General features: G+C 31.2%; 56 protein-coding genes and 1 tRNA gene (2 of these 57 only partly in view). 37 read left to right on the forward strand and 20 right to left on the reverse strand.

The window, feature by feature from the left end; genetic code table 11:
* On the reverse strand, positions 1–1,448 hold the 5' portion of the coding sequence (gene miaB, locus ACVC3Y_RS09610; protein WP_303422039.1) for a tRNA (N6-isopentenyl adenosine(37)-C2)-methylthiotransferase MiaB. The gene continues 1 nt to the left of window position 1, outside the view; the window shows 1,448 of its 1,449 coding nt (coding positions 1–1,448); it begins with the start codon at positions 1,446–1,448; the stop codon is cut by the window's left edge — 2 of its three bases fall inside, at positions 1–2.
* A 194-nt stretch (positions 1,449–1,642) separates the two neighbouring features.
* On the opposite strand from miaB, the gene ACVC3Y_RS09615 reads away from it, so the two are divergent.
* The 9 genes from ACVC3Y_RS09615 (at position 1,643) to ACVC3Y_RS09655 (ending at position 12,903) form a co-directional block, all read left to right on the forward strand.
* The gene (locus ACVC3Y_RS09615) at positions 1,643–2,398 is read left to right on the forward strand and encodes a hypothetical protein (protein WP_452226746.1); all 756 of its coding nucleotides are present in this window, start codon (positions 1,643–1,645) and stop codon (positions 2,396–2,398) included.
* A gap of 25 nt (positions 2,399–2,423) precedes the next feature.
* A complete protein-coding gene (locus ACVC3Y_RS09620) occupies positions 2,424–3,173 on the forward strand; it encodes a hypothetical protein (RefSeq protein ID WP_303422034.1) in 750 nt (249 codons plus the stop codon).
* Positions 3,174–3,313: 140 nt separating this feature from the next.
* The gene (gene topA / locus ACVC3Y_RS09625) at positions 3,314–5,821 is read left to right on the forward strand and encodes a type I DNA topoisomerase (RefSeq protein ID WP_303422032.1); all 2,508 of its coding nucleotides are present in this window, start codon (positions 3,314–3,316) and stop codon (positions 5,819–5,821) included.
* A 7-nt stretch (positions 5,822–5,828) separates the two neighbouring features.
* A complete protein-coding gene (locus tag ACVC3Y_RS09630; RefSeq protein ID WP_303422030.1) occupies positions 5,829–6,995 on the forward strand; it encodes a formimidoylglutamase in 1,167 nt (388 codons plus the stop codon).
* Between the two features lie 162 nt (positions 6,996–7,157).
* Positions 7,158–8,522 (forward strand): T9SS ring complex lipoprotein PorK/GldK, encoded by a 1,365-nt coding sequence (porK, locus tag ACVC3Y_RS09635; protein WP_303422027.1) that lies wholly within the window; start codon positions 7,158–7,160, stop codon positions 8,520–8,522.
* 71 nt (positions 8,523–8,593) lie between these two features.
* Positions 8,594–9,229, forward strand: coding sequence for a type IX secretion system motor protein PorL/GldL (porL, locus tag ACVC3Y_RS09640; RefSeq protein ID WP_452226747.1), 636 nt, complete (start codon positions 8,594–8,596; stop codon positions 9,227–9,229).
* Positions 9,230–9,275: 46 nt separating this feature from the next.
* On the forward strand, positions 9,276–10,841 hold the full coding sequence (gene porM / locus ACVC3Y_RS09645) for a type IX secretion system motor protein PorM/GldM (RefSeq protein WP_303422021.1): 1,566 nt from the start codon (positions 9,276–9,278) through the stop codon (positions 10,839–10,841).
* Positions 10,842–10,882: 41 nt separating this feature from the next.
* Positions 10,883–11,782 carry a type IX secretion system ring subunit PorN/GldN gene (porN, locus tag ACVC3Y_RS09650; protein WP_303422018.1) on the forward strand — a complete coding sequence of 300 codons (900 nt, stop codon included), beginning with the start codon at positions 10,883–10,885 and terminating at the stop codon, positions 11,780–11,782.
* A gap of 80 nt (positions 11,783–11,862) precedes the next feature.
* Entirely contained in the window at positions 11,863–12,903 is a 1,041-nt protein-coding gene (locus ACVC3Y_RS09655) for an NAD(P)/FAD-dependent oxidoreductase (protein WP_452226748.1), read from the forward strand.
* Positions 12,904–13,091: 188 nt separating this feature from the next.
* On the opposite strand, the gene ACVC3Y_RS09660 is transcribed toward ACVC3Y_RS09655, so the two are convergent.
* Positions 13,092–13,478, reverse strand: coding sequence for a DUF983 domain-containing protein (locus ACVC3Y_RS09660; protein ID WP_303422013.1), 387 nt, complete (start codon positions 13,476–13,478; stop codon positions 13,092–13,094).
* Between the two features lie 84 nt (positions 13,479–13,562).
* Here ACVC3Y_RS09660 and ACVC3Y_RS09665 point away from each other — a divergent pair, with 84 nt between their 5' ends.
* The 7 genes from ACVC3Y_RS09665 (at position 13,563) to ACVC3Y_RS09695 (ending at position 22,543) form a co-directional block, all read left to right on the forward strand.
* Entirely contained in the window at positions 13,563–15,470 is a 1,908-nt protein-coding gene (locus ACVC3Y_RS09665; protein WP_452226749.1) for an ABC-F family ATP-binding cassette domain-containing protein, read from the forward strand.
* 75 nt (positions 15,471–15,545) lie between these two features.
* A complete protein-coding gene (locus ACVC3Y_RS09670) occupies positions 15,546–16,679 on the forward strand; it encodes an efflux RND transporter periplasmic adaptor subunit (RefSeq protein ID WP_303422009.1) in 1,134 nt (377 codons plus the stop codon).
* Positions 16,680–16,681: 2 nt separating this feature from the next.
* Complete coding sequence (locus ACVC3Y_RS09675) at positions 16,682–19,879, forward strand: efflux RND transporter permease subunit (RefSeq protein WP_452226750.1); 3,198 nt, start codon at positions 16,682–16,684, stop codon at positions 19,877–19,879.
* A complete protein-coding gene (locus ACVC3Y_RS09680; protein ID WP_303422004.1) occupies positions 19,869–21,185 on the forward strand; it encodes a TolC family protein in 1,317 nt (438 codons plus the stop codon). Before ACVC3Y_RS09675 ends, ACVC3Y_RS09680 begins: the two co-directional genes overlap by 11 nt.
* A gap of 101 nt (positions 21,186–21,286) precedes the next feature.
* The gene (locus ACVC3Y_RS09685; RefSeq protein WP_303422001.1) at positions 21,287–22,111 is read left to right on the forward strand and encodes a leucine-rich repeat domain-containing protein; all 825 of its coding nucleotides are present in this window, start codon (positions 21,287–21,289) and stop codon (positions 22,109–22,111) included.
* A gap of 57 nt (positions 22,112–22,168) precedes the next feature.
* Positions 22,169–22,351 (forward strand): CPXCG motif-containing cysteine-rich protein, encoded by a 183-nt coding sequence (locus ACVC3Y_RS09690; RefSeq protein WP_303421999.1) that lies wholly within the window; start codon positions 22,169–22,171, stop codon positions 22,349–22,351.
* Between the two features lie 119 nt (positions 22,352–22,470).
* Positions 22,471–22,543 (forward strand) — tRNA-Met (locus tag ACVC3Y_RS09695).
* A gap of 145 nt (positions 22,544–22,688) precedes the next feature.
* Here the strand turns inward: ACVC3Y_RS09695 and ACVC3Y_RS09700 are convergent.
* The 10 genes from ACVC3Y_RS09700 to ACVC3Y_RS09745 form a co-directional block, all read right to left on the reverse strand.
* Complete coding sequence (locus ACVC3Y_RS09700; RefSeq protein WP_303421996.1) at positions 22,689–23,144, reverse strand: pyridoxamine 5'-phosphate oxidase family protein; 456 nt, start codon at positions 23,142–23,144, stop codon at positions 22,689–22,691.
* On the reverse strand, positions 23,137–24,060 hold the full coding sequence (locus ACVC3Y_RS09705; RefSeq protein ID WP_303421993.1) for a mechanosensitive ion channel family protein: 924 nt from the start codon (positions 24,058–24,060) through the stop codon (positions 23,137–23,139). Before ACVC3Y_RS09705 ends, ACVC3Y_RS09700 begins: the two co-directional genes overlap by 8 nt.
* Before the next feature lie 9 nt (positions 24,061–24,069).
* Entirely contained in the window at positions 24,070–24,366 is a 297-nt protein-coding gene (locus tag ACVC3Y_RS09710; protein WP_303421990.1) for a chaperone modulator CbpM, read from the reverse strand.
* A gap of 2 nt (positions 24,367–24,368) precedes the next feature.
* Positions 24,369–25,268, reverse strand: a complete 900-nt coding sequence (locus ACVC3Y_RS09715) for a DnaJ C-terminal domain-containing protein (protein WP_452226751.1) — start codon at positions 25,266–25,268, stop codon at positions 24,369–24,371.
* Complete coding sequence (locus ACVC3Y_RS09720; protein ID WP_303421985.1) at positions 25,269–25,481, reverse strand: hypothetical protein; 213 nt, start codon at positions 25,479–25,481, stop codon at positions 25,269–25,271.
* A gap of 82 nt (positions 25,482–25,563) precedes the next feature.
* Positions 25,564–26,238, reverse strand: coding sequence for an ABC transporter ATP-binding protein (locus tag ACVC3Y_RS09725; protein WP_303421981.1), 675 nt, complete (start codon positions 26,236–26,238; stop codon positions 25,564–25,566).
* Positions 26,238–27,500: an ABC transporter permease gene (locus ACVC3Y_RS09730; RefSeq protein ID WP_303421979.1), complete on the reverse strand. Its 1,263-nt coding sequence runs from the start codon at positions 27,498–27,500 to the stop codon at positions 26,238–26,240. The genes ACVC3Y_RS09725 and ACVC3Y_RS09730 overlap by 1 nt, the downstream gene beginning before the upstream one ends.
* Entirely contained in the window at positions 27,500–28,579 is a 1,080-nt protein-coding gene (locus ACVC3Y_RS09735) for an efflux RND transporter periplasmic adaptor subunit (protein WP_452226752.1), read from the reverse strand. Before ACVC3Y_RS09735 ends, ACVC3Y_RS09730 begins: the two co-directional genes overlap by 1 nt.
* A 6-nt stretch (positions 28,580–28,585) precedes the next feature.
* Complete coding sequence (locus tag ACVC3Y_RS09740; RefSeq protein ID WP_452226753.1) at positions 28,586–29,191, reverse strand: WG repeat-containing protein; 606 nt, start codon at positions 29,189–29,191, stop codon at positions 28,586–28,588.
* A 17-nt stretch (positions 29,192–29,208) separates the two neighbouring features.
* Complete coding sequence (locus tag ACVC3Y_RS09745) at positions 29,209–29,625, reverse strand: hypothetical protein (protein WP_303421972.1); 417 nt, start codon at positions 29,623–29,625, stop codon at positions 29,209–29,211.
* A 143-nt stretch (positions 29,626–29,768) separates the two neighbouring features.
* Between ACVC3Y_RS09745 and ACVC3Y_RS09750 the strand changes: the two genes are divergently transcribed.
* The 13 genes from ACVC3Y_RS09750 to era all read left to right on the forward strand — a co-directional run bounded on the left by ACVC3Y_RS09750 (position 29,769) and on the right by era (position 42,168).
* A complete protein-coding gene (locus ACVC3Y_RS09750; protein ID WP_452226754.1) occupies positions 29,769–31,010 on the forward strand; it encodes a PAS domain-containing sensor histidine kinase in 1,242 nt (413 codons plus the stop codon).
* Positions 31,010–32,065, forward strand: coding sequence for a response regulator (locus ACVC3Y_RS09755; protein WP_452226755.1), 1,056 nt, complete (start codon positions 31,010–31,012; stop codon positions 32,063–32,065). The genes ACVC3Y_RS09750 and ACVC3Y_RS09755 overlap by 1 nt, the downstream gene beginning before the upstream one ends.
* A gap of 85 nt (positions 32,066–32,150) precedes the next feature.
* A complete protein-coding gene (locus ACVC3Y_RS09760; protein ID WP_452226756.1) occupies positions 32,151–32,996 on the forward strand; it encodes a universal stress protein in 846 nt (281 codons plus the stop codon).
* A 253-nt stretch (positions 32,997–33,249) separates the two neighbouring features.
* A complete protein-coding gene (locus ACVC3Y_RS09765; protein ID WP_303421963.1) occupies positions 33,250–34,101 on the forward strand; it encodes a universal stress protein in 852 nt (283 codons plus the stop codon).
* A 14-nt stretch (positions 34,102–34,115) separates the two neighbouring features.
* Positions 34,116–34,958: a universal stress protein gene (locus ACVC3Y_RS09770; RefSeq protein WP_303421961.1), complete on the forward strand. Its 843-nt coding sequence runs from the start codon at positions 34,116–34,118 to the stop codon at positions 34,956–34,958.
* 9 nt (positions 34,959–34,967) lie between these two features.
* The gene (locus ACVC3Y_RS09775) at positions 34,968–35,801 is read left to right on the forward strand and encodes a universal stress protein (protein ID WP_452226757.1); all 834 of its coding nucleotides are present in this window, start codon (positions 34,968–34,970) and stop codon (positions 35,799–35,801) included.
* A 29-nt stretch (positions 35,802–35,830) separates the two neighbouring features.
* The gene (locus tag ACVC3Y_RS09780) at positions 35,831–36,280 is read left to right on the forward strand and encodes a hypothetical protein (protein ID WP_452226758.1); all 450 of its coding nucleotides are present in this window, start codon (positions 35,831–35,833) and stop codon (positions 36,278–36,280) included.
* A gap of 212 nt (positions 36,281–36,492) precedes the next feature.
* Positions 36,493–38,529 carry a transketolase family protein gene (locus tag ACVC3Y_RS09785; protein WP_452226759.1) on the forward strand — a complete coding sequence of 679 codons (2,037 nt, stop codon included), beginning with the start codon at positions 36,493–36,495 and terminating at the stop codon, positions 38,527–38,529.
* Between the two features lie 10 nt (positions 38,530–38,539).
* Positions 38,540–39,193, forward strand: coding sequence for a fructose-6-phosphate aldolase (fsa, locus tag ACVC3Y_RS09790; RefSeq protein WP_303421953.1), 654 nt, complete (start codon positions 38,540–38,542; stop codon positions 39,191–39,193).
* Between the two features lie 173 nt (positions 39,194–39,366).
* A complete protein-coding gene (locus ACVC3Y_RS09795) occupies positions 39,367–39,954 on the forward strand; it encodes a DUF6134 family protein (protein ID WP_452226760.1) in 588 nt (195 codons plus the stop codon).
* A 42-nt stretch (positions 39,955–39,996) separates the two neighbouring features.
* Positions 39,997–40,764: a patatin-like phospholipase family protein gene (locus tag ACVC3Y_RS09800; RefSeq protein WP_303421948.1), complete on the forward strand. Its 768-nt coding sequence runs from the start codon at positions 39,997–39,999 to the stop codon at positions 40,762–40,764.
* Between the two features lie 36 nt (positions 40,765–40,800).
* Entirely contained in the window at positions 40,801–41,259 is a 459-nt protein-coding gene (locus ACVC3Y_RS09805) for an RNA methyltransferase (protein ID WP_303421946.1), read from the forward strand.
* Positions 41,260–41,286: 27 nt separating this feature from the next.
* Positions 41,287–42,168: a GTPase Era gene (gene era / locus ACVC3Y_RS09810; RefSeq protein ID WP_452226761.1), complete on the forward strand. Its 882-nt coding sequence runs from the start codon at positions 41,287–41,289 to the stop codon at positions 42,166–42,168.
* On the opposite strand, the gene ACVC3Y_RS09815 is transcribed toward era, so the two are convergent.
* Entirely contained in the window at positions 42,165–42,686 is a 522-nt protein-coding gene (locus tag ACVC3Y_RS09815) for a GTP-binding protein (RefSeq protein ID WP_303421942.1), read from the reverse strand. The genes era and ACVC3Y_RS09815 overlap by 4 nt on opposite strands.
* 100 nt (positions 42,687–42,786) lie before the next feature.
* On the opposite strand from ACVC3Y_RS09815, the gene der reads away from it, so the two are divergent.
* Positions 42,787–44,100, forward strand: coding sequence for a ribosome biogenesis GTPase Der (gene der, locus ACVC3Y_RS09820; RefSeq protein ID WP_452226762.1), 1,314 nt, complete (start codon positions 42,787–42,789; stop codon positions 44,098–44,100).
* A 20-nt stretch (positions 44,101–44,120) separates the two neighbouring features.
* Complete coding sequence (locus ACVC3Y_RS09825) at positions 44,121–44,618, forward strand: OmpA family protein (protein ID WP_452226763.1); 498 nt, start codon at positions 44,121–44,123, stop codon at positions 44,616–44,618.
* A 38-nt stretch (positions 44,619–44,656) separates the two neighbouring features.
* Here the strand turns inward: ACVC3Y_RS09825 and ACVC3Y_RS09830 are convergent, their stop codons facing one another.
* From ACVC3Y_RS09830 to ACVC3Y_RS09850, 5 genes are read right to left on the reverse strand one after another with little or no spacing between them, the layout of a single operon-like run.
* The gene (locus tag ACVC3Y_RS09830) at positions 44,657–45,505 is read right to left on the reverse strand and encodes a TPM domain-containing protein (RefSeq protein WP_303421936.1); all 849 of its coding nucleotides are present in this window, start codon (positions 45,503–45,505) and stop codon (positions 44,657–44,659) included.
* A gap of 6 nt (positions 45,506–45,511) precedes the next feature.
* The gene (locus ACVC3Y_RS09835; protein WP_303421935.1) at positions 45,512–45,952 is read right to left on the reverse strand and encodes a TPM domain-containing protein; all 441 of its coding nucleotides are present in this window, start codon (positions 45,950–45,952) and stop codon (positions 45,512–45,514) included.
* Between the two features lie 5 nt (positions 45,953–45,957).
* Positions 45,958–46,557, reverse strand: a complete 600-nt coding sequence (locus ACVC3Y_RS09840; protein ID WP_303421933.1) for a LemA family protein — start codon at positions 46,555–46,557, stop codon at positions 45,958–45,960.
* Between the two features lie 11 nt (positions 46,558–46,568).
* Positions 46,569–46,898, reverse strand: a complete 330-nt coding sequence (locus ACVC3Y_RS09845; RefSeq protein ID WP_303421931.1) for a MerR family transcriptional regulator — start codon at positions 46,896–46,898, stop codon at positions 46,569–46,571.
* Positions 46,898–47,869: a M23 family metallopeptidase gene (locus ACVC3Y_RS09850; RefSeq protein WP_303421929.1), complete on the reverse strand. Its 972-nt coding sequence runs from the start codon at positions 47,867–47,869 to the stop codon at positions 46,898–46,900. Before ACVC3Y_RS09850 ends, ACVC3Y_RS09845 begins: the two co-directional genes overlap by 1 nt.
* A 132-nt stretch (positions 47,870–48,001) precedes the next feature.
* On the opposite strand from ACVC3Y_RS09850, the gene alaS reads away from it, so the two are divergent.
* The 6 genes from alaS (at position 48,002) to ACVC3Y_RS09880 (ending at position 55,714) form a co-directional block, all read left to right on the forward strand.
* Positions 48,002–50,617 carry an alanine--tRNA ligase gene (gene alaS, locus ACVC3Y_RS09855; protein WP_452226764.1) on the forward strand — a complete coding sequence of 872 codons (2,616 nt, stop codon included), beginning with the start codon at positions 48,002–48,004 and terminating at the stop codon, positions 50,615–50,617.
* A gap of 33 nt (positions 50,618–50,650) precedes the next feature.
* The gene (locus ACVC3Y_RS09860; protein WP_452226765.1) at positions 50,651–51,601 is read left to right on the forward strand and encodes a GSCFA domain-containing protein; all 951 of its coding nucleotides are present in this window, start codon (positions 50,651–50,653) and stop codon (positions 51,599–51,601) included.
* An 80-nt stretch (positions 51,602–51,681) separates the two neighbouring features.
* Positions 51,682–52,203, forward strand: coding sequence for a DUF6252 family protein (locus ACVC3Y_RS09865; RefSeq protein WP_303421923.1), 522 nt, complete (start codon positions 51,682–51,684; stop codon positions 52,201–52,203).
* 363 nt (positions 52,204–52,566) lie between these two features.
* Positions 52,567–54,357 carry an ATP-binding protein gene (locus ACVC3Y_RS09870; protein WP_452226766.1) on the forward strand — a complete coding sequence of 597 codons (1,791 nt, stop codon included), beginning with the start codon at positions 52,567–52,569 and terminating at the stop codon, positions 54,355–54,357.
* Positions 54,358–54,412: 55 nt separating this feature from the next.
* Complete coding sequence (locus tag ACVC3Y_RS09875) at positions 54,413–55,063, forward strand: response regulator (RefSeq protein WP_303421920.1); 651 nt, start codon at positions 54,413–54,415, stop codon at positions 55,061–55,063.
* A gap of 36 nt (positions 55,064–55,099) precedes the next feature.
* Positions 55,100–55,714, forward strand: a complete 615-nt coding sequence (locus tag ACVC3Y_RS09880; RefSeq protein WP_452226767.1) for a DUF4230 domain-containing protein — start codon at positions 55,100–55,102, stop codon at positions 55,712–55,714.
* A gap of 49 nt (positions 55,715–55,763) precedes the next feature.
* Here the strand turns inward: ACVC3Y_RS09880 and ACVC3Y_RS09885 are convergent, their stop codons facing one another.
* Positions 55,764–57,101 (reverse strand): aryl-sulfate sulfotransferase, encoded by a 1,338-nt coding sequence (locus tag ACVC3Y_RS09885; RefSeq protein ID WP_452226768.1) that lies wholly within the window; start codon positions 57,099–57,101, stop codon positions 55,764–55,766.
* 111 nt (positions 57,102–57,212) lie between these two features.
* A protein-coding gene (locus tag ACVC3Y_RS09890) for a T9SS type A sorting domain-containing protein (RefSeq protein WP_452226769.1) crosses the window boundary here: on the reverse strand, positions 57,213–57,671 show its 3' portion. It continues 1,089 nt past the right edge of the window; the window shows 459 of its 1,548 coding nt (coding positions 1,090–1,548); its start codon lies beyond the right edge, outside the window; its stop codon occupies positions 57,213–57,215.

Consider the following 57,671-nt stretch of genomic DNA (forward strand, 5'->3'; position numbering starts at 1 on the left):
TAATTATTTTTAGAATATCCCAAAGGTTCACCAATTAAGGTGGTCTTTGTAACTCTAGTAATTTTTATGTTTACAAAGTCGCCAACTTTATAGTTTTCTTTAGGGAAAACACAAAGCAGGTTTTGGCTGTTTCTACCAGACCAATCTTGATCTCCTTTTCTAGCTTCTTTTTCTATTAATACTTCTACTGTTTTACCAATAAAAGATTGGGTTTTTTCTAAACTATGTGCTAATTGTAAGTCGATAACTTCTTGTAAGCGTCTTTTCTTCACTTCTAGAGGGATATCGTCTTCCAGCTTACGTTCTGCCATGGTTCCTGGTCTTTCTGAATACGCAAACATATAGCCAAAGGCATATTTTACATATTTCATTAAACTCAAGGTGTCTTGGTGGTCTTCTTCAGTTTCTGTTGGGAAACCAGTTATCATATCTTGGCTAATCGTGCATTCTGGAAGAATACGCTTAATATTATCTATAAGCTCCATATATTCTTGACGTGTATGCTGTCTGTTCATTTCTTTTAGAATACGATCGCTTCCGCTTTGCACTGGTAAATGTATATAGTTGCATATGTTTTCGTATTTCGCCATGGTTTCTACAACATCTAATGTCATGTCTTGTGGATTAGAAGTAGAAAAACGAATGCGCATTTTTGGTTGTGCTTCTGCACAAAGCTGTAATAGCTTTGCAAAATTTACTGCAGTTGCTTTTTGCATTTCGGTAGCTTTTACAAAATCTTTTTTCAAGCCTCCTCCATACCAAAGGTAGCTATCTACATTTTGTCCTAAAAGCGTAATTTCTTTGTAACCTTTACTCCAAAGGTCATTAATTTCTTCTATAATACTTTGGTGATCTCTACTTCGTTCTCTTCCCCTTGTAAAAGGAACAACACAAAACGTACACATATTGTCGCAACCACGAGTAATAGATACAAAAGCTGTAACACCATTGGTGTTTAAGCGTACAGGCGAAATATCTCCATAGGTTTCTTCTTTAGATAAGATCACATTTATTGCGTCTCTACCATCATCTACTTCTGCAAGTAGATTTGGTATATCTTTATAGGCGTCAGGACCAACAACGAGGTCTACGATTTTTTCTTCTTCTAAAAATTTGCTTTTTAAGCGTTCTGCCATACAGCCTAAAACACCTACCTTCATTTTTGGGTTAGTTGTTCTTTTTACTTTGTTATATTTTTCTAAGCGTTTTCTAACGGTTTGCTCTGCTTTATCACGAATAGAACATGTATTTACTAAAACCAAATCTGCATCTTCTAGATTTTGAGTAGTGTTAAAACCTTGGTTAGATAGAATAGAAGCTACAATTTCACTATCGCTAAAATTCATAGCGCAACCATAACTTTCAATAAAAAGTTTTCTTGTATTCCCTTCTTTATTTTCTATAACAAGGTTTTCTCCTTGTTTTTTTTCGTCTATTATTTTTTCCATCTTTAGTTTTCCGTGCAAACGGAATAATTCATTTCCCATAAAATTGGGAATCTGTTAATTGAAATAAATTTCTGTCAATAAGTATGCAAAGATACGATTATTTTAAGTAAAGTGACAAAGTGACAGTGTGTAATTTTTTTGAAATATTTATTATTAATTACCTATTTTTGAAACACTAACTAATACGATAAATAATGACATTTCAAGAATTTGAAAGTAAAGTGCAAAATGCTAAAGCGTTAGATTTTGGTGATATTTTTAATAAAAGTATAGAGCTTTTTAAAAAAGTTTGGGTACAAGGATTAATTATGATGCTTTTAACCATGTTAATTATGCTCCCGTTTTACTTTATTATGTATTTGCCTTTAATAGGAGCCGGAATAATGGACCCTACTTCTTTTGAGTCTGGAGATCCTAATTTCTTTATAATGATACCTTTCTTTCTATTAATGCTAGTTTTTGGTGTAGTAGCAGGTGTAATTGGTTTTGGTATGCGAGCTGGCTTTTATAGAATTTGTAAAATGAAAGATTTAAATGAACTAGGGAAAGAGGATTATTTCTATTATTTTAAAAGGCCTTATTTGGGAAAGCTAATAAAACTATCCCTTGCAATAGTTGGAATTTCTTTTGTTGCTATACTTTTATGTTATTTGCCATTTTTTTATGTAATAGTACCAATAACATTAATGAATTTGATTTTTGCATTTAACCCAGAACAATCCGTTTCCGAAATTATTAAGTCTGGTTTTGCTTTAGGAAATAAAAAATGGTTCATTACTTTTGGACTCGTAATCGTGAGTTCTATTTTAGCTTCCATTGTAGGTATGATTATGTGTTTTGTTGGTGTTTTTGTAACAACATCTTTTGCATATATCCCTGCGTATTATATATACAAAGATGTAATAGGGTTTGAGGAAATGGAAGAAATATCAAAAATTGGAAACGAATAGTAACTTTTCATTTAAATAAAATAGAATGACTTTTCAGGAATTTGAAACACGATTACTAAAAGCGAAAACTCTAGATTTTGGAGCAATCCTGGACTATTCTTTTCAATTGTTTAAAAAGATATGGTTGCAAGGTTTTTTAATGATTCTAATTACAATGATTTTTGGAGTGCTAATCGCTCTAGCATTCGTGTCCATCGGATTTATTCCAAATCCATATGATGTTGCAGATTTTCAAGGATTAAATTTCTTTACTATCTATGCAAATAGCGCTGTAAAGAACTTGCCACAAAGCTTAGTGTTATCTCCTGTTTTGTTAGGCTTGATGGCTGGTTTTTATAGGGTTTGTAGACAAGAGGATTTAATGCAAGAAAAAAAAGACGACCTTTTTTATTTTTTTAAAGGCGAGAACTCTAGAAAGGTTATGGTTCTAGGTGTGGTTTATGCGTTAATTACAGCAGTAGCTCAAGCTCTTTTTATAATACCATATATATATGCATCTATTCCGTTGTTATATTTTGCTGTTGTTTTTGCGTTTAATGAAGAATTAAGTGAACTTGAAATTGTTAAACTGAGTTTTAAATTAGGAACAAAGAAATGGTTTTTAACCTTTGGATTGGTTTTTATTACTGGTATTATAGCTATGTTAGGTATTTTGGCTTGTGGTGTAGGAGTTCTATTTACGATGCCTCTTATTTATCTTCCAATTTATTTTATATATAAGGAAGTGGTTGGTTTTGATGATTTTGAAGAATTGGACCAAATAGGAAATATTTAAAAACAATATTTTTTTGAATAAAAGCCTGTTAATTCAGGCTTTTTTCATTTTTCTTTCTAAAGAATTATAGACCCTAAAAATAATAAATTAGGAACGTGAATTTTTTTTCGCATACCTTTGCATTCTGAAAAAATAGAAATATGGCGAAGAATTTAGTTATAGTAGAGTCACCAGCAAAAGCAAAAACTATTGAAAAATTTCTTGGAAAAGATTTTAAAGTAGAGTCTAGTTTTGGGCATATTGCAGATTTACCTTCTAAAGAATTAGGAGTAGATGTAGAAGGTGATTTTGATCCTAAATATGAAGTATCTAAAGATAAAAAGGCAGTTGTAAAAAAACTGAAAGATTTAGCCAAAAAAGCAGAAATGATATGGCTAGCTAGTGATGAGGATCGAGAAGGAGAAGCAATTGCTTGGCATTTAGCCGAAACTCTAAAACTGGATAAGGAAAAAACAAAACGTATTGTTTTTCATGAGATTACTAAAACAGCAATTAAAAATGCAATTGAGAATCCTAGAAGCATCGATTATCATTTGGTTGATGCACAACAGGCAAGAAGAGTTTTAGATAGAATTGTTGGTTATGAGCTTTCACCAGTTTTATGGCGAAAAGTAAAAGGAGGTCTTTCGGCAGGACGTGTACAATCGGTTTCTGTTCGATTAATTGTTGAAAAAGAAAGAGAAATTCAAAACTTTAAAGCAGAAGCATCTTATAGAATTGATGCCGAGTTTTCTAATGAAGCAGGGCAATCCTTTAAAGCAAAGCTTCCTAAGAATTTTGCAACAAAAAAAGAGGCTTACGCATTTTTAGAAAGTAATGCAGCAGCAGATTTTAAAGTTGCAGATCTTCAGAAAAAACCAGCGAAAAAAGCACCTGCAGCACCTTTTACTACTTCAACATTACAACAAGAAGCAGCAAGAAAGTTGTATTTTTCAGTAGGTAAAACCATGAATATGGCACAACGCCTTTATGAAGCAGGTTTAATTACCTACATGAGAACAGATAGTGTAAACTTATCGGATGAAGCAAAAAAAGGAGCGCAAGCAGAAATAGAATCTGCTTATGGCGAAAAATATAGTAAACCAAGAAATTACAAAGGGAAATCTAAAGGTGCTCAAGAAGCGCATGAGGCTATTCGTCCTACTAATTTTGCAACACACTCTGTAGCTATTGATAGAGATCAAGCAAGACTATACGATTTAATTTGGAAACGTGCGATTGCATCACAAATGAGTGAAGCACAATTAGAACGTACAAATGTTAGAATAGCATCTTCAAAAAATAGTGAAATATTTACTGCAAATGGGGAGGTTATTAAATTTGAAGGGTTCTTAAAAGTATATTTAGAAGGAACAGATGATGAAGATGTAGAGCAAGACGGTATGTTGCCTGCAATGAAAGTAAATGAAACACTTTTAAATAATTACATAACAGCAACAGAGCGTTACACAAGACCGCCAGCAAGATTTACCGAAGCATCTTTGGTGAAGAAATTAGAAGAACTTGGAATTGGTCGTCCTTCTACCTATGCGCCAACTATTTCTACCATACAAAATAGAAATTACGTTGAAAAAGGAGCTGTAGATGGCGTAGCACGTGATTATACACAGCTTACTTTAGAAAGCGGAAAGGTAAAAGATCTTGTGCTTACCGAAAAAGTTGGATCTGATAAAGGGAAATTAGTACCAACAGATATTGGTATGATTGTAACCGATTTTTTAGTAAACCATTTTGAAAGTATTTTAGATTACAACTTTACAGCTAAAGTAGAGAATCAGTTCGATGATATAGCAGAAGGCAAAAAAGATTGGAAAAAAATGATGAAGTCATTTTATAAGACTTTTCATCCTAAAGTAGAAGACGTTCAAGAAAATGCCGAAAGAGAATCTGGAGAACGTATTTTAGGGGAAGATCCAAAAACAGGAAAACGCGTAAGTGTTCGTTTAGGTAAATTTGGCCCAATGGTACAAATTGGTACTGTAGATGATGAAGAAAAACCAACTTTTGCAAGTCTTTCGCCAGACCAACAATTAACATCGATTACTTTTGAAGAAGCAATGGATTTATTTCAACTTCCTAAAGATTTAGGAACTTTTGAAGGCGAAGAAGTACAAGTAAATAATGGTCGTTTTGGTCCTTATGTAAAGTTTGGGAAAGCGTATGTGTCATTGCCAAAAGGAACAGATCCTTTAAGTGTAGAACTAGATGATGCTATTGTTTTAATAAAAGAAAAGCAAAAAGCAGATGCTCCAATTTATCATTATAAAGAATTGCCAGTGCAAAAAGGGAAAGGTCGTTTTGGTCCATTTATTAAGTGGAACAACATGTTTATTAACGTAAATAAAAAATACGATTGGGATAATCTATCCGATAATGATATTGTAACACTTATTGAGGAAAAAATTCAAAAAGAAATAGATAAAGTTATTCACCATTGGGAAGAAGAAGGAATTAAAGTAGAAAAAGCAAGATGGGGAAGACACAATATAATTAAAGGTAAAACTAAAATTGAATTACCAAAAACAGTCGATGTAACTAAGTTCACTTTAGAAGAAGTGCAAGCTATTATTGAAAAGAACGCACCAAAAAAGAAGGTCGCTAAGAAAAAAGCCCCTGCAAAGAAAAAAACAACAGCAAAAAAGAAATAAATAGTACATGAACTTTAATTTTCTATCCCCAGTTTCAGATTCCGTTTTAGCCCATAATGAGTTATTACCAGAACAAGCTCTAGGTCGAAAATTAAAAATACATTCTAATCAAGAAGGGATTCCAGATTTAGAAGGTGTACAATTGGCTATATTGGGTGTTTTAGAAACTAGAAACGATATTAACTATATTGGTGAAGATTTTAATTTAAATGAGATACGTAAATCTTTCTATGCCCTTTTTCCAGGGAGCTGGAACACAAGTATTGCCGATTTAGGCGATATTAATAAAGGAGAGTCTATAGAAGATACCTATTTCGCCTTAAAGACAACTATTGCTATTTTAGTGCAAAAAGGAGTTATTCCAATAATAATAGGAGGGAGTCAAGATTTAACCTATGCCAACTATCGTGCTTACGATAACATTATACCAATGGTAAATATTGTTAATGTAGATTCTAAATTTGATTTAGGGGATTCAGCTAAACCCATTAAGAATACAAGTTTTGTTGGAAAAATAATATTAGACCAACCGTTTAACTTATTTAATTATTCGGCAATTGGTTATCAAACCTATTTTAATTCGCAGGAAGAAATAGATTTAATGGAGAAATTATATTTTGATGCCTATCGCTTAGGAGAGGTGTCTAATGATATTACCATTGTAGAACCTATTATGCGAGATGCAAATATTGTAAGTATAGATTTAGGAGCTGTAAAATCTTCCGAAGTTAGTTTAAATCAAAAAGTATCACCTAATGGTTTAGATGGTAAAGAAGTATGTGCTATTTCGCGTTACGCAGGAATTAGTAATAAAGTAACTTCCTTTGGCCTTTGGGAATATAATCCATCTAAAGACGATGAAATTACTTCAATGCTTATATCCCAGATTATCTGGTACTTCATAGAAGGAGTAAATTATAGAGTAAAAGATGATGATTTTAAAGATGAAAATAATTATCAAAAATTCATAACATTAATAGAAGATCAAGATTTAGTCTTTTATAAAAGCATAAAAACAGGTAGATGGTGGATAGAAATACCTTTTTTAAATGAAGTGAATAATAAATTAAAAAGACATACGTTATTACCATGCATGCATCAAGATTATGTAGACGCTTGTAATAATATTATACCAGAACGTTGGTATAAAGCATTTCAAAAGAATTGTGTGTAAATATAAAAACACGTTGAAATAGTTGTTTTGTCGTTAAAATGTTTTATTTTTACGACGAAACGTATTTTTTTTATAAAAAAGTTGTTTTTTAAAAAATATATAAATATGTTTACGCTCTTAAATTTTGAGCATAGAATAATTAACCTCGAGTTTTCAATAAATATGAAGAATTTTCTTTTATTAACAGTAGTTTTAGCATTCCTTTCAAGTTGTGGTTCTGGAGACAGAGGCCAGTTAGTTGGTGTTAAAGGAAAAAAATGGCATCCAGAAAAACCTTATGGTATGGAATTAATTCCTGGAGGAGCATTTATTATGGGTAAATCGGATGATGATTTAGCTGGTATTCAAGATGCGCCAACTAAAACGGTTACAGTAAGATCGTTCTATATGGATGCAACGGAAATCACAAACAGTGAGTATCGTAAATTTGTACAATGGGTTAGAGATTCTACCATTAGAACAAAATTAGCAATATTAGCAGACGAAGTAGGAGCTACTCCTGGAGATGGTGGTATTGGAGATTATGCATTTAAAGATGCAGACCCAGAAAATATGAATGCATACGAACAATATATGTATGACAATTATAGTGGAATGGGAGAAACTGGTTACGAAGGAAGAAAATTAAATCACGATGTAGATTTACTTTTTGATACTTCAGAATATCCAGATGAATACTATGTAGAAGTAATGGATACTATGTATTTGCCAATAGAAGAGTCTTATAATGGGCAACGTACATGGGATGTGTCTAAATTTAAATTTCAATACACATACATGGATATTGAAAAAGCTGCTAAAGCTAAAAATAAAGGTCAGAAAAGATCAGAGTTTTTAATTACAGAAGCTGTAGAAATCTATCCAGACACAACAGCTTGGATTAGAGATTTTGCATATTCTTATAACGAACCAATGCACAACGATTATTTCTGGCATGACGCTTACGGAGAATATCCTGTAGTAGGAGTTTCTTGGAAACAAGCTAAAGCATTCTGTGAGTGGAGAACTTTATATCACAACGCATACAGAAAAGAAAAAAATCAACATTTTGTAAACGAATATAGATTACCATCTGAAGCAGAATGGGAATACGCTGCAAGAGGAGGGTTACAAGGAGCAACTTTCCCTTGGGGAGGACCTTATGCTAAAAACGATAGAGGATGTTTTATGGCAAACTTTAAGCCTTTAAGAGGTGACTATGCTGCAGATCAAGCTTTATATACGGTAGAAGCTAAGTCATACGAACCTAATGACTTTAACTTATACAATATGGCAGGTAATGTTTCCGAATGGGTAAGTGCATCTTACGATCCTGGTTCTTATGAGTATGTATCTACAATTAACCCTAGTGTTAACGATGTAAATAATCAACGTAAAGTAGTAAGAGGTGGATCTTGGAAAGATGTAGCCTACTATTTACAAGTAAGCTCAAGAGATTATGAATATGCAGATTCTGCAAGAAGTTATATTGGCTTCAGAACTGTTCAGGATTATATGGGTACAGACGTTACAGCTAACGCAAGATAAAAAATAACCAAATTAATTATAAACAATAATAATCAACTTAAAAAGTAGCAATACTAAAAAAACTAAAAATTATGGCACAAAAAGGTAAAATCACAGTAACTAATATGATCTACGGATTAGGAGCAGCAATTGTAATCGTTGGAGCTTTATTTAAAATTCAGCACTGGCCTTATGGTTCTGAAATCTTAACATTAGGTATGATTGTGGAAGCATTAGTATTTACATATTCTGCATTTGAGAGACAAGCAAGTGATTTAGACTGGTCTTTAGTATATCCTGAATTATCAGGAGGAGCTTCATTAGGTGCTAAAAAAGTAAAGGAAGAGCCTAAAGATGCAGAAGGATTACTTTCTAAAAAATTAGATAACTTATTAAAAGACGCTAAAATTGATGGCGAATTAATGGCAAGCTTAGGAGCAAGTATCAAAAACTTTGAAGGTGCTGCTAAAGGAATTTCTCCTACAGTAGATGGTATTGCTGCACAAAAGAAATACAGCGAAGAAATGTCTTTAGCTGCTGCTCAAATGGAATCTTTAAATAGTTTATATAAAGTGCAAATGGAATCTGCTAGTCGTCAAGCATCGATTAACGAAGAGTCTGTAGAAAATGCAAACAAATTAAAAGAGCAAATGCAATCTTTAGCTTCAAACTTATCTTCTTTAAATGGGGTATATGGAGGAATGCTTACTGCAATGAACAAAAACTAATTAGTTTTATTAACTAATATTTATTAACCAATAAAAACTAATTAACATGGCAGGAGGAAAAGCATCCGCAAGGCAGAAAATGATTAACTTGATGTATTTAGTATTCATCGCAATGATGGCTATGAATATGTCTAAAGAAGTACTTTCAGCATTTGGACTGATGGATCTTAAGTTCGCAGAATCTAATACTGTAGCTACTGAAAAAAATAGCGCATTATTAGCAGATTTAGAAACCAAAGCGGAAGAAAAGAAAGAAGAGTTCGCAGTACCTTTTAATAAAGCTACTCAAGTTAACGCTGTTTCAGATAAATTTTATAAATATATTGGTAGTTTAAAGGCCGATTTATTAAGAGAAGGAAAATATGCTGTTGTACCAGAAACTGGAAAGTTACCTTTCGAAGCAATGGATAAAACAGATATCCTTGACGAAATGTGGTTTACTGGAGATCGTTTAACAAAAAAAGGAGACGAAGTAATGGCTGCAATTGCAGCATACAAGAATGATATTAAAGAAATTCTTGGTGGTGATGTAAAGTATAATAAAGCTATAGAACGTTTTGAAAAACGTTTTTCTACAGCAGATGTTGAAACTAAAGACGGAATAAGTAAAGGATGGTTAGACTATAACTTTCAAGGTTTTCCAGCTATCGCATCATATACAAAGTTAACTGCAATGCAGAATGATGTAAAGATGACCGAAGCAAATATGTTCAACCTGTTTTTAGGAAACAGTTTAGATGAAGCGGTATCATTAAAAAAATATCAAGCTATTGTATTAGCAGATAAGTCAGCATTCTTTGCAGGAGAAAAATTTCAAGGTAAAGTTGTTTTAGGTAAATATGCTAATGTAACACCAACTAAATTATCTGTAAATGGTAAAGAAATTAACATAGCAGAAGCTATTGACTCTACAGGAGCAGCAAAACTAGATTTTACTGTAGGTAACGTTGGAGAACAAGATATTAAAGGGGTATTCACTTTTTTAGAAGATGGTAAGCCTTTAGAAATTCCTATCGTAGGAAACTACGTTGTAGTGCCAAGACCAAATTCGGCAACAATTTCAGCAGATAAAATGAATGTAGTGTATCGTGGTGTTACAAACCCAATGACTATTTCTTTCGCTGGTGTACCTGACAATAAAGTGTCAGCTAGTGGAGCAGGTTTAAGTAAAGGATCTGGAACTGGTAAATATAACATGGTACCAACTACAGGTAAAGAAGTAACTATTAACGTAAGTGCTAAGCTTGATGATGGTTCTTCTGCTTCCGATAGAAAAACATTTAGAATTAAAGATATTCCTAAACCTTCTGGTCAAATGGCTGGTAAAACAGGACAATTTAGTTTACCAAGAAACAATGTTGAGATTGGTAAAGTACAAGCTGTCTTAGAAGATTTTGATTTCGATTTACCTTTAAAAGTAACCTCATTTAAATTTAAAGTTCCTGGTTCACCTAGTGTAACTTGTCAAGGTAATAGACTTAACTCTCAAGCTAAATCAGCTTTACGTAAAGCGAAGCGTGGTTCTGATGTGCAAATATTTGATATCAAATCAAGTAGTAATGGACCAAGAATTAAACCAGCAGCACCAATTATTATTCAGTTGTCTAACTAACCAACTCAATAGTATTATTAATTAAAATTAATTATTGTAAGATGAATTATAAATCTTTTTTATTAACCATTTTTAGTGTAGCCCTAACAACTACAGGGTTTTCGCAAGCAAATATTTTAAATGCGAAAACACCTCAAGAAATAGGGGTTAGAACTGAAGCACAGAAAGCTGTAGATAATGATAAACCATTAGAATACGGTTATGTAGATGATAGAGACATTATGTACTCTAAAATGACTTGGGAGAAAGTGGTTTTAGATGAGCGTGTAAACTTTCCTTTATATTATCCTGTGGATACCAATAATATTGGAAGCAACAGACGTTCTTTATATGATGTTTTAACAAAAGCAATTCGTGAAGGAGATATAGAAAATGTATATGATGATTCTTATTTTACAGCAAAACGTAGTCTTAAAGATTTAAAAGATATAACTTCTAAAGTGGATACTTTAGATATTGGTTACGATCAATTAAATGCAGACGGTTACGTAGATGCAGAATATATTACTAAAAGAGAAATATCTTCTTACGATGTAAGTGCATATTTAATTAAAGGTCTTTGGTACTTTGATAAACGTCAGGGAGAACTTAAATATAGATTGTTAGGTCTTGCTCCAGCAGCAGCCGATGTAAACTTTATTGATAGTGATGACGAAGAGAATAAAGAACCAAACCCTTTATATTGGATATTCTTTCCAGACGCAAGAGATGTTTTACATGAAGCAAAAACATTTAATAATAAAAACAGTGCTGTGCCATTCACGTTCGACCATATTTTAAACTCTAGACGTTTTAACGGCTATGTGTATAAAGAAGAAAACGTTTTTGGAGATAGAACAGTAGATGAATATATTACCGAAAATGCTTTAATGCAATTATTAGAATCTGATAGAATTAAAGATAAAATCAGAAACTTTGAAATGGACATGTGGTCATACTAAGGCTTTCTTAAAATAAAAATAGCGCTCACTAGAAATAGTGGGCGTTTTTTTGTACAGTAAAAATAGTACTTTTGTTATTTATGAAAAATGTAGATTATATAATAGTTGGTAGTGGTTTAGCAGGAATACATTTTTGCGAACAGTTACAAGCAAATAATAAAACTTTTATGGTGTTCGATAATCAATCGCAACACTCTTCTGTAGTAGCAGCTGGATTATATAACCCTGTTGTTTTAAAGAGGTTCACTTCAGTATGGAAAAGTAAAGAGCAACTGCAACTTGCATTACCTATTTATAATAAATTAGAAAAAGATCTAAATATAACTTTAGATTATAAAACGCCAGTGTATAGGAGGTTCTCTTCTGTCGAAGAACAAAACGATTGGTTCACTGCTTCCGATAAAACAGCACTTTCCGAATATCTTTCTATAGAAATTATTAAAAATAATAATTCAGCTATTGATGCTAATTTTGGCTTCGGAAAAGTTTTAGAAACAGGAAGAATAGATACCAAACTATTAATTGAAAGTTATAAAAAACAACTATTAGAAAGAAATCAATTAGTAGAAGAAGACTTTAATTATGAAGATTTAATTGTAAAGAAAGAACTTCAATATAAGGATATAACAGCAAGACATATCGTCTTTGCCGAAGGTTTCGGAGTGAAAAAAAACCCGTTTTTTAAAGATATTCCGTTAAAAGAAGTAAAAGGAGAATTACTAACCATTCATGCTCCAGATTTAAAAATGGACTATATATTAAAATCTAGTGTGTTTTTAATTCCTATTGGAAACGATTTGTACACCATTGGGGCTACCTATAACTGGAAAGATAAAACGAACAGCATAACTGCTAAAGGGAAAGAAGAGCTCTTAAAAAAACTTAAAACGTTTTTAAAATGTGATTTTAAAGTGGTGAGTCAAGTTGCCGGAATACGACCAACTGTTACAGACAGAAGACCACTAGTTGGTAAACACGAAATACATAAAAATATGTACGTGCTCAATGGTTTAGGTACACGAGGTGTTATGATCGCTCCTTATGTAGCAAAACAACTATATCATTTTATTGAAAGTAATAAAGATTTAGAAACCGAAATTGATATTTCTAGATTTAAGTAATTTCGATTACATGTAGATGGCTCCCTATTTTTACTACATAAAAGAGAAAGCTGGTTGCGTTAGCGATTGCAATGGCATCCTTTTTTACGTTAGCTCGAGCGAAATTGCTTTTTTAGCAATTTGATATCGAGAATAAGAAAAAAAGATATAATGAAAAGCGCGACCCTTGTGGTAACGCCCCAAAAAAACTACTTTTTCTTAACCAAATTCTTATCGTAACTCATAAACATGTTTATCCATATATTTCTAGATAAACGCATGATTATTGGAGCAAAAACAACTAATGTTCCAATTATAGAAATAAAAACATAATGTAAAGTTGCATTAAAAACCAAACTACTTATTACAAAAGCAGCTACAGCAAAAGCAATACCAACAGCATAGCTAACATACATTGCTCCATAAAAAAAAGAAGGTTCTATCTTATATTTCGTATTGCAATGTGAACAATTATCATTCATTTTTAAAGTCTTAGATAAATGATACGGGTTTTTATCGCTATACATAGATTCTTGATGACATTTAGGACAAGAACCTGTTAAGATACTATATAATTTTGAGCCTTTGTTAAACATATTATTTATGTACTTTTGCAAATTAGTGGTTATAACAAAATTAGCCAATATTTATTTAATACCTGTAACAATTGTTACCAAACTATGCTTAATATACACAACCTATCTATATCTTTTCAAGGCGAATATTTATTCGAAGAAATTACTTTTAAATTAAATTCTGGCGATCGTGTAGGTTTAATTGGAAAAAATGGAGCTGGTAAATCTACCATGCTTAAAATTTTATCGAAAGAGTTTGAACCAGATTCTGGGCAAATAGCATCGGATAAAGATTTAAAAATTGGTTTTTTAAAACAGGATATTGATTTTGTTTTAGGAAGAACAGTATTAGAAGAGTCTTACCAAGCTTTTACCGAAATAAAAAAAATAGAAGCTCAACTAGAAGAAATAAACACGCAACTTGTAGAACGTACCGATTACGAAAGTGAAGCATACCATCAAATAATGGTTGATCTTAACGATTTACAACACCAATACGAAATTATTGGTGGATATAATTACCAAGGCGAAACTGAAAAAATTCTTCAAGGTTTAGGGTTTAAAAGAGAAGATTTTAATAAACTTACCGATACTTTTTCGGGAGGTTGGAGAATGCGAATTGAATTGGCAAAACTACTTCTTCAAAATAATGATTTATTACTATTAGATGAGCCTACCAATCACTTAGATATAGAGTCTATTATTTGGTTAGAAGGGTTTTTAAAAAATTATGCTGGAGCAGTCGTAATTGTTTCACACGATAAAATGTTTTTAGATAATGTTACTAATAGAACTATTGAAATTTCTTTAGGAAGAATTTATGATTATCCGAAACCGTATACAAAATACTTAGTGCTTCGAAATGAAATTAAAGCACAACAATTAGCTTCTCAAAAAAATCAGCAAAAACAAATAGAACAAACCGAAAAGCTTATTGAAAAATTTAGAGCCAAAGCTAGTAAAGCTACTATGGCACAGTCTCTTATTAAAAAGTTAGATAGAATTGATCGAATTGAGGTAGATGAAGATGATAATAGTGTGATGACTCTTAATTTTCCAGTTTCTATAACACCAGGGAAAGTAGTTGTAGAAGCAGATAAAATATCTAAAAATTATGGCGATAATCAAGTGCTTTCTCAGGTTAGTATGATGATTGAACGCGATGAAAAAACGGCATTTGTTGGTCAAAATGGTCAAGGGAAGTCTACGCTAGCAAAAATTCTAGTTGGCGATTTGCAACATGATGGTCATTTAAAACTTGGGCATAATGTGCAAATTGGGTATTTTGCACAGAATCAAGCAGAGTATTTAGATGGTAGTAAAACCGTCTTAGATACTATGATTGATGCTGCAAACGAAACCAATAGAAGTAAAGTAAGAGATATTTTAGGTTCTTTTCTTTTTCGTGGAGACGAAGCAGAAAAATACGTAAGAGTGCTTTCTGGTGGTGAACGTAACCGTTTAGCTCTTGCCAAATTAATGTTACAGCCTTTTAATGTGCTTATCATGGATGAGCCAACCAATCACTTAGATATTAAGTCTAAAAATGTTTTAAAAGATGCTTTACAACGCTTTGAAGGAACCTTAATTCTGGTGTCTCACGATCGTGATTTCTTACAAGGTCTAACCGCAACAGTTTACGAGTTTAAAGACGAAAAAATTAAAAAATATTTAGGAGATGTAGATTATTACTTAGAACAACGTAATGTCGAGAATTTGCGTGAAGTAGAAAAGCGCACGGTAGTGAAATCTACTCCTAAAGAAAAGAAGACGCAGTCTTACGAAGATCAGAAAAAAGTAAAGTCTTTAAACAATAAACTTAGCAATACAGAGTCTAAAATAAATCAGTTAGAAAAAGAGATTAAAGAAATAGATGTCGAACTAGCAGTAAATTATGATGAAGTAGCAGCAAAACCAGGGTTTTTTGATGCTTATCAAGCAAAAAAAGAGAAATTAACCCAACTTATGGAAACCTGGGAAGAAATTACTTTACAGTTAGAAGATTACGCTTAATTTTTTTAGGTTTTTTTTAACGTTTGAAGGTTAAACTAAAGCATAGTTTTGTAGTCTAATTACAAAACTAAACCAATGCGTAATATTATTTTATCTATTATTGGCATTCTGCTAATAGTTGGCTCTTTTTTCTTTGCTAAAAAACTAATTGCAGATAAAAATAAACCCAAACCAGTACAAGCAAAAATTGTTAAAACGGTATTTACAGATACTGTGCAAAATAGCACCATACCAATTGTTATTGCTGCCAATGGAAGTCTTGAAGCAAAACGTAGATTAGAAATCTATGCAGAAGTGCAAGGGATCTTTAAACCAGGAAGCAAACTCTTTAAACCAGGACAGGAATATAGAGCAGGACAGACTTTAATAAAAATAGATGCTGCAGAATATTATGCAAGTGTACAATCTTCAAAAAGTAACTTGTATAATTCTATCGCTGCAATTATGCCAGATTTACGATTAGATTTTCCAGATATTTTTGACAAATGGCAAAACTATTTAAACAGTTTCGATTTAAATAAGACAACTCCGAAATTACCTGAAATGACTTCCGATAAGGAAAATTATTTCATTACAGGGAGAAGCATAGTTTCTAATTACTACAACGTAAAAAATTTAGAACAACGTTTAGCTAAGTACTATATTTCTGCTCCTTTTTCAGGAATTTTAACCGAAGCTTTAGTAACCGAAGGCACTTTAATTAGAAGCGGACAAAAATTAGGGGAGTTTATAGATACTTCTGTTTATGAAATGGAAGTCGCTATTAGTAAAGCTTATGCTAATTTGCTAAAAGTTGGAGAAAGTGTTGCATTAAATAATTTAGATAAAACCGAAACTTATACCGGTAAGGTATCTCGTGTAAACGGAAGCATTGATGCTACTACACAAACCATTACTGCCTTTATAGAAGTGAAGCATGAAAATTTAAAAGAAGGTATGTATCTGGAAGCAAATCTAAATGCAAAAGAAGAGAGTGATGCGATAGAAGTGGATAGAAATCTTTTATTAGAAACCCAACAAATATTTGTAGTTAAAGATACTTTATTAGATGTTATAGATGTAAAGCCAGTATACTTTTCGGATACAAAAGTGGTTTTAAAAAATGTGCCAAACGGAACCATTATACTTAAGAAATCGGTTCCAGGTGCTTATGCAGGAATGTTAGTTAAGCCTTTTGAAGAAAAAAGTAATACCAAAGACAAGCAATAAGCATGAGAAAACTTATAGAATATTTTATAAAGTATCACGTAGCAGTTAATATCTTTATTATTGCTTTTGTAATTTTTGGTTATTTAGGAGTAACTTCCTTAAAGTCTTCGTTTTTCCCTTTAACCGACTCGAAAATTATTAATATTAGTGTTACCTATCCTGGAGCTTCACCACAAGAGATAGAAGAAGGTATTGTGCTTCAAATAGAAGATAACCTAAAAGGTTTAAAAGGTATTGATCGAGTAACTTCGGTTTCTAGAGAAAATAGCGGAACCATTACTGTAGAAATTGAAAAAGGAGAGAATATTGACTTCATGTTATTAGAGGTTAAAAATGCTGTAGACCGTGTGCCTTCTTTTCCATCAGGTATGGAACCTTTAATAGTAGCAAAACAAGAAGCTGTTAGAGAAACAATTTCCTTTGCTTTAAGTGGTGAAAATATTCCGCTAGTAACCTTAAAACAAATAGGTAGACAAGTAGAAAACGATTTAAGAGCTATCGATGGGATTTCACAAATAACAATTTCTGGTTATCCTGATGAAGAAATAGAAATAGCTGTAAACGAAACGAGTTTACTAGCTTATGATTTAACCTTTAACGATGTTTCGCAAGCCGTTAGTACGGCTAATATTTTAACTACAGGAGGAACTATAAAAACAGATGCTGAAGAATACCTTATTCGTGCAAATAATCGTTCTTATTATGGTGACGAACTGTCTAATATAGTAGTTCGTGCTTCTAATGATGGCAAAGTGGTGCGTTTAAAAGATGTGGCTATCATACGTGATCGTTTTTCAGAAACTCCAAATGCTACCTATTTTAATCAGAAATTATCGGTAAACATTTCGATAACAAGTACCAATTCTGAAGACTTAATTTCTTCCGCAGATAAAGTAAAAGAATATATAGAATCATACAATCAAAAACATAATAATGTACAATTAGATGTGGTTCGTGATTTGTCTAAAACATTAAATCAACGTACCGATTTATTAACAGAAAATGCCATTGTAGGTATGTTATTAGTACTCTTGTTTTTATCGGTTTTCTTGAATACACGTTTGGCATTTTGGGTTGCTTTTGGCTTGCCAATTTCGTTTTTAGGAATGTTTATTTTTGCAGGACAGTTTGATGTAACCATTAATGTATTGTCACTTTTTGGAATGATTATCGTAATTGGAATATTAGTAGATGATGGAATTGTAATTGCCGAGAATATTTACCAACATTATGAAAAAGGAAAATCGCCAATTGATGCTGCAATAGATGGTACTATGGAAGTAATCCCACCAGTAGTTTCAGCTATCATAACAACGCTACTAGCATTTTCACTATTCTTGTTTTTAGATAGTAGAATTGGTGAATTTTTTAGTGAAGTAGCAGTCATTGTAATACTTACTTTAGTTGTTTCTTTAGTTGAAGCTTTAATTATACTGCCTGCGCATTTAGCACATTCTAAAGCTTTAAAACCGCAAGTTGAAGTAGAGAATCCTTCAAAAATGAAGCAATTCTTTTCTAAGATGCGAGTAATAAATAAAGCAGGAGATAACTTTATGAACTTTCTTAGAGATAAATTATATACACCTACAATCACATTTGTATTAAATTTTAAATTACTTTCTCTTGGAATTTTTGTTTCCTTGTTAATTTTAACTTTTGGTTCTATTGGTGGCGGAATTATTGGAGTTACTATGTTTCCATCGGTTGCTAGTGATAGAGTATCTATAGAATTAGATATGCCAAATGGAACCAATGAGAAAATTACAGACTCTATTATTTCTATGATAGAAGAAAAGTCTTTTATTGTTAATCAAGAGTTAACCGAAAAATACTTAAAAGGAACCGATAAACAGCTTTTTGAAAATACTATATTAAACATTAGTAGTAGCTCTAGCGCAAGTTTAAGTATTAATTTATTACCAGGAGAAGAACGTCCAGATGCTATAAAATCCTCACTAGTGGCTAATCGATTGAGAGAACTTGTTGGACCAGTAATTGGTACAGAACGTTTGATCTTTGGTTCTGGAGGTAATTTTGGAGGAAGTCCGGTTTCGGTTTCTCTTTTAGGAAATAATATTGACGAACTTAAAGCAGCCAAAATAGAGCTAAAACAAGTTCTAGAATCTAATCCGTTATTAAAAGATATTGAAGATAATGATCCTGCAGGTATAAAAGAAATACGTATAGAACTTAAAGAAAGTGCTTACTTATTAGGCTTAAATTTAAGCACAGTAATGAGTCAAGTGCGTTCTGGTTTCTTTGGTACACAAGCGCAGCGTTTTCAAAGAGGACAAGACGAAATTCGTGTTTGGGTTCGTTACGATAGAACCAATAGAGCTTCTATTAATGATCTAGACGATATGCGAATTGTAACCCCAACAGGAGAACGAGTAACACTAAAAGATATCGCATCTTACACCATAGAAAGAGGTGACGTTGCTATTAATCATTTAGAAGGACAACGTGAAATACAAGTATCAGCAGATTTAAAAGATCCAAGTACAAGTACTACAGATATTTTGGCCGACTTAAAAAACATAACCATGGTGGAGCTAAAATCTAAATACCCAACCATATCTGCTTCTTTTGAAGGACAAAATAGAGAAAAGGAAAAATTAAATAGTTCTTTGGCAAAAGCAGGGATTCCAATTTTATTCCTAATTTATATTGTCATAGCCTTTACGTTTAGAAGTTATAGTCAGCCATTATTATTAATGCTTTTGGTTCCATTTAGTTTAACAGCAGTTGCTTGGGGACATTGGATGCTAGGTTTTTCTGTTAATATTCTATCCCTTTTAGGTATTATTGCCTTAATTGGTATTATGGTAAATGATGGCTTGGTGTTAATAGGTAAATTTAATACTAATTTAAGAGAAGGCTTAAATTTTGATGATGCGCTTTTAGATGCAGGTAAATCACGCTTTAGAGCTATTTTCTTAACCTCATTAACAACTATAGCAGGTTTAGCTCCTTTACTTTTAGAAAAAAGTAGACAAGCACAATTTTTAAAACCTATGGCCATTTCTATTTCTTTTGGTATTGCTTATGCAACTATTTTAACGCTTTTAGTTTTGCCATTATTCTTATCGTTTAGTAATACTATTAAACAAAAAGTAAAATGGTTAGCCACTGGAAACAAAGTAACAAAAGAAGAAGTAGAACGTGCTATTAAAGAACAAAATGAAGAAAATGAACATTAAAATAACCACATTATTTTGCTTTGTTGTAGGATGGAGTACTTGCTATGCACAACAGGAGTTAAGTCCAGAAGATGCTGTGAGCTATACTTTAGATAATAACTATGGTATTAAAGTGGCAAATAAGGAACTAGAAGTTTCAGAAAACAATACTAGTATCTATAATTCTGGATATTTACCATCTGTAACAGGGAGTGCAGGAGCAACGTATAATTTAGATAATAATGAATCTGAATTTTCAGATGGAAATATAACCAAATTAAATGGCGCGGAAAGTTCTAATTATAACGCCTCTTTAGATGTGAATTATACGTTGTTTGATGGTTTAGGAAGAAAGTATAATTACCAAAGTTTAAAAGAACAATACCAACTTTCCGAATTACAAGTTCGTGAAACTATTGAAAATACAATCATTGAGTTGTTTACCATTTATTATAATGTTGCACAGCTTTCAGAAAATGCAGATACTTTTCAACAAACTTTATCTATTTCTAAAGATCGTTTGGTACGTTCCGAATATCAATTTGAATATGGCCAGAACACAAAACTAGAAGTCTTGAATGCCGAGGTAGATATTAATAACGATAGTATTAATGTAATTAATACGAACCAGCAATTAAATAATACCAAGCGAGATTTAAACTTGGTAATGGGAAATGTTTTAAACGAAAATTTTAAAGTAAATACTGAAATTAATTTTCTTTTAGATATTAATAAAGAAGCGCTACTGCAAAAAGCAAAATCTAGAAATGTTGCATTAATGCAAGCCGATAAGTCGATACAAATAAGTGAATTAGATATTAAATCTGGAAAGTCTTCGTATTTACCAACTTTAGGTTTAACAGGTTCTTACGGATGGAATAAAAATAATAATAATGCGGCATCTTTTTTAGCAGGATCTACAAATACTGGTTTATCTGCAGGGCTTAATTTAAGCTGGAATATTTTTGATGGAGGAAGCACAAAAACATTAGTGAAGAATGCTGAAATAGCGCTACAAAGTCAAGAGATTCAAAAGGAAGAAATACTACTTTCTTTAGAGCGAGATTTTAATAATGCTTGGGATGATTATCAAAATAAGTTAACTATTTTTCGTGTACAGGAGAATAATATAGTAACTGCCCAAAATAATTTTGATCGTTCGCAAGAAAAATTCAAAATAGGTCAAGTAAATTCAATTGAATTTAGACAAGCACAACTAAATCTTCTTAATGCCGAATTAAGTAGGAATCAAGCGAAATATGAAGCGAAACTATCCGAATTACAGGTGTTACAGCTAAGTGGAGAATTGCTAAATATTGCTTATTAAAAGGAGGGGTTTATTTTGACTGTGCATTTCATCGAATAAATTTGGATTTTATCTAGTTATCAATTAGTTTCGTAATAGAATTAATCCCAAATCTATTCATTATGAAGACTTTAAAGCTAACCACACTATGTCTTTTTATTAGTACTATTTTATTTGCTAATGTTTCACAAATTGAAAAAGAAGCACTAATAGCTTTGTATAATACTACCCAAGGAAGTCAATGGAATACTTCATGGGATTTAAATAAACCGGTTGCAACTTGGTATGGTGTTACTATTCAAAAGGATAAGGTTGTAGGTCTTAATTTGCATAACAATAATTTACAAGGAACACTTCCTCAAGAAATAGGAAATCTTACCAATCTTCAAAATATAAATCTTGGTTTTAATAAAATAAAAGGTCATTTGCCTAAAGCATTCTTTAATTTAAAAGAATTAAGATCGGTAAAATTATTTGTAAATGCTTTTGAAGGAGATATCCCTAGCGAAATTGGACAGCTAACTAAATTAGAGGTTTTAGAATTATTTAGTAATACTTTTACGGGAGAAATACCAACTACTATTGGAAACTTAACAAACTTAAAAACGTTAGTATTAGGAAGTAATTACTTAACAGGTAATATACCAACAGAAATTAGTTTATTAGCACAATTAGAAACATTAAGCGTAATAGATAATAAGTTAGTTGGCGAAATACCAGCAGAATTAGGCAATCTAATTCATCTTAAAGAGCTCGTTTTGGCAAGTAATGCACTAACAGGTAATCTACCAGTAGAACTAAATAAACTTACAGAGCTAAACACGATAATGGTTAGTGGTAATAAGTTAAATAAAGATATGGTTAGTATTATAGATCGAAGACCAGAAGACATACAAATGAAACTTCAGTTTATTACAGACTCTGCTTTAGCAACAGAAGAAGATTAATAAGCGTAATTTTATATTTATTAAATAGGCAAAATTTATTTTGCCTATTTTTATTTCATGGAAGAACACTTTTTTCAATGCCCATATTGTTGGCAAGATATATCGATGTTATTAGATAATAGTATTTCTAATCAAAGCTATATTGAAGATTGTGAGGTGTGTTGCAATCCTATTGAAATAAAAGCACAATTTATTAATTTAGAACTTGCTGGTTTTCAGGCAAAAAATATTGAGCAATAATTTTTTTTAAAATTATCCTTGTAATATCTAAAAAGCGTTGTATATTTGCAGTCCGAAACAATTTGGTCGCCATTATGAAGCGAAAGTTAAAAGCTAAGTAAATTGTTTTGATTTAAAATCGCGGGATAGAGCAGTAGGTAGCTCGTCGGGCTCATAACCCGAAGGTCACTGGTTCGAGTCCAGTTCCCGCTACTAGTAAAGCTTCACAGAAATGTGAGGCTTTTTTTATACCGTAAAATGTGAGGTATATCACTTTCTTTTATGTTATCCCTTTTGTTAAATGTTTATTAGTGTAGTTAAAAGATGTACAATTCGGCATACATCTTTTATAGGATGTTTATTTAGATCGTTTTTTTCCAGTGATTTTTTCGATTTTTATTAAAAATACAGCAGGAATTTCATCTTTATAAATTTTACTAGAAAAGTCACTAATAAAATTTGCTTTGGTATGTTCTTTTTCTATAATAATATCTTTAATTCCTAAAGAGAATTTGTGTAAATAGGCTTTTGCATCACTACCAAAATGTTGTTCAAATTTGCCATGCACTAGAACAGATTTCCAATTGGTTACGTCATCCACATCTGAAACGAGCAAAGAAATTGTTGGGTTTTGTCGCATTGCGTTCATTTTGTGTCCATCTCCAGAGTAACATATAATCGCATTGCTTACTTTGTCAAAAAAGTAAGTAATTGGTATCACATAAGGTGCTTTTTTAAAGATGTATCCTAATTGACCAATGTAGTTGTTTTCTAAAATGTATTCCGTTTCTTTTTCTTCTAAATTTTTAAACATGGCTTTTCGTGGTTTTAGTGTTTGAATTATCTATTTTTAAATCTGGTATTTTAATAAGCTCTATTGTTTCCGAAGCCAAAACAACTTTACCATTAGTAGTTTCAATTTCTCTTCTAATCAAATCATTTAATTGGTGTTTAGTATATCTTCTTTTTTTGTAATCTACAATATATCTTAAGTTAAATGAAATCCAGTTGTCTGTTAACGTAGTTGCGAGTGAAGGTTCTACCATAGCATCCTCTATATAATATTTTTTTACAACTTCCTGCCATTGTTCTTTAGACGCTTTAGTATATTCAGCAAGTGTGGTAGTCGCTGCTTTAATGATTATGGATTTTGCCAACGCAATATCAGAACCATAACGAATAGGTAAATTGAACTCGTCCCAAATAAAAGGGAAATCTTTGGAGTAGTTATAAACAGGACCTTTAAATACAAACGCATTACTTAGTTTTACAATTCTACCTGTATAATTATCACTTTCTACCCATTGTCCAATTTCCATCATGGTGGTGTAAATACTATCTACGTCAATAACATCTCCTTTTATTCCATTAATTTCAATTCGATCTCCTGGTTCGTATACTTTTACAATAAAAATATATACAGAGCCTGCAATACTTAATATTAATTCTTGTAACGTAAAAGCTAATCCTGCGGAAAGCAACCCTAGTGTAATGGTAAAGTCTTTAATGCTTCCGGTGAAATATAAAATAGTAACAAAAGCAAGTATAAAATAGCCTAGTAATTCTACTCCTTTTTGCGATTTATACCTTACGGAAGTATTCGCTATATTTCGTTTTAAAAACCTTCTAATAAACTGAATACACAATAATACAAATCCAGCGATTATAAGGTATTTAAGTATGCTTTTCACAAGAGGATACTCTAGAAATAATTGCTGTATGGTTTCCATTTTATATGTCTATAAATCTTCGTAAAGTCTTAATGTATTTTGAAGTGAGGTTATTTTGTTTTGCATGTTTTCTACGCGCTGTAATAAATGATAAACAGCATCTAAACCTTCTAAATTAATATGAAGATCAAAGTGTAAACGGATCAGTTTTTCAACCTCGATAATTTGTGTTGTTTTAATAAAGTGATCATTATTTAAAACCACAATTTCAATTAGTTCATATTCCTTTAAATCATGGATAAACGTTGTAGGCACTTTGTAATGCGAGCAAAAGGTGTTGATCGAAATTAAATCTGTTACTTCCATAATTATCTTAGTTTTTGAAGTTCTGTAAATAACTCTTTCTCTTTATCCGTAAGCTTTGTAGGTGTTTTTAGTTGATATGTAATATATAAATCGCCAAATTGTCCTGCTTTTTTGTATTTCGGAAATCCTTTTCCTTTCAACTTCACTTTCGTTCCGTTTTGCGTCTCTGGTTTAATTGTTAATTTAACTTTGCTAGTAAACGTATCCACCATCAAATCGCCACCAAGCATTGCGGTATATAAATCTAAATTTACAGTAGTGTAAAGGTTGTCTTTATTTCTTTTGAATTTTGTGTGATTATGAATGGAAAACTGAATTAATAAATCACCATTTGGTCCACCATTAACTCCTTTTCCACCATGCCCTTTAATCTTAATGGTTTGCCCGTTTTCTACTCCAGCAGGAATAGTAATTCGTATGTTTTTATTATTTACAGTAAGCGTACGCTTGTGCTCTTCATAAACATCTTTAAGATCTAACTGAAGTTCTGCATTAAAATCTTGTCCTCTAAATCTAGAATTCCCTGAACCTCTTCTTCCTGAAGCTTGCCCGCCAAACATATTGCTAAAAATATCTTCGAAATCTCTTTCACTATAACCGCCAGAACCTCCTGCTTGCCCTTGGTACGCCCGTTGCTGTCTGCTTTGCTGTTGTTTTGCTTGTTCGTAGGCTTCCGAGTTTTGCCAATGCTCTCCATACTGATCGTATTTTTTGCGATTTTCAGGATTACTCAATACTTCATTAGCCTCATTGATTTCTTTAAACTTTTTTTCCGCTTCTTTATCATTCGGGTTTAAATCGGGATGATGTTTGCGAGCCAATTTTCTGTAGGCTTTTTTTATGTCTTTTTCAGATGCTGTTTTAGAAACTCCTAAAGCTTTATAATAATCTATAAATGCCATTTATTTCGTTTTATGATTTTCAATATGGTGTTTTAACTTTTGCTTTAACGTATTTAAGTAATCTTGCAAAACCGTAGGGTTTATATCTGGGTGTTCTATGGAGGGAATCGTACTTGGATCTTCCATTAAAAACGTATATAACTCTGGATAGTTAGTCTCAATGTTATAGGTTAGCTCTGTAATTTGCGTTAATAACTCCTGTTCTGTTTTCATACCTAAACCTGTTTAATATCTATAAAATTACTAATAAAATTATAAGAATAATATGATTAAAATCAGTTTAAGGTGTTAGTTATTAGCTAATTATTCTACCATCTTCCATAGTAATAATACGATCGGTACGATTAGCGAAATCTTCGTCATGTGTGACAATTAATAAGGATAGGTTATCCTCTACGCTCAATTTTTTAAATATATTAAAGACATTATCTGCATTATGGCTATCTAAGTTTCCGGTAGGTTCATCTCCCATAATAATTAATGGGTTATTTATAAGCGCTCTAGCAATTGCAACACGTTGTTTTTCTCCTCCAGAGACTTGAGATGCTCGCTTATGTGCTAAATGTTCGATGTTTAATATTTTAAGTTTTTCAAGTGCGTCTTTTTCAATTTCTTTAATACTTTTTTCGCCTAGTTTTTTAGCAGGAAGCATCACGTTTTCTAAAACTGTAAACTCGGAAAGCAAATAATGAAACTGAAATACAAAGCCTATATGTTTATTTCTAATAAACGTTAGTTTTTGTCTGCTTTCTCCGGTTATTAAATCGTTATTCAAATTTAATTCTCCTTCGTATTCTGTGTCCATAGTAGATAGGATGTAGAGTAAGGTAGATTTTCCACAACCAGATTTACCCATTATGGAAACGAATTCACCTTTATTAATTTTAAAATTAATATCCTTAAGCACATGAAAAAGTACAGGTTTTTTAAAGTATTTATTTATGTTTTTTGCTTCTAGAACTGTTTCCATTATTGTCCTCTTATTATTTTTACTGGATCTATTTTTTTAGCTTTAAGCGATGGTAAATAACCTGCAAAAAAGGTAGAGATGATTGCAAAGGAGAAACCTATTATATAATACCAAACATTAAAATCAATAGGATAGGTATCTACTTTTGCTAATGCATCTGTTTTAAACGGAATAGTGCTAATTATATTCGTGAATATTAAGCCTATTAATAGTCCTAGAATACCACCTATGATACCAATTATCAATGCTTGACTCATAAAAATGTACTGCACATCATTCCCCGAAAAGCCGATTGCTTTTAAGATAGCAATATCATTCATCTTTTCGTAAATAAGCATGCTTAAAATATTATAAACACCAAAACCAGCGACGATTAATAAGGCTATAGATACGGCGTAAGTAATAAGGTTTCTAACATTTGTTCCTGTTTCAAATTGTGCATTAGCAGTTTTAATATCTATTGCAGTTACATTAAATTGTTGCTCTGTTTTTTGAGATAAGAGTAATGCTTTTTCGATATCATAAAGCTTTACATTAATATCTGTGATGTAATTTTGTGCTTCTCCTAAAATACGTTGTACAGTTTTTAAGTTTACAAAACTTTGAATGGCATCTATATCGGAAATGCCGCTTTGATAAAATCCCACAATTTTTAAAGGAAATATATCTCCTTTTATCGTGCTTATTTGAACTCTGTCACCAACAGATAATGCCATTTTTTTTGCAATACCAGAGCCTAATAATATGCCGTTTTCTGTGTTTTTAAGTTTTTCGGGAGAACCCGCAATAATATAATCTCTAAAATTAAATAGTCTCGCTTCTTCAACTGGTTGTATTCCTGTTAGATTACCTGCAATTTCAATAGATCCAGCTATGTAAAATATTTGCATTTTTACTTGAGGAATGGCACCTTTTACTTCTTTGTTTTTATTTAAAAAATGAATAATTGGTGAAGCGTTATGAATTTTTTTTTGACTTAATTTAGGTTTAATGGAATGCACCACATTAAAGCTGTTTTTAAACGCATCATAGCCATCTACGGGTTGTTTTTTTGAAGGTTCAATTTCGTTATAAATATGAATGTGAGGGGTTTGGTTTAAAATTAAATCGTCTAGCATATTATTTAAACCTGTCATAAAGCTAACTAAAGTAATGTAAGCGCCAATACCAAAAGTAACACCTAAAGCAGCAATAGCAGTAGACTTAAATTTGGTTATTAGTTGCTTTTTTGCAATGTCTAATATGACGGTCCAGTTTACCATTATTCTGGTTTATATATATAGGTGTCTTTGGTAATCCCACTTAAGACTTCCGAGAATTCCATATTTTCTAAACCTGTTGTAATAGGCACTAAACCATCATCTGTGTTTACTTGGTTGTTATCTGTGATGTAACTTTTTGGAACCGTTAAAATCTTTTTCTTTTTAGATATTATAATATTTGCTTCGCCAGAAAGTCCTGGGTACAGTACTTTTGGGGGTTTTATAAATAGGGCTTCCACTTTAAAAGTTTGATTTCTCGCATCTTTTTTAGGATATATTTTTGAGACTTTGCCTTGTAATACTTTACCTGTATAAGCATCCAACGTTACTAAAACATCTTGGTTTTTTATAATTTTAACGATATCTACTTCATCTACCAACATTTCAATGATAAAGGTAGAAGCACTTCCAATAGAAGCAACAGGTTCCATGGTATTCACTAATTCTCCAGGTTCTTTATAGAGGGCATAAACTTTGCCATGAATAGCACTTCTTACAGTGAAATCTTTCGTGCTAATTAATGCGGTTTGGTAGTTGTTTTGTGCTTGCTTAACACTTGTGTTTAAGTGGTTTTTAGTTTGGTTGTATTTGTTTTTAAGTACAGCTAAATTGTTTTTAGACAGTTGGTAGTTTAATTGTTTTGTGTCAAATTCAGCTTTAGATCCAATGTTTTGTTTCCAAAGATTTTGTTGTCTGAAAAAGGTAATCGAATCGTTTTTATACTTCAGAATAGCAGCTTCTATTTCCTCTTTAATTCCAAATAAAATAGCAGCGTTTCCGTTGTAATTTTCTTTTGCTAAATCTAAAGATAGCTTTGCGTTTTGCGTATTTAAAACTGGTGTGTTGTTTATTATTTGAGAGATGGCTTCGTCTTTTTTTATGTTATCACCTTCTTCAACAAAATTCTTCTCTAAAATACCTGCAACAATGGCATAAGCTTGGTATAAACTATCTGGTTGTATAGTGACAGAAGTGTAAACAGACTCTGTTAAATCTTGTTCTGAAGGAAGGATTTTGCCCTCCTTTTTAGAGCAGGAGAAACAAAAAAATAGTAAGGCTATTGCAAATAAATATCTCATTTGGTATTAGTCTATTTTTTTTATAATCCATTGTTTGTTTTTTGTCATAACAGCTACTAATTTTTTAGAAAGGAACTGGGATGATATCACTGGTGCTTTCTTTAAATTTGTAGTCGATAATTCTACAGGAGTAGCTTCTGTTAAATAAGTTATAACCTTTCCGGAAGAATCTATAACTACTTGAAAATAGTTGTATTTCACGATGTCCTTATTAAGCAGGTTGTTTTTACCTAAATCTACTTTAACTAATTCTAATGCGATAGCATAATTATTGGAAAAGGTAGTAGCATTTAAAAACTGAGGTTCAATAACAGTTTTTCCAGATGTATCAATAAATCCATAATAGTTTATACCATCTTTTTGTTGTTGGATTAAGCATCTTTTGTTATTAAAAACCGGAGAAGAGCCAGCTTCTGTTTTTGTTTCCGTTAAATCTTCTCGAAAATCTATAACAATGGAGCCTTCTTTATTTATAAAAGCCCATTGATTATCTTTTTTGATAGCTGCTAGGTCTTCTTTAAATGTTGAAATGTAGTCTATGTTTTCTAAGGTTTGTGTAAACCCAAAAATAGGGATCAGTAATAGAGCGAATAGTAATATTGTTTTTTTCATGATCTTATTATTTATAATTATATATCTGTCTTTCTTAATTCCATTTCAAGCTTCGCAAGTAGTATTAGTTCGGATTTATTTTTTCCTGAAAAACTATTGGCAATCGCATTAGCAGTTTGTAATATTAATTGATTAACAGATGGAGAAAAAAAATGATTTTGTGCCTTTTTATAGTTTATAAAATCTGCGTAGCATTTTTCTACATCTAAATTGTTTTCACGATGCAGTATATCGAAAATAAATTCGATTTGGTAAGCGCTATCCGTGCCAAATGTATCTTTTAAAGTCTCTGTTTTTAGCCATTTCGATTTAATAATTTCTTTCAAAGTTATCACCTCTAAAGGCGTGATACTTTTATCTGCAGCAGCTATGGCGTAAAATAGATTTCCTAAGTTTTTATAGAAATTTAGAGTTGTTTTGTGCTTTTTTTTCATACTGTAGGTGTTTCCTAAGTATAAATATAATTACCTGTTAGCTATTAAATTATGATATTAATCAGTTATTAGAATTAAATAAGTGTGGTTTAGGACATATAGTTTTGTATTTTTAAAGCAGTATTAAAACATTATAATTATTTATGTTTAAAATAGACCAGGAGATTTTTAATGTACTTTTTGAAGCCGTTTCAGAAGGTGTAATTGTTGTAGATGAAAAACAGAATATTGTTTTTACAAACGATTCGACAGATCTCATGTTTGGCTATAAAAAAGGCGAACTTATAAACCAAACGTTAAATGTGCTTATTCCAAAAAATTATCATGCCGGTCATGGAGCACATTTTAATGGTTTTATGAAACACAAGGAAAGTAGACCAATGGGACGAGGTCGAGATTTGTTTGGAGCACATAAAGATGGAAGCAGCTTTCCTGTAGAGGCTGGATTAAATCCGTTTAAAATGGATGGCGAAGGATACATAATGGCTTTGGTAATTGATATTTCTGTACGTAAACAACAAGAACTAGAAATACAGCAGTTAAATGAAGATCTGGAAGAGAAAGTATTTCAAAGAACCAAAGAATTAAGCGCTACTATAGATGAATTAAAAGGCGTCAATATTAAGTTGGATGCAGAAAATAAAAAACGAATTGAAGCAGAGAACAAAATAAAAAATGCACTTAAAAAGGAAATCGAACTTAACGAACTCAAAACAAAATTCTTATCACTAGTATCGCATGAGTTTAAAACACCATTAAGCGGTATTTTAACATCCACCATGTTGTTAAGTAAGTATAAATTAGAAGAACAACAAGCAAAGAGAGATAAGCATATTGAAACAATTACCAATAAAGTGCACTATCTAAATAATATATTAAATGACTTTTTATCTATTGAAAAATTAGAAACAGGTAATGTAAATTATAAGTTTAGTACTTTTAAATTAAGTAAAGTTGTAGACGAAGTAGTTTACAATGCAAATATGCTTTTAAAATTTGGACAAAAAATAAGTTATCCAGAAAATATTGATCATATTTCGTTAACACAAGACGAGAAAATTATGGAATTAGCTTTGTCAAACCTAGTGCATAATGCTATTAAATATTCACCAGAAAACTCAACGGTAAAAATAATTGTTCATCAAGATAAAGAAAATACAATCATTCAAATAATCGATAATGGTATTGGAATTCCTGAAAAAGACCAAAAAAATATATTTAACCGTTATTTTAGAGCAGAAAATGCATTGCTAACACAAGGAACAGGAATTGGACTAAACATAATAAAAACCCATTTTGAAAATTTAGGCGGAACCATATCGTTTACAAGTGAAGAAAATAAAGGATCCACATTTATAATTACAATTCCAAATATTGCCCAATAATGAAGAAAATTTTATTAATTGAAGATGATGTTGTTTTAAGAGAAAACACAGCCGAACTTTTAGAGCTTTCTAACTATAATGTCGTTACAGCTGCAAATGGAAAGTTGGGAGTAGAAGCAGCAATTAAAGAGCTTCCAGATATTATAGTTTGTGATGTCATGATGCCAGAATTAGATGGTTATGGCGTATTAGAAACTTTGTTTAAAAATGAAAATACACAACACATTCCGTTTGTTTTTCTATCTGCAAAAACTGAACGAAAAGATGTAAGAAAAGGAATGGATCTTGGTGCAGATGATTATATAACAAAGCCTTTTGATGAAAATGAACTTATTAGTGCTATTGAAAGTAGAATTGCTAGAGCATCTATTTTAAAAGACATAAGAGATAAGGAGCATACAGAAATAGAAACAGAAGAAGAGGATGAAATAAGAACACTTAACGATCTTAAAAACTATTTTGATGACAATGGAAAACCTTTTCATTTTTTACAAGGCGATATAATTTATGAAGAAGGTCAAAACTCCAATTATATATTTTTAGTAATTCAAGGTATCGTAAAATGTTATAAGTTAGACGAGCAAGGCAAAGAGCTTACAACTGCTTTGTATAAAGAGGATGACTTGTTTGGTTACACCTCGTTTATTCAAAATATAGCGTATCAAGAATCTGCAGCAGCAATTAAAGAAACTAAATTAGTTGGTGTTTCTAAAGATCAACTAAAAGGGATTTTAAATACAAATCATAAAGTGACTTTAGAACTTATACAGTTGCTTACAGATGATTTAAAAGGAGTTAAAAATCAATTATTGGAAATGGCGTATAGCTCTGTAAGTAAAAAAACAGCAAGTACCATTTTAAAATTTTCCGAAAAATTAAATTGCAAACCTAACCAGCCTATAAAAATTTCGCGTAGTGATTTGTCTAGTGCTGCTGGTATTGCCACCGAAAGTCTAATACGAACCTTGTCTAGTTTTAAAAAGAAAGGTTTAATTGAAATTGAAGGTAGAAATATTAAGATTCTAGATATTGAAAAATTAGAACAAATAGTTTAATTTTTTAAAAATAGTATCAAAGTGATATTCGTCATATTTTAAAAAGACTGTTAAAATTAACTTTGTTTTTTTAAGTAGAATACCAATGTATAATATTTTATTACCAACAGACTTTTCTAAGAATTCATGGAATGCTATTAAATATGCTTTGCATTTTTACGAGTATTCCATATGTAATTTTTATTTGCTCCATGTAAATAAACTAAATAATATAGCTATGGATGATACCTCATATATAGCTACTTCGACTACGATACAAGACGAATATATTAAGCCTTCTAAAAAGAAGTTGGTAGCACTTTTAAAAAAAATCGCTAATCAAATACCTAATAATACCAATCATAAGTTTTATACCGTTTCAGATTATAATTTTTTTATTGAATCGATAAGAGAGCAAGTTCAAGAAAAAAAAATAAATACCATTGTAATGGGAACAAAAGGAGCTTCTGGTCTCAAAAAATATATTGTTGGGAGTAATACTGCAGATGTAATAACAAAAGTAAAATGCACCACTTTAGTTGTGCCAGAAAACGCAAAGTATCATAAAATTGAAGAAATAGCTTTTCCTACAGATTATTCTATAAATTATAACCTGCAAACCTTATTTCCGCTTTCCAAAATTTTAGACAGAACCACTTCGCAATTAAGAATTATACATATTAAAACAGAGGCTGAAAAATTAAATACGAATCAAGAAAAAAATAAAGAATTATTAGCAGATTATTTTAATAATTACAAGTATAGTTTTCATTATTTAACAAGTAAAAAAGTGGAAGATGCTGTGCAGTGCTTTATTGAAAGCAGAGATGTAGACTTAATAACTATGGTAGCAAAAAATCTTAATTATTTTCAGCAAATATTATTTCATAATAAAGTTGAAGAAATTAGTTACCATACAGATATTCCCTTTTTAGTAATGCATGAAATTTAAAAAAAAAATGGAACTATGACTAAAGTCATAGTTTCTCATTTTTTATAAAAGTATATTTATAATGTAATTTAAGGGGTTTATGTTATACTACATGAATTAAATTACTTGCTATTAATCCATGAAAAAGCCAGATTAAAAAATCTGGCTTTTTTTATTTTATGAAACTCTTTTCTTCTTGGTTTACTGATATTTATCATAGTTTTTTTTAGTTTACTTTTTTAATTTTAATGTATTAAAAATAAACACTTTAGGTATGATGAAAATAATGATTCCAACCGATTTTTCCAATAATGCAATGAATGCTATTACCTATGCATTAGAGTTTTTTAAATATCAAAAAGTAGAGTTTTACTTCATGCATGCATATCAAGCTGAGGTATATAATCATGAAGCTTTATTAAGTAGAACAGATTTTAATGATATTTTGAAACGTGTTAAGTTGCAATCAGAAGAGAATTTAGCAGACTTATTGCGTACTGTTAAAGAAATTTCTCCAAATCCTAGATTTACCTATTATACGATATCTGCTTATAATTCTTTGCTTGACGAATCCGATTTAATCGTAGATGGTAAAAATATAGACCTCGTAGTGATGGGAACTAAAGGAAAGAGCAATACAAGAAATATAACCTTTGGAAGCAATACACTACAGGTTTTAAAATATGTACGATGCCCAATATTGGCGATTCCAGAAGATTATAAATATCAACAACCTAAACACGCGCTGTTTCCAACTAATTATTTAATTCCATATAAGAGAAGAGAGTTAAAATTAATATGTGATTTGCTTTCCCCGTTTAGAACAAAAATAGACATGCTATATGTATCTAAAAATGGCAAATTGTCTTTCAGACAGGAAGATAATAAAGCATTTATTGAAGAAACTATTTGTAAAAATAATATAAGCTATTACACTACAGATAATAAAAAGATAGATAGCGCTATTAATACGTATGTTTCCGATAATACTATAGATTTTTTAATTATGGTAAATACACAGCATTCTTATTTAGAGAATATATTATTTCAATCTACTATAGATAAAATAAGTTTAAAACTTGAAGTTCCATTGCTAGTGTTACAAAACTTAAGACGTGAATATTAAAAAAAATAAACACCATGAAAAGAATATTATTACCAACCGATTTTTCTAATAATGCATGGAATGCTATTCAATATGCACTACACTTATTTAAAAATGAAACATGTTTCTTTTACATTTTAAATACATATACTCCAGTTATTTATCAAATGGAATATATGCAAGTTAGCAATGCGCAATTCAGTGTGTTTGATGCTGCCAAAGAAAGCTCTTTAAAAGGTTTAGCTACTATTAAGACCAGAATTAATGAAAAATTTTCTAACCCTAAACATACTATTGAAACCATTTCTGCTTTCAATAATTTAATTCCAGAAATAAAAGAAATCGTAAATCGTGAAAATATAGATTTGGTGGTTATGGGTACGCAAGGAGCTTCCAATGTGCAAGGTGTGTTGTTTGGCTCTAATACGGTTCATGTTTTTAAAAGCATTAGAGTGCCAGTTTTAGCTATTCCTAGTAATTTTGAGTTTGAACCACTTCATGAAATTTTATTCCCAACAGATTATGAGGTAGCTTTTCAAGATAAACAAATGCTTCCATTGGTAGCGATGGCATCAGCATATACCTCTCGTGTTAATGTTTTACACGTTAATTATGGAGAATCACTTTCCGAAAAACAACAAATAAATAAACAAAAGCTAGAACTGTATTTTAAACATGTAGCACATTTATTTCATGATGTAAAAAATAATAATGTGGAAGACGCTATAAATGAATTTCAAAGAAAAGCTAGAATTAATTTTCTAGTAATGATAAATAATAAACACTCCTTTTTTGAAAACTTATTCTTTAAATCAACTATTAATCAAATAGGGTTTCATCTTAATATTCCATTTTTAGTTATTCCTTCAAAATTATAAATATTAAAAATGAAAAAGAATATATTAATACCAACAGATTTCTCTGATAATGCTTGGAGTGCTATAGTTTATGTCTTAAAATTATATGCAAAAGAATCTTGTACCTTTTATTTTTTTAATACTATAAATAATGAGGCTTTAGCGCAAAGAAGCCTTGTTACGGGGCATTTTTTAGAAGAACTAAAAACGAAGGCATGGCAAGAGTTACTCGATTTAAAAGAGCTGGCTATGGTTTCTAATGATACCGAAAATCATGATTTTGAAATTGTTTTAAGTACTGAAAAATTAACTTCAGCTATTTTAAATACGATTAAAGAATATCAAATTAGTCTGGTAGTTATGGGAACAAAAGGAGCATCTAATAAAGACACCATTTTCTTTGGTAGTAATACCATATCTGTTTTTAAAAATATAAAATCCTGCCCAGTTTTGATTGTGCCAGATGAGTATGATTTTGTAAAACCAAAAAAAGTTGCTTTTCCAACAGATTATAATCGTTTTTATAAAGATACAGAACTAGAAGCCTTAAGCGAAATAACCCAGTTATATAATGCTACGATTAAAATAATTCATATTCAAGAAAGAAAAGAGTTAAGTAAAGTACAACAGTATAACCTTAATCAGTTGGATAGATTTTTACAAGATTTTGAGCACAGTTTTCATTGGATGCCAAATTATGCTAAAAAAGCAACAGTAATTAATGATTTTATTGAAGAGTTAAGTATTGATTTACTTGCAATAGTAAACTATCAGCATAGTTTTATTGAAAACCTTATTAAAGAACCAGTAGTGAAAAATATAGGTTCTCATCCTATAATACCATTATTAGTAATTCCAGAATAAATAAAATGTAAACTTTTAAATATATAGCTATGATAACTACAAAAACGCAAAACAAATATTTGGAACTTATGAGTGCATCCGAAATGCACCAAGCATCTAAAAAATGGTATTCCGAATTAAGCTTTATAAAAGATGAACAATTATTTTTAGACGATTTAGTAACAACGTATACTTTGCAGCTTATAAATAAAGAAGAATTTGCAGATACTACAGAAATAGTAGACGTTTTAAATAGATCTCAAAAACGAAATAATGAACTCTTAAATATTGTTAGAACGCATACCAATGATTTAGAAGTTTTAGTCGATAATATTAAGAAACCTAAAGAAGAAGTAGGTTATAAAAAAGAGCATAAAGAACTTATAAAAGTGATTAGTGAATTTTTTATCGATTATAAAAATCTAAAAACACAATTGTTTCAAATCTTTAAAAATATTTTAAAAGATGAAAAACAAATTCGTTTACTAAATAGAGAATAAGTGGAAAACAAATCATTTTTAATATTTCAATACGCTTAACTAGTCTTTTCTTTACTATTTATTAATAAATAAAGAGGATGTTTATAAAACGGTAATAACCTTAATAATTTATCCTAGATTAACTATTAATTTTATGAAATAATGAGCATCTTTGTAATGCTAATTTTTATTAGAAATTAAACAAGTTTATTAAACGTATCAAAATATTAAAAATGAACAAGCAAATTGACCAACAAGCAGCAGATAACATAAGAGCCTTGGCTGTAGCTATGGTAGAAAAAGCCAAGTCTGGACATCCAGGTGGGCCAATGGGAGGCGGAGATTTTATGCATATTCTGTATTCCGAATTCTTTAACTACGACCCATCAGATATGACGTGGCCGTTTAGAGATCGTTTTTTTATGGATGCTGGTCATTTATCTACTTTAATGTATGCGCAATATTATCTTTTAGGTAATTATAAAAAGGAGGATGTAGCAAACTTTAGACAATGGGGTTCTATTACTCCTGGCCACCCAGAAGTAGATGTTGCAAGAGGTGTAGAGAATACTTCAGGACCTCTAGGTCAAGGACACACTATGGGAGTTGGAGCTGCAATTGCCGCAAAATACTTACAAGCACGTTCTGGAGATTGGATGAATCATAAAGTATATGGTTTTATTTCTGATGGAGGAATTCAAGAAGAAATTTCACAAGGAGCTGGTCGAATTGCTGGTCATTTAGGTTTGAATAACTTTATTATGTTTTTCGATTCTAATGATATTCAATTATCCACTTCTACAGATGAGGTGACTTCTGAAGATACTGCCATGAAGTATGAAGCTTGGGGATGGAAAGTAATAACTATCGATGGTCATAATCATGACGAGATTAGAAAAGCTTTAACAGAAGCTAATAACGAAACAGAAAAACCTACTTTAATTATTGGTAAAACAATAATGGGTAAAGGTTGTGTTACTGCCGATGGAAGTAAATATGAAGGACATTGTGATTCTCACGGACAACCAATTAGTAAGACCGGTGCAGATTACGAAAAAACATTATTAAACCTAGGTGCAAACCCAGAAAGTCCTTTTGATATTTATGAAGAGGTGCAAGCATTTTATAAAAATATTATAGCTGAAAAAACGGCTCAAGCTGCCAAAAAGAAAGAAGAAATTGCTAGTTGGAGAAAAGCAAACGAAGCATTAGCAACTAAATTAGACTTTTTCTTATCTGGTGAATTACCAGAATTAGATTTTTCTTCAATAACTCATAAAGCTGGTTTAGCAACAAGAGCAGCTTCCTCTGGAGTATTAGGGTATTTAGCCGAAAATGTAGAGAACATGATTGTTTCCTCGGCAGATTTATCAAACTCCGATAAAACAGATGGTTTCCTTAAAAAAACACACGCTATACAAAAAGGCGACTTTACAGGTTCTTTCTTGCAAGCAGGAGTTGCAGAGTTAACGATGGCTTGTATTGCTAACGGATTAGCTTTACATGGAGGAGTTATTCCTGTTGTTGCGACATTTTTTGTGTTTTCCGATTATATGAAACCTGCAATTCGTTTAAGCGCATTACAAGAACTAGGTGTCAAATACGTTTGGACACATGATGCGTTTAGAGTAGGTGAAGATGGACCAACTCACCAACCAATCGAGCAGGAAGCACAAATACGTTTATTAGAAAAACTGAAAAACCATAGTGGGGACCCAAGTTTCTTAGCTTTACGCCCTGCAGATGCAGCAGAAACTAGTGTTGCTTGGAAAATGGCTTTAGAAAACAAAAGCAGACCTACTGGTTTAATTCTTTCGAGACAGGGAATTCAAGATGTAGAGCCACAAGGAGATTCAAGATACAACGAAGCTTTAGCTGCCGAAAAAGGCGGTTATTTAGTAAAAGAAGTAGCAAACCCAGATGTAGTTTTAATCGCAAACGGATCAGAAGTTGCAACCTTAGTTGCTGCCGCTGAAATATTAGAGAAAGAAAATAATCTAAAAGTAAATATAGCCTCTGTAATATCTGAAGGTGTTTTTAGATTACAATCTAAAGACTATCAAAATAGTGTGATTCCTAAAAACAAACCATTGTTTGGCTTAACAGCAGGTTTACCCGTAAACTTAGAAGGTTTAGTTGGTGATGCAGGTAAAGTTTTTGGTTTAGAACACTTTGGCTATTCTGCACCAGCTACCGTATTAGATGATAAATTTGGATTTACCGGAGAGAAAGTAAGCAAACAAGTATTAGAATATTTACAAACAGTATAAAAGAATAGATATGAAATTTTTTATTGACACAGCAAACCTAGAACAAATTAAAGAAGCTCAAGATTTAGGAGTTTTAGATGGTGTAACAACCAATCCGTCTTTAATGGCTAAAGAAGGAATTACTGGAGCAGAAAATATTTTAAACCATTACAAAAAGATTTGCGAACTTGTAGAAGGAGATGTTTCTGCCGAAGTTATATCTACAGATTTTGATGGTATGGTGAAAGAAGGGGAAGCTTTAGCTGCATTACATCCGCAAATAGTTGTAAAACTTCCAATGATTGCAGATGGTGTAAAAGCTTGTAAATATTTTTCAGATAAAGGAATAAAAACAAACGTAACCTTAGTTTTTTCAGCAGGACAAGCTTTATTAGCAGCCAAAGCTGGTGCAACTTATGTTTCTCCATTCTTAGGAAGATTAGATGATATATCTACAGATGGTTTAAATCTTATCGATGAGATTAGAATGATTTACGATAACTACGGATTTAGAACTGAAATTTTAGCTGCATCTATTCGTCACACAATGCATGTTATTAACTGTGCAAAATTAGGAGCAGATGTAATGACAGGACCTTTATCTTCTATTACAGGATTGTTAAAACACCCTTTAACAGATAGTGGCTTAGCTAAGTTTTTAGAAGACTATAACAAAGGAAACTAAAACAAATTCTGTTTCATTTAGAACAGTGTTTATTCAAATAAAAAAGTAGATTGTACCTTAAATACAATCTGCTTTTTTGTTTTAAAAAAATATGTAAATTAAAAATTTATTCTATTCGTAGTTTTTTCTCTTTCTTAAAATGTAGTAATTTTAGACTAATTAAAAAAAAATTCATGATTTGGTATTTTATACTTTTCCATATTCTTTCCTTTCCAAAGACAGAAGTAAATACAAAAACTACCATTTTAAATTTTGATATTATTTTAAAGGATAAAGTTGTTGGAGAGCTTCAAGCATCTAGAAGTAATAAAGATTCAGAAATTCATTACAAGAGTATAACCAACATAAAGACTAGATTTATTACCGAAATAAATGTAGACTATAAATACAATGTAGTTTTTAATAATAACAGTTTAAAAAAAGCAGATGTTATTATCACCGTAAACAACAAAACACATGCAGAAACTACCACTAAATGGCTGGGGAATCATTATTCTATTATAGAAAATGAAAAAGCGAAAGTATTTAATGCGTCTATTGATTATAGTACGATATTAATGTATTTTGAAGAACCTAAAGGGGTGTCTCATTGTTTTTCTGAAGAAGATGGAACCTTGAATATTATTAAACCTTTGGGGAATCATACTTACAAGAAAATAAATTCTAAAGGAAAAGAAAACATATATTATTATAAAAACGGAAAGCTTACCAAAGCAGAAATTGATGGCGGATTAATTAACTTTCAAATGATTGCTAAATAAGTAATAATATGTAAAACTCTAAATCATTAAAATAACTAAAAAATGAATATAGGATTAGTTTTGTCGGGAGGTGGAGTTAGAGGAGTTGCTCATATTGGAGCAATTAAAGCTTTAGAGGAAGCAGGGATATATCCTACACATATTTCTGGCACAAGTGCAGGAGCAATAGTTGGTTCTTTATATGCAGGCGGATTGACTTGGCAGGAAATTCTTCATTTTTTTAAAACCATTCCTATATTTAGAACCAATAAATTTACCTTTAAAAAACCAGGTTTTATTGATACAGAAAAACTTGCCGATGAATTTCATAGTTGTTTTCCAGAAGATAATTTTAGTAGTTTAAAAAAAAAGCTTTTTGTAGCAGCTACTAATATCGAAACCGGTAAATTAAAGATTTTTAGTTCTGGAGAATTAATAAAACCCATTTTAGCATCTGCTTCTTTTCCTGGTGTTTTTACTCCTGTAAAAATTGAAAATTCACATTATATTGATGGTGGAGTACTTAATAATTTTCCAACAGAACCTTTAAAAGGGATATGTCAATCCATGATTGGAGTGTATGTTAACCCTCTAAAACCAATTAAAGCAAGAAGTCTAAAACATTCGTATTCGGTGTTAGAAAGAGCATATAAAATTATGGCAGAATCTCATTCCATAGCTAAATTTTCAGACTGTGATCTGGTTATTTCTCCAGAAGAACTTGTTCGTTTTGGAACGTTTAATATGAAGAGTATGGATGCCATCTTTGACCTAGGATATACTAATACAAAAGAAAAAATCGCGAAAAATATTTTTAATTTAAAAGGATAGTCTTCTCCTATATTTATAAAATTATATTTTTGTAAAATGGTAGATAATTTTGAAAATGAATATTTCGGGATCGGAATTCAAAACGGAAAAACACCCGAAAACTTAGGAGTGCTTTGGCGTACAGCTCAAAACTTAGGAGCAAGTTATATTTTTACCATTGGAAATAGATACGCCAAACAAGCTTGCGATACACATAATGCAGTAAAGGCTATGCCATATTTTCACTATCCTACTTTTGAAGATTTTTATAACAACATTCCAAAAGGGGCAAGATTAGTTGGCGTAGAATTAGACGACACCGCTATAGCTTTAGAAACTTTTCATCACCCAAGACGTTGCGTGTATTTACTAGGTGCAGAAGATCATGGTTTGTCTAAACAAGCCATAGAAAAAAGCCACTTCTTAATTAAATTTAAATCCCAATTGAGCTTAAATGTATCAGTCGCTGGAAGTATTGTGATGTATGATAGAGGAATAAACAAACCAAGGTCGTAACTTTGCAATCTATTAAAAAGAAATAAAATGAAACATAAAGCAGGTTTTGTAAATATTATTGGAAATCCAAACGTGGGTAAATCTACGTTAATGAATGCCTTTGTAGGTGAGAAATTATCTATTATTACTTCTAAAGCGCAAACAACACGCCATAGAATTCTAGGTATTGTTAATGGTGATGATTTTCAAGTAGTTTTATCTGATACTCCAGGGATTATTAAACCAGCTTATGAGTTACAAGCTTCTATGATGGATTTTGTAAAATCTGCTTTCGAAGATGCAGATGTGTTGATCTACATGGTTGAAATTGGAGAAAAAGAACTTAAAGACGAAGCTTTTTTTAAAAAAATCACTAATTCTAAAATACCAGTTTTATTACTTCTTAATAAAATTGATAAATCCGATCAGGCACAATTAGAAGAACAAGTACAAACGTGGCAAGCAAATGTTCCTAATGCAGAGATTTTTCCAATTTCCGCTTTAGAAGGTTTCAACGTAAAAGAAGTTTTTAATAGAATTATTGATTTAATCCCAGAATCTCCAGCCTTTTATCCAAAAGATCAACTTACAGATAAACCAGAACGTTTTTTTATAAATGAAAACATTAGAGAGAAAATCTTAATGCATTATAAAAAAGAAATTCCATATGCTGTTGAGGTAGATACCGAAGAGTTTTTTGAAGAAGAAAATATCATTCGTATACGTTCTGTAATAATGGTAGAAAGAGAAACGCAAAAGGGAATCATAATTGGCCATAAAGGAACTGCTTTAAAACGAGTAGGTGTAGAAGCTAGAAAAGATTTAGAAAAATTCTTTGGCAAGCAAATTCACTTAGAACTTTATGTCAAGGTAAACAAAAACTGGAGAAGCAATCAAAGGCAACTAAAGCGTTTTGGATATAATAATTAATTAGTTTCGGCATGTATGCCTTTACTTCTTAGTGTATCTCGCATAAAAGTATGAAGTTCATACATTTGTGCTGTTCCTGTTTTTTTTCCAATTCTTCCGCCAAAATATAGCGCAAACCAAACAATAATCATAAACAAAGTTACTGCTAATTGTAGGGAATAATTGGTTTCTAAGGACCAGTTGGTGTAAGCCCAAACACCAAACCCAAAAAATAATCCTATAACTATAAAGTGAAAAAACATAAACATAGTCCAAACAGTAGGGTTTGGTCCAAATAAACCATAAATAGTACTGTTGGTATTGTTTTCATTTTTATTTATTTCTAAATGTAATTGTGGAGACCAAAAGTGTTGTTTTGCTTTTGGTATTTTAATAAATACATGATCATCTATCCTAGAAACTATAAAATCTTTTTGTGTTTTTTTAGTAGTTTCAAAATGGTTTAATAGTGATTCGTTATCTAGTTTTACATCAAATTTAAAACGAGGTCTTAGTACTATTTCGTTGCTTAATGACATTTTACAAATTTTTAATGTTTCAATGTACAGTTTTTTCTGTAACTAAACACTACCTTTGCAGGCGCTTACAGGATATGTAATGCAGATAAAATAAAAAATTATGAGTAATATAGTAGCTATTGTAGGAAGACCAAATGTTGGAAAGTCAACATTTTTTAACCGTTTAATTCAACGTAGAGAAGCCATTGTAGATGCAGTAAGTGGTGTAACAAGAGATAGACATTACGGGAAAAGTGATTGGAACGGAAAAGAATTTTCGTTAATCGATACAGGAGGATATGTAAAGGGAAGTGATGATATTTTTGAAGCAGAAATAGATAAGCAAGTTGAATTAGCTATCGATGAAGCAGATGCCATTATCTTTATGGTAGATGTAGAATCAGGAGTAACAGGAATGGATGAAGATGTTGCTAAATTACTTCGTAAAGTAACCAAACCAGTTTTTTTAGTAGTAAATAAAGTCGATAATGGTAAACGTGCAGAAGATGCTGTAGAGTTTTATTCATTAGGTTTAGGTGAATATTATACTGTTGCAAGTATTAATGGTAGTGGTACAGGAGATTTATTAGATGCTCTTGTTGAAGCTTTACCAGAAGTAGAAGAAACACAAGATGAAGTAGACGAACTACCTCGTTTTGCTGTAGTTGGTCGTCCAAATGCTGGGAAATCGTCCTTTATTAATGCATTAATAGGAGAAGATAGATACATTGTTACCGATATTGCTGGGACAACTAGAGATTCTATTGACACGAAATACAATCGTTTCGGATTCGAATTTAATCTAGTAGATACTGCTGGAATTCGTAAAAAATCTAAAGTTAAAGAAGATTTAGAGTTTTATTCTGTAATGCGAAGTGTTAGAGCAATTGAGCACTGTGATGTTTGTCTTGTTGTCTTAGATGCTACTCGTGGTTTTGACGGTCAAGTACAAAATATTTTTTGGTTAGCAGAACGTAATAGAAAAGGTATTGTTATTCTAGTTAATAAATGGGATTTAGTAGAAGATAAAGGAAATAACACTATTAAAGAGTTTGAACGCGCTATAAGAAAGCAAATGGAGCCTTTTACAGATGTACCAATTGTATTTATTTCGGTATTAAACAAGCAACGTATTTTTAAAGCTATAGAAACGGCAGTAGAGGTCTATCAAAACCGAAGCAAGCGTATTAAAACTAGTGAGCTTAATGAAGTAATGTTGCCAATTATAGAAAACTATCCTCCTCCAGCACTTAAGGCGAAATTTGTAAAGATTAAATACATCATGCAGTTGCCAACTCCGCAACCACAGTTTGCTTTTTTCTGTAATTTACCTCAATACGTGAAAGAACCTTATAAACGGTTTTTAGAAAATAAATTACGTGAGAAGTTTGATTTTCATGGGGTTCCTGTTAGTGTTTATATGCGAAAGAAATAATTTGTACTTTTATATTGTATATGAGGCATTTTATCACTTTCTTATTTATTCTTTTTTCTAGTTATTGCTTTTCGCAACATACAGATTTACCAAAAAATCCAAAGCCAGGGAAATGCTATATTAGATGTTTTACTGAAAATAATAAAACACAGTGGGAAGAAGTTAATTGTAAATACATACAGTATACTAAACTAAAGATTGAAAATTTTAAGGCATCATTTTTTTCTGAAAAAGACAAAAAACACATAGATAGTAAATTATTAAAAATGCTTAAAAATAATCGTACTATTGAAATAGCTTCTCATTATCATTCAAATGCTGCAGATTCTATTAATGAAAAATTATCTATAGAAAAAGGATTACAGCTTGCAGACTATTTAAAGTATAAAGGAGTAAGTCCAAATCAAATTATAATAAATGGTTATGGTAACAAAAGACCAAAATCAAGATCAAAAAAAAATGCTTATAGCTTAAATAGCAGATTTGAATATCGTTTGGTTAGTGTTGCACCTAAATAAGCTAAATTTAACTTATAATTCAAAGCTTTAGCGAAGGATTACCATCCTCCAGAAGCGCCTCCACCTCCAAAGCCACCGCCTCCGAAGCCACCACCAAAGCCACCTCCAGAGCTTCCGCCACCAAAGCCACCTCCAAAACCGCCAGAACCGCTTCTATACCCTCCACGACCAGAGTTGCTTAATATGATTGCTTCTAAAATACCTCGAGTGGTATTACTACCTCCTCCAAAATGATCAGTGCCATTACCGCCTCTAGGTCTATTTTTAGAAATAGAAATTAAAACAATAATAAAGATGATAAAAAGGAGTATAAAAAAACCAATCGGGAATTCCCCAGAACTAGACTGTCTTGAACCTTGATATTCGCCAGTTAAAATTTCAAAAATAGCATCGGCGCCTCTATTTAAACCACCGTAGTAATCGTTTTGTTTAAAATAAGGAATAATATCCCTTTCAATAATTCGTTTAGACATCGCATCTGTTAATAAATGCTCAACACCATAACCAGTTGCAATGGCAATCTTTCTATCATCTCTAGCTAGTAAAATAAAAACACCGTTATCTTTTTCTTTGCTACCACCAATACCCCATTTATGAGCCCATTGTGTGGCTAAATACATGATGTTTTCACCTTTGGTTGTTGGTATGATTCCAACTACTATTTGTGTCGATGTAGTGTCTGAATATTTAATTAATTTATTTTCTAAAGCAGTTTTTTCGTTAGAGGAAAGCATGCTAATGTAATCGTAAACACTAGTTTGAAATTCTGGTGTTTCAGGTATATCATATTGTGCAGCAATGTTTCCAAAAGAGAATAATGCAAAGCATAAAGCAAGAAAACTATATTTTCTATGTGTAAACTGAAAAAAACGAACTAAATACTTCATGTTTTTTTAACCTTTCGAAATTTCGTTAGAGAGCTCATTCGAATCTAAATTAGCGATAGGGAAGTGTTTTTTTAATTGTTCCCCTGCATGTAAAATACCATCTACTAGTCCTTGCTTAAAGTTCCCAGATTTAAAATGATTAGCAATGGTTGTTTTGGTATGGTTCCAAAAGTCTGCTCCTACCAAATCATGAATGCCTTTATCTCCATAAATAGCAAATGCTTTGTTTTGTACAGCAACATAAATTAAAACCCCATTTTGTAATCTAGTATTATGCATTTTTAAAATAGAAAACACTTCTAAAGCACGATTTTCTATGTCGCCTTTAAAAGTGTTTTCAATATGTACACGTATTTCTCCAGAGGTGTTTTTTTCGGCTAAACGAATAGCTTCAACAACTTCTTGCTCTTCTATGGTGCTTAAAAAGTCTTCTACTTTGTTAGACATGATTTTTAGTTAAAATCTACTTCTGGTGCATTTTCACTACCTGGAGCAGATTTAAATAATCCTAGTCCTTGTTTGTTTATAAATCCAGCAACTAGATTTGTAGGGAATTTTTGAATAAAAATATTATAAGCTCCTGCAAGTTCATTAAATCTATTGCGCTCTACATTGATTCTATTTTCTGTTCCTTCTAACTGACTCTGTAATTCTAAAAAGCTCTGGTCTGCTTTTAATTCTGGGTAGCGTTCTACAGAAACTAAAAGTCTTGATAAAGCACCACTTAATCCTTGTTGTGCTTGTTGAAATTTAGCCATGTTTTCAGGGGTTAACGCACTTTCATCTAAATTAATAGTTGGTTTAGTAGCTTCCGCTCTAGCTTTTATTACAGCTTCTAAGGTTTCTTTCTCATGATCTGCATATCCTTTTACTGTAGATACTAGATTAGGAATTAAATCTGCTCTACGTTGGTAAGAGCTTTCTACATTTGCCCATTGCGCTAAAGCAAGACCTTCTTTTTCAATAATTTCATTATTAATTCCAACTCCCCATTTAAATATTGCAAAAGCAATTAAGCCTAATATTATTAACGGAATAAGTACTTTTTTCATAATTGTTCGTTTTAAAGTTGTTCTTTTATTTTAGTTAATTGATTTTTAATTCCTTCTAATTTACTGATTATATCGAAATTAGTTAGTGTTTTTTGTTTTTCTTCTTTTAAGTGTGTTTTGGCACCTTCAAGAGTAAATCCTCTTTCTTTTACTAAATGATAAATAAGTTTTAGATTGTTTATGTCTTCTGGAGTAAATTTTCTGTTGCCTTTGGCATTTTTTTTTGGCTTTAAAACATCAAATTCTTTTTCCCAGAAACGAATTAATGAGGTGTTTACACCAAAAGCCTTGGCAACTTCGCCAATACCATAATATCGTTTTTCGGGTAGTTCTATAAACATTAATCTAGAGATTGATTTTCCAAACTTGCATGTTTTAATAACTCATTAAACTCTTCGGCAGTTAAACTGCCATAGTAAAAGTTTATGGGGTTTATGCGTTGTTCGTCTTTAAAAACTTCGTAGTGTAAATGCGGTGCTTCACTTCTTCCTGTACTGCCTACAAAACCAATTAAATCGCCACGTTTTACTTTTTGATTTTTTCTAACATTGTATTTGTACATGTGTGCATACAAGGAAACATATCCATAGCCATGATCAATTCTTATATGCTTTCCATAACCTGCTGCATTGCTGTCGGCACGTTCTACAACACCATCTCCTGCAGCATAAATAGGTGTTCCTCTTGGAGCTGTAAAATCCATCCCCCAATGCATTTTTCGAGCTTTGGTAAAAGGATCTGTTCGCATACCATATCCAGAAGCCATACGTGTTAAATCTTCATTTCTTACAGGTTGAATGGCAGGAATTGCAGCTAGAAGTTTTTCTTTTTCTGTTGCAAGAATAGCTATTTCGTCTAAAGATTTAGATTGTACAACAATTCGCTTTTGCAATCTATCAATACGTTTGTTACTTTCTATAATTAGTTTAGAATTGTCATAACCTTCAAAGCTTTTATATCTATTAATTCCTCCAAAACCTGCTTTGCGTTGTTCTTCAGGGATTGGGTTTGCTTCAAAATAATGTCTATAAATATTATTATCTCTATCTTCTACGTTTGCTAAAACAGCTTCTGCTTCATCAAATTTTTTATTTAGTAAATCAAAATTTAATTTTAAATTCTGTAACTCTCTATTTAAAGCTTTTTCTTTAGGAGATTCAAAGTAATTACTAGCAATAAAAAGGAAAAACAAACCAAACAAAGCTGCTGCACTAAAAAAAACAGTTATGTACTTAAAAGTACGCCGTTTTTTACGCTCAATCTTTCTATATGAAAGCGTTTCAGAATCATAATAATATTTTACCTTACTCATTATATAATTTATACTATTTTTGCATGAAATATAAATAGAGATTCTATTTAATATTTATTAGCTAACGACCAAAGATAAAAATTGTTTTGTAATTAAGACAATTTAACAACATCAAAGATTATTAAAAAACAAATGAAGTCTCAAGATATTCGCTCAAAATTTTTAAGTTTTTTTGAAGAAAAAAAGCATAGCATCGTACCATCTGCACCAATGGTTTTAAAAGATGACCCAACATTAATGTTTGTAAATTCTGGAATGGCTCCTTTTAAAGAGTACTTTTTAGGTAATGGCGAGCCAAAAAATACTAGACTTACAGATAGTCAAAAGTGTCTACGTGTTTCTGGTAAACATAATGATTTGGAGGAGGTTGGTTATGATACCTATCACCATACTTTGTTTGAAATGTTAGGTAACTGGTCTTTTGGTGATTATTTTAAAAAGGAAGCAATAGCTTGGGCTTGGGAGCTTTTGGTTGATGTATATAAAATTGATAAGGATATTTTGTATGTAACTGTTTTTGAAGGAAGCGAAGATGCAGATAAACTTGAAATGGATACAGAAGCATATGATATTTGGAAGCAATATATCTCTGAAGATCGTATTTTAAAAGGTAACAAAAAAGATAATTTTTGGGAAATGGGAGAGCAAGGGCCTTGTGGACCTTGTAGTGAAATTCATGTAGATATCCGTTCAGCTGAAGAAAAAGCTAAAGTTGATGGTAAGTCTTTAGTAAATATGGACCATCCACAAGTTGTCGAAATCTGGAATCTAGTATTTATGCAATACAACCGAAAAGCTAACGGTTCGCTTGAAAATTTACCAAACAAGCATATTGATACCGGCATGGGGTTCGAACGTCTTTGTATGGTGTTACAAAATGTGCAATCTAACTACGATACCGATGTTTTTACACCTATAATTCGTGAAATTGAAACCATTACCGATAAAAATTACGGTAAAGACGAAAAAACAGATATCGCTATTCGTGTAATATCCGATCATGTTCGTGCAGTAGCATTTTCTATTGCAGACGGACAATTACCAAGTAATACTGGAGCTGGATATGTTATTCGTAGAATTTTACGTCGTGCGGTACGTTACGGATTTACTTTCCTAGATAAAAAAGAACCTTTTATTTATAGACTAGTAGATGTATTAAGTAAAAAAATGGGAACCGCTTTTCCAGAACTTAAAGCGCAAAAACAATTGATTGAAAATGTGATTAAAGAGGAGGAAGCTTCGTTTTTAAGAACATTAGATCAAGGTTTGGCTATTTTAGATCGTATTGTTGATAATGCTTCAGACAAACAAGTTTCTGGTTCAAAGGTTTTTGAACTTAAAGATACTTATGGTTTTCCTGAAGATTTAACCGATTTGATTTTACGTGAAAAAGGGTTTTCGTATAACAAAGGAGAATTCAATAAACGATTAAAAGAACAACAAGGTAGAGGTCGTGAGGCTTCGGAATTGAAATCTGACGATTGGACCGTTTTAATAGAGGATGAAGATCAAGAGTTTATTGGCTATGACCAATTAAATGCAAAGGTTAAAATTACAAAATACCGTAAAGTCGTTTCTAAAAAGGATGGCGAATTATACCAATTAGTATTTAACTTAACTCCTTTTTATGCAGAAGGTGGAGGACAAGTTGGAGATAAAGGTTATATAGAATCTAGCAAAGGAAATGTATTTTATATTGTAGATACCAAGAAAGAAAACAATATAATAATTCATATAACTAAAGAGTTACCAAGTGATGTGTATCAAACTTTTGAAGCTACTGTAGATGCTAAACAACGCTATAGAACCGAGTGTAACCATACAGCAACACACTTATTGCATCAAGCATTACGCGAAGTTTTAGGAGAGCATGTAGAGCAAAAAGGTTCTGCTGTACACTCTAAATATTTACGTTTTGATTTTTCACATTTCTCTAAGCTAACAGTAGATGAATTGAGAGATGTAGAAAATTTTGTAAATGCTAGAATTGATGGAAAATTAGCATTACAAGAAAATAGAAACGTGTCTATGGAAAAAGCACTTGAAGAAGGTGCCATGGCGCTCTTTGGTGAAAAATATGGAGATGCTGTTCGTACGATTCGTTTTGGGCAATCTATTGAACTTTGTGGAGGTACTCATGTTAAGAATACAGGAGATATTTGGCATTTTAAAATTACTTCAGAAGGGGCAGTAGCTTCGGGTATTAGAAGAATTGAAGCGATAACTAATGATGCGGTTAAAGATTTTTATTTTGAAAATAACAGAGCGTATTTTGAAATGAAAGATTTATTAAACAATGCAAAAGAACCGGTAAAAGCATTACAAAACTTGCAAACCGAAAATACCGATTTAAAAAAGCAAATTGAAAGCTTACTAAAAGAAAAAGCTAAAAATGTTATTGGTGATTTAAAAAAGGAATTGTCTGAAGTTAATGGGATTCAGTTTTTAGCTAAAAAACTAGATTTAGATGCTGCAGGAATTAAAGATGTATGTTTTAATTTAGGACAAAATCAAACCAATTTATTTTTGTTATTTGCAACCGAACAAAACGGAAAAGCACTGCTTTCATGCTATATTTCTAAAGAGTTAGTGGCCAAAAAAGGCTTAAATGCAGGAACTGTAGTTAGAGAACTAGGTAAGCATATTCAAGGAGGTGGTGGAGGACAACCTTTCTTTGCTACTGCTGGAGGGAAAAACCCAGGAGGAATAGCGATAGCGCTTAGTGAAGCAAAAAAATATATAGAATAATATGGAAATTCTGCTATTGATGCAGAATCTATTATGAAACTTCAAACACAAATACCACTAAAGCAAGAGAAAGATAATCTAATAGATTATAACGCTAACCTCTTGCTTTTGGGTTCGTGTTTTTCAGAAAACATAGGAGATAAGTTTGGCTACTTTAAGTTTCAATCTGCGGTAAATCCTTTCGGGATTCTATTCCATCCAAAAGCTATTGCATCTTTAGTTGTTAATGCAATTCAGGGAAAAGTCTATTCCGACGAAGATGTTTTTTTTCATAACGAGCAATGGCATTGTTACGACGCACACTCTAAATTAAGTAATGTGTCTAAAGAAGTTTTGTTAGAAAATTTAAATACACAGATTGAAAGAACAAAAGAACAAATAAACAAAGCAACTCATATTATTATTACTTTGGGAACAGCATGGGTGTACAGGCATCTTAAAACTCTAAGTATTGTTGCTAATTGTCACAAAGTGCCTCAAAAAGAGTTTCAAAAAGAATTACTTACTGTTCCAGAAATTGTAGCTTCTCTTGAAAATATGATTGGTAAAATAAAAAGCGTAAATAGTAAAGTTTCAGTTGTTTTTACGGTTTCTCCAGTTAGACATGTTAAAGATGGTTTTATTCAAAACACCCAAAGTAAGGCGCATTTAATCACTGCAATTCATAATTTGGTGGAAGCCGAAAATCAAATACAATATTTTCCGTCTTACGAAATCATGCTAGACGAACTTAGAGATTATCGTTTTTATAAAGAGGACATGATACATCCTAATAATGTAGCAGTAGATTATATTTGGAATGCGTTTCAGCAAGTCTGGATTTCTTCTGAAACATCAAAAATAATGCAAGAAGTTGCTGTTATTCAAAAGGGAATTCAGCATAAACCATTCCACGCTAATTCGAATGCACATCAGCAATTTTTAAAACAATTAAAAGAAAAGCAAAAAATACTTCATTCTAAGTTTTCGCATATCGTATTTTAAATATACGTAATTCATCGTATTGTTTACACATTCCTTTTGTTGCAATTTTGTCTTATTAATAATCAATAAAATAAGCAACAATGAGAAAATTAAAACAAATTATGCTATTTGTAATGGCAGTGTCACTAGTAACATTAACTTCATGTTCCAACGATGATAATGGAGGAAGCAGTGGAGGAGGAAGTGGAGATGAATATTTAACAGCTAAAGTTGGTGGTTCAAATTTTTCTGCTGCTCAAGATCCATCGGTTATTGTAGGAGCGCAATCTACTAATGGTGTTTTAGCTGTTCAAGGAGGGGATAATAGCGGGAACACAATCTCCATTACTTTACCAAATTATAATGGAGTTGGTACGTATGTAACTGGCGATAGCCTTACTAACCAAAACGGAATTCAGTATTTAGAGATTTCACCAGCTTTAAACTCATGGGCTTCTAATTTTGCAACCGCAGCTTTAGGAACTTTAGATTCTGGTACTATTGAAATAACTTCTGATGATGGAACAACTGTTGAAGGAACTTTTTCTTTTGAAGGTTATAATGCAGATGCAATGACTACTAAAATGATTACAGAAGGAACTTTTAGAGCTAATTTTGATTAAGTTTTATAATAATATTTAAAGCGCTATTTAGTCGTTAAATACGCCTGTGTAATTGTTTAATTACATAGAGGGATCTTAAAAATAAATAGTATCGTTGTTAAGATTTCTAGGTGAAGCGTTATAATTTAATTTATTACGCTTCATCTTTTTTATAATCGTTTTGTCGAAAAAAATAGAATAGTTTAACAAATTACATTACATTTAACTTGCTATTAATCAATTATCTATAAAAGCATCGATCACAATCTTAATTAGTTAAGTTATTGTAGTTGATGCTTTTTTTTATAACTACTATTATAATTTTCATTTTATTATTCTGTGAATTCAAAAAGATATTTTTTTACATTTATTGTTTTGTTTTTTTTGCATAATGCAATCTCTCAAAATAACTATTTAGATAGTTTAACTATTTCTATTGCTAAATATTCCAAAGAAAATCAAATACGGGAGATATTACAAATACCATATGATAAGGCTGTTGGTAATATTGCTGTTTTTGAAAAATTAGCAGATAAGGCTATATTTTTATCTAAGGAAATAAACGACAGTCTACTATTAGCAGCATCTATTGAACAAAAAATATTAGCATTGCATTTTACTTCAAAAAATGAAGAAGCGCTTCAGTTGTCTTTACAGTCTATTAGAATCTATGAAAAATTTAATAAGCAAATTAAAATAGGCGATTTATATAGTGATTTGGGTTGGAAATTAAAATACAGAGATTTAAAAAAAGCGTTTGCTTATATGCAGAAAGGCATTAAAATTAGGGAGAAGTATAACGATAACCTTGATCGACTTTATAGTGCTTATGATAATTATGGTGTGTTGCATGGTTTAAAAAAACAATGGGATAGCGCACTGTATTATCATGAGAAATCATTAAAATTTAGAAAGCATATTAAAGATAGTGTAAGCATTCCTTTTGGTTACTCACATATAGCAAATGTATATTTAAATACAGAGAAGTTTAGCCTTGCCGAAAAGTATTTAGACAGCTCTTTACAGATTAGAGAGCAAAGAAATGATGTGTATGGTATTACAGATTCTAAACTATATTTTGGAGACTTATTTTTTGCGAAAAAAGAATTTAATAAAGCCGCTTTTCATTTTGATCAAGCTTTCCAATTATCTAATACATACAAGTATTTTCCCTTACAAAAATATGCTGCAGAGTATTTGTATAAAAGTTATGATTCTTTGAAAAACTATAAAGAAGCCTTGAAGTATAACCTAATCTTTAACAAATTAAAAGATAGTGTTTCTAATGTGAATACTAATAGTAAAATAGCCGAATTAGAAATTGAATATGAGACAGAAAGAAAAGAAAAAGAGATTTTAACACAAAGAGCAAATATAGCAGAACAAAGCTTGACAATACAGCAAAGAAATTATCAAATTTTCTTGCTAATAGCAGTAACAGTAATTCTTGGGTTTTTAGGTTATTTATTTTATAACCAACAAAAATTAAAAAACCAACAACTTAAAAAAGAGAACGACCTTAAAGAAGCATTAGCAAAAATTGAAACGCAAAATAGACTGCAAGAACAACGTTTACGAATTTCAAGAGATTTGCACGATAATATTGGCGCACAACTTACTTTTATTATTTCTTCTTTAGATAACTTAAAATATGGATTCCATCTACCAGATAAATTAGACAAAAAATTAAGCAGCATAAGCACTTTCACTACTTCTACTATTTACGAGCTTAGAGATACTATTTGGGCTATGAATAAGAGTGAAATTACCTATGATGATTTGCAATCTAGAATTTCTAATTTTATAGATAAAGCCAATTTGATTTCTGAAAAAATATCCTTCTCTTTTAATGCCGAAGAAAATACACAAAAAGATTTAAAACTAACTTCTGTTGAAGGCATGAATATTTATAGAATCATTCAAGAAGCAGTTAATAATGCCCTTAAATACGCATATGCATCTAAAATTGAAGTGTATATCAATAGTGCAAATAAGCAGCAACTTACAATTTCTATTTTAGATAATGGGAAAGGCTTTGATTTAAAAAAGGTAGATTTAGGTAACGGAATAAACAATATGAAAAAAAGAGCCAATGATATTCATGCAACATTGCATTTCGAATCGATACCTAATAAAGGAACTGTTATTAAATTAACAAAAGAGTTAAATACGTAATTCATCGTATTTCAAGTAAAGCAAGAAACACATACATTAGTAGAAATATCTTTTTATGAATATTAAAATTGCCATAGCAGACGATAATACTTTTCTTATACATACTGTAAAAGAAAAATTGTCTTTTTTTGACGATCTAAGTTTTAAATTTTCTGGGCTTAATGGATCTGATTTGTTAGTTAAATTAGAAGAAAATCACAATATAGACCTTATTCTAATGGATATTGATATGCCTATCCTTAATGGTATTGAAACCACCGAAATTGTAAAACAAAAGTATCCGCATATTAAAATTATTATGCTTACTGTTTTTGATAATGACGAAAATATTTTTAATTCTATTAAAGCGGGAGCAGATGGCTATTTACTAAAAGAAATAAATCCTAAAGATTTACATAAAGGTATTCTCGAAACGATAAACGGAGGAGCAGCAATGAACCCTTCTATTGCTTTAAAAACTCTGAAACTACTTAGAAATCCAATAGAAATTAATAACAAAACCGAACAAGAAGAAATAAAACTTACAGAAAGAGAAATTGATGTTCTTGAGCAATTAAGTAAAGGATTGAGTTATAATTCTATTGGTAGTAACTTAATTATTTCAACAGGAACTGTTAGAAAGCATATTGAAAATATTTATAGAAAACTGCAAGTGCATAATAAGTTAGAAGCTGTTCAAAAAGCAAAAAAGAATAATCTTATTTAATTCATTTTTTTTATACCTTTCCCTAAAATAGGAAAGATGCGTAAAATCCTTTTAGGTGCCATTATTACCTTGGTAATACTCTTTGCATTCAAACAATGTAATACTAAAAAAGAAGACAAAATTGTACTTCAAGAAAGCTCTATGTTAATACAAGAGCAAATTAAAAATGTTGGTAAACTTGTTGTTACCGAAGGTCACTTTAGCGAAGTTTTTAATTATAAAAATTCTAAAGAAATTTTCGGCCAATATTTTACTTCCAATAAAAAAGCACTAGTTGTGGTAAATGCCGATGTAACTATTGCTTACGATTTAAGTAAAATAGAATTTAAAATAGATTCTGTAAACAAAATACTTACCATTGTTAGTATTCCAAAAGAAGAAATTAAAGTCAACCCAGATTTTGAATATTATGATGTGCAAGCAGATTTCTTAAATCCATTTGAAGCCAATGATTATAATGAGATAAAAGAAATCGTAAAGCAATCTTTAATGAAAAAAGTGGAAGCATCCGATTTAAAAACCAATGCCAAAAACAGACTCATTAGCGAATTGTCTAAATTCTATATCTTAACGAACTCTTTAGGTTGGACGCTAAAATCTAATGAAAACTTTATTGGATCTCAAACGGATTTTCAAAATCTAAAATTATAAATCTAAGTTATAATTATCGAAACTGATTTTAGATAGTTATTAATTTAAATTATTCAATTGCAATCGGTAAAGGAGCTAAGTCTTTTCCATCAAAAGCAGGGTGGTTTTTCTCGTATTTATTAACTTTAAAAATAGAAGAGTTAGTTTCTATTGGGTTTTGATATTGCCATACAATAGTTCCCAATTGGTTAATCTCATATAACGTTCCTGCTCTACCATTTGTAATTAAAGTGTTTCCATTAGGTAATCTTTTTGCTCCAGAAAGTCGCGAAGAGTATATAATGTCATTTTCATAAGACCAATTATAGGTTTCTGGTAGGTTTATGCTATTGGGTAATAATTCGTAGGTTCCGTTTGGTAATTGTGGAATTAGAATTTCATCAATTGAAGATTTATTCGAGTATTTATTGTTATTAAAAACCAGGAAGTTACCTCCGTTATTTGTAGTGTTTCCAAGCCAAGTTACATCATGCTGACCAAATAAGCGTTGGTCTTCAGGAGTTCCCATATTATAAGCTATCGGGTTTCCCCATCGATATAATAAATCGCCTCCTTTATTGCTGTTGCCTCCTAGGTGGGATGCCGCTTCTGCTGTAGATGTGCTATGATCAATAATCCAAAATTCATTAAAGTTTCTTGAACTTACTACAATTTGATCAAATGCTTCAATATATGCAATGGAATTTAGGTGATTAAAATTTGCATCGCCACTAGAAAAATTAATATTAATCAATTCTGGATGATTAGAAACCACTCCGAAGTTTTCTTTTGAAGCATCATAATCTTGAATTAAATGATCCCAAACAGACCATTGCCAAACAATTTCTGCTTGGTTATTTGCTAGCGGATTTATCTCTATAATCTTGCAAGGCCAAACTTTGTTGTCAAAAAGTAAATTTGGATTTCGTCCTTTTTGAATGGCTTCATTTGCAGATTTATATTCCCAAACGATAGCAAGTATATTACCGTTAGGTAACAAGCTTAAATCGTGATGTAATACATAATTAGATGTGTTGTACTCCCAAAACCATATTTGATCTCCTTCAAAGTTTAATATTTCTATTGCTCCAGTTAATCCAGATTCAAATTCGGTATTAGTTTGTCTTAATGCTCTAATTAAATTACCCTCGTCTGTTAAATATGAAACTAAAGCCGAAGTGTTAGATTCCCATTTGTTAACCACAAAACCTTCATTGTTGATAAGAAAAGTATTGTTTGACCCTAAAGGGGATAGTAAGGTGTAAGCATCGTAAATGTCATTTTCATAAATAATTGTGTTTTCACTTAAATCTATTGGTGTAGATGTTGTAAAATCATCATCTCCTTTGCAATTAAAAAAAAATAATACACTAAGTGATAATAAAAGCTTTAACAAGTTCTTTTCCATAATTACGATGGGAGCTATTTAAAAAAGTATAATTCTGAAAAATACATAAGAAGAAACTTAATGTGCAAATCAGAATTATACATATATACTTTTGAAATGTTTACTGGTTGTTTACTTTACAATCATTTTAAAAGTTTTGATTTTGTTTTCTATGTTTACTTTAGCGAAATAAACACCTGTGCTAATAGGATTTAGGTTAACTTCGTGCTTTTTTGTAGACAACTTAGAGTATAATACCTCTTGACCTAAACTATTAAATAGTATAAAATCAGACATGTTTGTAGTTGCCTGTAAAGTCAAAATATTTGTATCATAATTAATAAAGTGTTTAAAAGTATTCTGATCAATTTCTTCTATACCTAATGTTTCAGAAACAGTTAAATTGAAAAACATTAAAAGGTTAGCCGATGCAGTTGTCGTTGCGCGAAGTGCTACATAGTATGTGCCATTTGTTGGAGGTGTATATGTTGCAGAAGCTATATAAGCTTGAGAAATTAAATCATTTCCAGTTGCGTCTCCAAAAACTCCTGACTGCGTAATTCCCATATAGGTTCCTAGTAAAGATTGATA

Source organism: Lacinutrix cladophorae (assembly GCF_053604645.1).

Coding starts and splice junctions, on each gene's coding strand:
- ACVC3Y_RS09615 (WP_452226746.1), top strand. CDS start 1,643: ATGACATTTCAAGAATTTGAAAGTAAAGTGCAAAATGCTAAAGCGTTA.
- ACVC3Y_RS09620 (WP_303422034.1), top strand. CDS start 2,424: ATGACTTTTCAGGAATTTGAAACACGATTACTAAAAGCGAAAACTCTA.
- topA (WP_303422032.1), top strand. CDS start 3,314: ATGGCGAAGAATTTAGTTATAGTAGAGTCACCAGCAAAAGCAAAAACT.
- ACVC3Y_RS09630 (WP_303422030.1), top strand. CDS start 5,829: ATGAACTTTAATTTTCTATCCCCAGTTTCAGATTCCGTTTTAGCCCAT.
- porK (WP_303422027.1), top strand. CDS start 7,158: ATGAAGAATTTTCTTTTATTAACAGTAGTTTTAGCATTCCTTTCAAGT.
- porL (WP_452226747.1), top strand. CDS start 8,594: ATGGCACAAAAAGGTAAAATCACAGTAACTAATATGATCTACGGATTA.
- porM (WP_303422021.1), top strand. CDS start 9,276: ATGGCAGGAGGAAAAGCATCCGCAAGGCAGAAAATGATTAACTTGATG.
- porN (WP_303422018.1), top strand. CDS start 10,883: ATGAATTATAAATCTTTTTTATTAACCATTTTTAGTGTAGCCCTAACA.
- ACVC3Y_RS09655 (WP_452226748.1), top strand. CDS start 11,863: ATGAAAAATGTAGATTATATAATAGTTGGTAGTGGTTTAGCAGGAATA.
- ACVC3Y_RS09660 (WP_303422013.1), bottom strand. CDS start 13,478: ATGTTTAACAAAGGCTCAAAATTATATAGTATCTTAACAGGTTCTTGT.
- ACVC3Y_RS09665 (WP_452226749.1), top strand. CDS start 13,563: ATGCTTAATATACACAACCTATCTATATCTTTTCAAGGCGAATATTTA.
- ACVC3Y_RS09670 (WP_303422009.1), top strand. CDS start 15,546: ATGCGTAATATTATTTTATCTATTATTGGCATTCTGCTAATAGTTGGC.
- ACVC3Y_RS09675 (WP_452226750.1), top strand. CDS start 16,682: ATGAGAAAACTTATAGAATATTTTATAAAGTATCACGTAGCAGTTAAT.
- ACVC3Y_RS09680 (WP_303422004.1), top strand. CDS start 19,869: ATGAACATTAAAATAACCACATTATTTTGCTTTGTTGTAGGATGGAGT.
- ACVC3Y_RS09685 (WP_303422001.1), top strand. CDS start 21,287: ATGAAGACTTTAAAGCTAACCACACTATGTCTTTTTATTAGTACTATT.
- ACVC3Y_RS09690 (WP_303421999.1), top strand. CDS start 22,169: ATGGAAGAACACTTTTTTCAATGCCCATATTGTTGGCAAGATATATCG.
- ACVC3Y_RS09700 (WP_303421996.1), bottom strand. CDS start 23,144: ATGTTTAAAAATTTAGAAGAAAAAGAAACGGAATACATTTTAGAAAAC.
- ACVC3Y_RS09705 (WP_303421993.1), bottom strand. CDS start 24,060: ATGGAAACCATACAGCAATTATTTCTAGAGTATCCTCTTGTGAAAAGC.
- ACVC3Y_RS09710 (WP_303421990.1), bottom strand. CDS start 24,366: ATGGAAGTAACAGATTTAATTTCGATCAACACCTTTTGCTCGCATTAC.
- ACVC3Y_RS09715 (WP_452226751.1), bottom strand. CDS start 25,268: ATGGCATTTATAGATTATTATAAAGCTTTAGGAGTTTCTAAAACAGCA.
- ACVC3Y_RS09720 (WP_303421985.1), bottom strand. CDS start 25,481: ATGAAAACAGAACAGGAGTTATTAACGCAAATTACAGAGCTAACCTAT.
- ACVC3Y_RS09725 (WP_303421981.1), bottom strand. CDS start 26,238: ATGGAAACAGTTCTAGAAGCAAAAAACATAAATAAATACTTTAAAAAA.
- ACVC3Y_RS09730 (WP_303421979.1), bottom strand. CDS start 27,500: ATGGTAAACTGGACCGTCATATTAGACATTGCAAAAAAGCAACTAATA.
- ACVC3Y_RS09735 (WP_452226752.1), bottom strand. CDS start 28,579: ATGAGATATTTATTTGCAATAGCCTTACTATTTTTTTGTTTCTCCTGC.
- ACVC3Y_RS09740 (WP_452226753.1), bottom strand. CDS start 29,191: ATGAAAAAAACAATATTACTATTCGCTCTATTACTGATCCCTATTTTT.
- ACVC3Y_RS09745 (WP_303421972.1), bottom strand. CDS start 29,625: ATGAAAAAAAAGCACAAAACAACTCTAAATTTCTATAAAAACTTAGGA.
- ACVC3Y_RS09750 (WP_452226754.1), top strand. CDS start 29,769: ATGTTTAAAATAGACCAGGAGATTTTTAATGTACTTTTTGAAGCCGTT.
- ACVC3Y_RS09755 (WP_452226755.1), top strand. CDS start 31,010: ATGAAGAAAATTTTATTAATTGAAGATGATGTTGTTTTAAGAGAAAAC.
- ACVC3Y_RS09760 (WP_452226756.1), top strand. CDS start 32,151: ATGTATAATATTTTATTACCAACAGACTTTTCTAAGAATTCATGGAAT.
- ACVC3Y_RS09765 (WP_303421963.1), top strand. CDS start 33,250: ATGATGAAAATAATGATTCCAACCGATTTTTCCAATAATGCAATGAAT.
- ACVC3Y_RS09770 (WP_303421961.1), top strand. CDS start 34,116: ATGAAAAGAATATTATTACCAACCGATTTTTCTAATAATGCATGGAAT.
- ACVC3Y_RS09775 (WP_452226757.1), top strand. CDS start 34,968: ATGAAAAAGAATATATTAATACCAACAGATTTCTCTGATAATGCTTGG.
- ACVC3Y_RS09780 (WP_452226758.1), top strand. CDS start 35,831: ATGATAACTACAAAAACGCAAAACAAATATTTGGAACTTATGAGTGCA.
- ACVC3Y_RS09785 (WP_452226759.1), top strand. CDS start 36,493: ATGAACAAGCAAATTGACCAACAAGCAGCAGATAACATAAGAGCCTTG.
- fsa (WP_303421953.1), top strand. CDS start 38,540: ATGAAATTTTTTATTGACACAGCAAACCTAGAACAAATTAAAGAAGCT.
- ACVC3Y_RS09795 (WP_452226760.1), top strand. CDS start 39,367: ATGATTTGGTATTTTATACTTTTCCATATTCTTTCCTTTCCAAAGACA.
- ACVC3Y_RS09800 (WP_303421948.1), top strand. CDS start 39,997: ATGAATATAGGATTAGTTTTGTCGGGAGGTGGAGTTAGAGGAGTTGCT.
- ACVC3Y_RS09805 (WP_303421946.1), top strand. CDS start 40,801: ATGGTAGATAATTTTGAAAATGAATATTTCGGGATCGGAATTCAAAAC.
- era (WP_452226761.1), top strand. CDS start 41,287: ATGAAACATAAAGCAGGTTTTGTAAATATTATTGGAAATCCAAACGTG.
- ACVC3Y_RS09815 (WP_303421942.1), bottom strand. CDS start 42,686: ATGTCATTAAGCAACGAAATAGTACTAAGACCTCGTTTTAAATTTGAT.
- der (WP_452226762.1), top strand. CDS start 42,787: ATGAGTAATATAGTAGCTATTGTAGGAAGACCAAATGTTGGAAAGTCA.
- ACVC3Y_RS09825 (WP_452226763.1), top strand. CDS start 44,121: ATGAGGCATTTTATCACTTTCTTATTTATTCTTTTTTCTAGTTATTGC.
- ACVC3Y_RS09830 (WP_303421936.1), bottom strand. CDS start 45,505: ATGAAGTATTTAGTTCGTTTTTTTCAGTTTACACATAGAAAATATAGT.
- ACVC3Y_RS09835 (WP_303421935.1), bottom strand. CDS start 45,952: ATGTCTAACAAAGTAGAAGACTTTTTAAGCACCATAGAAGAGCAAGAA.
- ACVC3Y_RS09840 (WP_303421933.1), bottom strand. CDS start 46,557: ATGAAAAAAGTACTTATTCCGTTAATAATATTAGGCTTAATTGCTTTT.
- ACVC3Y_RS09845 (WP_303421931.1), bottom strand. CDS start 46,898: ATGTTTATAGAACTACCCGAAAAACGATATTATGGTATTGGCGAAGTT.
- ACVC3Y_RS09850 (WP_303421929.1), bottom strand. CDS start 47,869: ATGAGTAAGGTAAAATATTATTATGATTCTGAAACGCTTTCATATAGA.
- alaS (WP_452226764.1), top strand. CDS start 48,002: ATGAAGTCTCAAGATATTCGCTCAAAATTTTTAAGTTTTTTTGAAGAA.
- ACVC3Y_RS09860 (WP_452226765.1), top strand. CDS start 50,651: ATGAAACTTCAAACACAAATACCACTAAAGCAAGAGAAAGATAATCTA.
- ACVC3Y_RS09865 (WP_303421923.1), top strand. CDS start 51,682: ATGAGAAAATTAAAACAAATTATGCTATTTGTAATGGCAGTGTCACTA.
- ACVC3Y_RS09875 (WP_303421920.1), top strand. CDS start 54,413: ATGAATATTAAAATTGCCATAGCAGACGATAATACTTTTCTTATACAT.
- ACVC3Y_RS09880 (WP_452226767.1), top strand. CDS start 55,100: ATGCGTAAAATCCTTTTAGGTGCCATTATTACCTTGGTAATACTCTTT.
- ACVC3Y_RS09885 (WP_452226768.1), bottom strand. CDS start 57,101: ATGGAAAAGAACTTGTTAAAGCTTTTATTATCACTTAGTGTATTATTT.